Source organism: Variovorax sp. FW305-3-2-15-B-LB1 (assembly GCF_058787635.1).
Genome location: NZ_JBYSZY010000006.1, coordinates 55,024 through 111,707 on the forward strand (window position 1 = coordinate 55,024; position 56,684 = coordinate 111,707).

Annotated in this window: 49 protein-coding genes and 1 pseudogene (1 of these 50 running past the window's edge); 29 read left to right on the top strand and 21 right to left on the bottom strand. The window is 67.9% G+C overall.

Annotated features, from left to right (window positions below; translation table 11 throughout):
• Positions 1–107: 107 nt before the first annotated feature.
• Both AC3WQR_RS05685 and AC3WQR_RS05690 read left to right on the top strand, forming a co-directional pair.
• Complete coding sequence (locus tag AC3WQR_RS05685; RefSeq protein WP_492741381.1) at positions 108–1,445, top strand: sigma-70 family RNA polymerase sigma factor; 1,338 nt, start codon at positions 108–110, stop codon at positions 1,443–1,445.
• A 153-nt stretch (positions 1,446–1,598) separates the two neighbouring features.
• Positions 1,599–3,971 carry a TonB-dependent siderophore receptor gene (locus AC3WQR_RS05690; protein WP_492741382.1) on the top strand — a complete coding sequence of 791 codons (2,373 nt, stop codon included), beginning with the start codon at positions 1,599–1,601 and terminating at the stop codon, positions 3,969–3,971.
• 9 nt (positions 3,972–3,980) lie between these two features.
• Here AC3WQR_RS05690 and AC3WQR_RS05695 read toward each other — a convergent pair whose 3' ends face one another.
• The 10 genes from AC3WQR_RS05695 to AC3WQR_RS05740 all read right to left on the bottom strand — a co-directional run bounded on the left by AC3WQR_RS05695 (position 3,981) and on the right by AC3WQR_RS05740 (position 14,050).
• Positions 3,981–4,280, bottom strand: a complete 300-nt coding sequence (locus AC3WQR_RS05695; protein WP_070059654.1) for a putative quinol monooxygenase — start codon at positions 4,278–4,280, stop codon at positions 3,981–3,983.
• A gap of 118 nt (positions 4,281–4,398) precedes the next feature.
• A complete protein-coding gene (locus tag AC3WQR_RS05700) occupies positions 4,399–6,102 on the bottom strand; it encodes a tannase/feruloyl esterase family alpha/beta hydrolase (protein ID WP_492741383.1) in 1,704 nt (567 codons plus the stop codon).
• A gap of 38 nt (positions 6,103–6,140) precedes the next feature.
• Complete coding sequence (locus AC3WQR_RS05705) at positions 6,141–6,848, bottom strand: ABC transporter ATP-binding protein (RefSeq protein ID WP_095744599.1); 708 nt, start codon at positions 6,846–6,848, stop codon at positions 6,141–6,143.
• A complete protein-coding gene (locus tag AC3WQR_RS05710) occupies positions 6,841–7,605 on the bottom strand; it encodes an ABC transporter ATP-binding protein (protein WP_062470612.1) in 765 nt (254 codons plus the stop codon). Before AC3WQR_RS05710 ends, AC3WQR_RS05705 begins: the two co-directional genes overlap by 8 nt.
• Complete coding sequence (locus tag AC3WQR_RS05715; protein WP_307694245.1) at positions 7,602–8,588, bottom strand: branched-chain amino acid ABC transporter permease; 987 nt, start codon at positions 8,586–8,588, stop codon at positions 7,602–7,604. The genes AC3WQR_RS05710 and AC3WQR_RS05715 overlap by 4 nt, the downstream gene beginning before the upstream one ends.
• A gap of 1 nt (position 8,589) precedes the next feature.
• On the bottom strand, positions 8,590–9,462 hold the full coding sequence (locus tag AC3WQR_RS05720) for a branched-chain amino acid ABC transporter permease (RefSeq protein ID WP_056582994.1): 873 nt from the start codon (positions 9,460–9,462) through the stop codon (positions 8,590–8,592).
• A 334-nt stretch (positions 9,463–9,796) separates the two neighbouring features.
• Positions 9,797–10,981, bottom strand: coding sequence for an ABC transporter substrate-binding protein (locus tag AC3WQR_RS05725; protein WP_070059658.1), 1,185 nt, complete (start codon positions 10,979–10,981; stop codon positions 9,797–9,799).
• A gap of 155 nt (positions 10,982–11,136) precedes the next feature.
• Complete coding sequence (locus tag AC3WQR_RS05730; protein ID WP_062470620.1) at positions 11,137–12,126, bottom strand: PDR/VanB family oxidoreductase; 990 nt, start codon at positions 12,124–12,126, stop codon at positions 11,137–11,139.
• A gap of 41 nt (positions 12,127–12,167) precedes the next feature.
• Positions 12,168–12,941 carry a GntR family transcriptional regulator gene (locus tag AC3WQR_RS05735; RefSeq protein WP_062470623.1) on the bottom strand — a complete coding sequence of 258 codons (774 nt, stop codon included), beginning with the start codon at positions 12,939–12,941 and terminating at the stop codon, positions 12,168–12,170.
• Entirely contained in the window at positions 12,941–14,050 is a 1,110-nt protein-coding gene (locus AC3WQR_RS05740; protein WP_492738224.1) for an aromatic ring-hydroxylating dioxygenase subunit alpha, read from the bottom strand. The genes AC3WQR_RS05735 and AC3WQR_RS05740 overlap by 1 nt, the downstream gene beginning before the upstream one ends.
• Positions 14,051–14,195: 145 nt before the next feature.
• On the opposite strand from AC3WQR_RS05740, the gene AC3WQR_RS05745 reads away from it, so the two are divergent.
• The 4 genes from AC3WQR_RS05745 to AC3WQR_RS05760 all read left to right on the top strand — a co-directional run bounded on the left by AC3WQR_RS05745 (position 14,196) and on the right by AC3WQR_RS05760 (position 19,720).
• A complete protein-coding gene (locus tag AC3WQR_RS05745) occupies positions 14,196–15,317 on the top strand; it encodes a 5-methyltetrahydropteroyltriglutamate--homocysteine S-methyltransferase (RefSeq protein ID WP_062470629.1) in 1,122 nt (373 codons plus the stop codon).
• Positions 15,318–15,344: 27 nt separating this feature from the next.
• Entirely contained in the window at positions 15,345–16,013 is a 669-nt protein-coding gene (locus AC3WQR_RS05750) for a glutathione S-transferase family protein (protein ID WP_492741384.1), read from the top strand.
• Positions 16,014–16,038: 25 nt separating this feature from the next.
• Positions 16,039–17,418: a phospholipase D-like domain-containing protein gene (locus tag AC3WQR_RS05755; protein WP_095744593.1), complete on the top strand. Its 1,380-nt coding sequence runs from the start codon at positions 16,039–16,041 to the stop codon at positions 17,416–17,418.
• Positions 17,419–17,956: 538 nt separating this feature from the next.
• Complete coding sequence (locus tag AC3WQR_RS05760) at positions 17,957–19,720, top strand: Ig-like domain-containing protein (RefSeq protein ID WP_492741385.1); 1,764 nt, start codon at positions 17,957–17,959, stop codon at positions 19,718–19,720.
• Between the two features lie 10 nt (positions 19,721–19,730).
• Here AC3WQR_RS05760 and AC3WQR_RS05765 read toward each other — a convergent pair whose 3' ends face one another.
• Entirely contained in the window at positions 19,731–20,789 is a 1,059-nt protein-coding gene (locus AC3WQR_RS05765) for an ROK family protein (protein WP_492741386.1), read from the bottom strand.
• Positions 20,790–20,899: 110 nt separating this feature from the next.
• On the opposite strand from AC3WQR_RS05765, the gene AC3WQR_RS05770 reads away from it, so the two are divergent.
• Entirely contained in the window at positions 20,900–22,441 is a 1,542-nt protein-coding gene (locus AC3WQR_RS05770) for a glycine betaine ABC transporter substrate-binding protein (RefSeq protein WP_492741387.1), read from the top strand.
• 319 nt (positions 22,442–22,760) lie between these two features.
• Here AC3WQR_RS05770 and AC3WQR_RS05775 read toward each other — a convergent pair whose 3' ends face one another.
• The 8 genes from AC3WQR_RS05775 to AC3WQR_RS05810 form a co-directional block, all read right to left on the bottom strand.
• On the bottom strand, positions 22,761–24,197 hold the full coding sequence (locus tag AC3WQR_RS05775) for an aldehyde dehydrogenase family protein (protein WP_307694252.1): 1,437 nt from the start codon (positions 24,195–24,197) through the stop codon (positions 22,761–22,763).
• A gap of 53 nt (positions 24,198–24,250) precedes the next feature.
• Positions 24,251–25,348: an SMP-30/gluconolactonase/LRE family protein gene (locus AC3WQR_RS05780; protein WP_492741388.1), complete on the bottom strand. Its 1,098-nt coding sequence runs from the start codon at positions 25,346–25,348 to the stop codon at positions 24,251–24,253.
• A 49-nt stretch (positions 25,349–25,397) separates the two neighbouring features.
• Positions 25,398–26,759 (bottom strand): glucarate dehydratase, encoded by a 1,362-nt coding sequence (gene gudD, locus AC3WQR_RS05785; protein ID WP_492741389.1) that lies wholly within the window; start codon positions 26,757–26,759, stop codon positions 25,398–25,400.
• 16 nt (positions 26,760–26,775) lie between these two features.
• Positions 26,776–27,765: a Bug family tripartite tricarboxylate transporter substrate binding protein gene (locus AC3WQR_RS05790; RefSeq protein WP_492741390.1), complete on the bottom strand. Its 990-nt coding sequence runs from the start codon at positions 27,763–27,765 to the stop codon at positions 26,776–26,778.
• A gap of 14 nt (positions 27,766–27,779) precedes the next feature.
• Complete coding sequence (locus AC3WQR_RS05795) at positions 27,780–28,238, bottom strand: nuclear transport factor 2 family protein (protein WP_492741391.1); 459 nt, start codon at positions 28,236–28,238, stop codon at positions 27,780–27,782.
• A gap of 52 nt (positions 28,239–28,290) precedes the next feature.
• Positions 28,291–29,202: a 5-dehydro-4-deoxyglucarate dehydratase gene (gene kdgD / locus AC3WQR_RS05800; RefSeq protein WP_062470656.1), complete on the bottom strand. Its 912-nt coding sequence runs from the start codon at positions 29,200–29,202 to the stop codon at positions 28,291–28,293.
• A 60-nt stretch (positions 29,203–29,262) separates the two neighbouring features.
• The gene (locus AC3WQR_RS05805) at positions 29,263–30,252 is read right to left on the bottom strand and encodes a Bug family tripartite tricarboxylate transporter substrate binding protein (protein ID WP_095950647.1); all 990 of its coding nucleotides are present in this window, start codon (positions 30,250–30,252) and stop codon (positions 29,263–29,265) included.
• Between the two features lie 123 nt (positions 30,253–30,375).
• Positions 30,376–31,236 carry a FadR/GntR family transcriptional regulator gene (locus AC3WQR_RS05810; RefSeq protein WP_159277601.1) on the bottom strand — a complete coding sequence of 287 codons (861 nt, stop codon included), beginning with the start codon at positions 31,234–31,236 and terminating at the stop codon, positions 30,376–30,378.
• 109 nt (positions 31,237–31,345) lie between these two features.
• Here AC3WQR_RS05810 and AC3WQR_RS05815 point away from each other — a divergent pair, with 109 nt between their 5' ends.
• The 18 genes and pseudogenes from AC3WQR_RS05815 (at position 31,346) to AC3WQR_RS05900 (ending at position 52,274) form a co-directional block, all read left to right on the top strand.
• Positions 31,346–32,170 (top strand): NAD-dependent epimerase/dehydratase family protein, encoded by an 825-nt coding sequence (locus tag AC3WQR_RS05815; RefSeq protein WP_492741393.1) that lies wholly within the window; start codon positions 31,346–31,348, stop codon positions 32,168–32,170.
• 14 nt (positions 32,171–32,184) lie between these two features.
• Complete coding sequence (locus AC3WQR_RS05820; protein ID WP_492741394.1) at positions 32,185–33,075, top strand: SMP-30/gluconolactonase/LRE family protein; 891 nt, start codon at positions 32,185–32,187, stop codon at positions 33,073–33,075.
• Between the two features lie 45 nt (positions 33,076–33,120).
• On the top strand, positions 33,121–34,098 hold the full coding sequence (locus tag AC3WQR_RS05825) for a TRAP transporter substrate-binding protein (RefSeq protein ID WP_070059672.1): 978 nt from the start codon (positions 33,121–33,123) through the stop codon (positions 34,096–34,098).
• 96 nt (positions 34,099–34,194) lie between these two features.
• Positions 34,195–34,683 (top strand): TRAP transporter small permease, encoded by a 489-nt coding sequence (locus tag AC3WQR_RS05830; protein ID WP_062470671.1) that lies wholly within the window; start codon positions 34,195–34,197, stop codon positions 34,681–34,683.
• A gap of 8 nt (positions 34,684–34,691) precedes the next feature.
• Positions 34,692–35,987, top strand: coding sequence for a TRAP transporter large permease (locus tag AC3WQR_RS05835; RefSeq protein WP_492741396.1), 1,296 nt, complete (start codon positions 34,692–34,694; stop codon positions 35,985–35,987).
• A gap of 22 nt (positions 35,988–36,009) precedes the next feature.
• Positions 36,010–37,581 (top strand): galactarate dehydratase, encoded by a 1,572-nt coding sequence (gene garD / locus AC3WQR_RS05840; protein WP_492741397.1) that lies wholly within the window; start codon positions 36,010–36,012, stop codon positions 37,579–37,581.
• A 26-nt stretch (positions 37,582–37,607) separates the two neighbouring features.
• Positions 37,608–38,369 (top strand): SDR family NAD(P)-dependent oxidoreductase, encoded by a 762-nt coding sequence (locus AC3WQR_RS05845; protein WP_492741398.1) that lies wholly within the window; start codon positions 37,608–37,610, stop codon positions 38,367–38,369.
• 49 nt (positions 38,370–38,418) lie between these two features.
• Positions 38,419–39,399 carry a tripartite tricarboxylate transporter substrate binding protein gene (locus AC3WQR_RS05850; RefSeq protein ID WP_070059676.1) on the top strand — a complete coding sequence of 327 codons (981 nt, stop codon included), beginning with the start codon at positions 38,419–38,421 and terminating at the stop codon, positions 39,397–39,399.
• Positions 39,400–39,425: 26 nt separating this feature from the next.
• Positions 39,426–40,418, top strand: coding sequence for a Bug family tripartite tricarboxylate transporter substrate binding protein (locus AC3WQR_RS05855; protein WP_492741399.1), 993 nt, complete (start codon positions 39,426–39,428; stop codon positions 40,416–40,418).
• 338 nt (positions 40,419–40,756) lie between these two features.
• Positions 40,757–41,602, top strand: a complete 846-nt coding sequence (gene asd / locus AC3WQR_RS05860; protein ID WP_492695115.1) for an archaetidylserine decarboxylase — start codon at positions 40,757–40,759, stop codon at positions 41,600–41,602.
• A gap of 189 nt (positions 41,603–41,791) precedes the next feature.
• Positions 41,792–42,094 (top strand): annotated as a pseudogene (locus tag AC3WQR_RS05865) (winged helix-turn-helix transcriptional regulator); the annotation flags it as partial.
• Between the two features lie 213 nt (positions 42,095–42,307).
• Complete coding sequence (locus AC3WQR_RS05870; protein WP_159277610.1) at positions 42,308–42,658, top strand: FKBP-type peptidyl-prolyl cis-trans isomerase; 351 nt, start codon at positions 42,308–42,310, stop codon at positions 42,656–42,658.
• A 224-nt stretch (positions 42,659–42,882) separates the two neighbouring features.
• Positions 42,883–43,455, top strand: a complete 573-nt coding sequence (gene grpE, locus AC3WQR_RS05875) for a nucleotide exchange factor GrpE (protein ID WP_082817966.1) — start codon at positions 42,883–42,885, stop codon at positions 43,453–43,455.
• Between the two features lie 114 nt (positions 43,456–43,569).
• A complete protein-coding gene (gene dnaK / locus AC3WQR_RS05880) occupies positions 43,570–45,510 on the top strand; it encodes a molecular chaperone DnaK (RefSeq protein WP_492741401.1) in 1,941 nt (646 codons plus the stop codon).
• 100 nt (positions 45,511–45,610) lie between these two features.
• On the top strand, positions 45,611–46,750 hold the full coding sequence (gene dnaJ, locus AC3WQR_RS05885) for a molecular chaperone DnaJ (RefSeq protein ID WP_095744576.1): 1,140 nt from the start codon (positions 45,611–45,613) through the stop codon (positions 46,748–46,750).
• A gap of 656 nt (positions 46,751–47,406) precedes the next feature.
• Positions 47,407–49,329, top strand: coding sequence for a PrkA family serine protein kinase (locus AC3WQR_RS05890; RefSeq protein ID WP_062470701.1), 1,923 nt, complete (start codon positions 47,407–47,409; stop codon positions 49,327–49,329).
• Between the two features lie 81 nt (positions 49,330–49,410).
• On the top strand, positions 49,411–50,703 hold the full coding sequence (locus AC3WQR_RS05895; RefSeq protein WP_492741402.1) for a YeaH/YhbH family protein: 1,293 nt from the start codon (positions 49,411–49,413) through the stop codon (positions 50,701–50,703).
• Entirely contained in the window at positions 50,700–52,274 is a 1,575-nt protein-coding gene (locus AC3WQR_RS05900) for a SpoVR family protein (protein ID WP_223301264.1), read from the top strand. Before AC3WQR_RS05895 ends, AC3WQR_RS05900 begins: the two co-directional genes overlap by 4 nt.
• Before the next feature lie 167 nt (positions 52,275–52,441).
• Here the strand turns inward: AC3WQR_RS05900 and aroQ are convergent, their stop codons facing one another.
• Positions 52,442–52,882, bottom strand: a complete 441-nt coding sequence (gene aroQ / locus AC3WQR_RS05905; RefSeq protein WP_062470706.1) for a type II 3-dehydroquinate dehydratase — start codon at positions 52,880–52,882, stop codon at positions 52,442–52,444.
• Between the two features lie 47 nt (positions 52,883–52,929).
• Positions 52,930–53,925, bottom strand: a complete 996-nt coding sequence (locus tag AC3WQR_RS05910) for a LysR family transcriptional regulator (RefSeq protein ID WP_492741404.1) — start codon at positions 53,923–53,925, stop codon at positions 52,930–52,932.
• 171 nt (positions 53,926–54,096) lie between these two features.
• On the opposite strand from AC3WQR_RS05910, the gene AC3WQR_RS05915 reads away from it, so the two are divergent.
• The 4 genes in view from AC3WQR_RS05915 to AC3WQR_RS05930 are tightly spaced (at most 52 nt apart) and all read left to right on the top strand, a layout consistent with a single transcriptional unit that may run on beyond the window.
• Entirely contained in the window at positions 54,097–54,780 is a 684-nt protein-coding gene (locus tag AC3WQR_RS05915) for a Rieske 2Fe-2S domain-containing protein (protein ID WP_492741405.1), read from the top strand.
• Between the two features lie 19 nt (positions 54,781–54,799).
• The gene (locus AC3WQR_RS05920; RefSeq protein ID WP_492741406.1) at positions 54,800–55,645 is read left to right on the top strand and encodes an aromatic ring-hydroxylating dioxygenase subunit alpha; all 846 of its coding nucleotides are present in this window, start codon (positions 54,800–54,802) and stop codon (positions 55,643–55,645) included.
• Positions 55,642–56,292 (top strand): glutathione S-transferase family protein, encoded by a 651-nt coding sequence (locus AC3WQR_RS05925; RefSeq protein WP_492741407.1) that lies wholly within the window; start codon positions 55,642–55,644, stop codon positions 56,290–56,292. Before AC3WQR_RS05920 ends, AC3WQR_RS05925 begins: the two co-directional genes overlap by 4 nt.
• A 52-nt stretch (positions 56,293–56,344) precedes the next feature.
• Positions 56,345–56,684: the beginning of an S-(hydroxymethyl)glutathione dehydrogenase/class III alcohol dehydrogenase gene (locus AC3WQR_RS05930; protein WP_070059685.1), read on the top strand. 767 nt of this gene lie beyond the right edge of the window; the window shows 340 of its 1,107 coding nt (coding positions 1–340); its start codon is at positions 56,345–56,347; its stop codon lies off the right edge, out of view.

Here is a 56,684-nt window from a genome sequence, read left to right on the forward strand (position 1 = left end):
GGTGGCCCCGTTCGCCACAGAACGGGGCCGATTCGGGTATGCCGCCATCAAATGAGAACTATTCTCGACAATAATTCTCCTGCGATTCGCGCGCCACACCCCAGCCCATGTCCGCCCAACTCTCCTCCAGCCCGCTGCTGAAAGCCTTCCAGGACAGCTACCAGGAACTGGTGCGCTTCATCGCGCGCCGCACCGGCAGCCCGCACGAGGCGCGGGAGCTGGCGCATGACACGTGGGTCCGGCTGGCCGAACGTGCGCAAGCGCGGGACGACACCCCCGCCGACCCCGCCCCGCCCGAGGCCGCCGTGCGCGCCTACGTCTACACCGTGGCCGAGAACCTCGCCATCGACCACCTGCGCCGCCGCCAGCGCAGCGCGGAGCGCTTCAGCCCCGCCCCCGTCGACCTCGACACCGGGCTGACGACGGGACACGACCACCACAGCACACGGGACGTGGCCGATGGCGTCGCCCACCGGCAGGCACTCGACGCGGTGGATGCCGCGTTGCGGGCCCTGCCGCCGCGCAGCCGCGACATCTTCCTGGCCGACCGGCTCGACGGCGCCTGCCATGCCGAACTGGCGCGCCGCCACGGCGTGTCGATCAAGACCGTGGAGCGCGAGGTGATGCGGGCGCTCGACAGCGTCGAGGCCGCGCTGCACCGCTGGCGCGGCGACGTGGCGCCGGCGCGCACCGGGCGGCGCCGCGCGCTGTCGGCCCTGCTCGGCGTGGGCGGCCTCAGCGTCGGCAGCGCCGCGCTCTGGCAGGCCTGGCGCCAGTGGATGCCCGGCTACAGCGCCACCCTGGCGACCGCCATCGGACGCATCCAGGCGCAGGCGCTGCCCGACGGCAGCCGTCTCACGCTCGACGCCGCGAGCCGCGCCGAGGTCCAGTACTTCGCCACGCGCCGCACCGTGCGGCTGCTGGCCGGCAGCGCCTTCTTCGACGTGGCGCGCGACGAGGCGCGCCCCTTCATCGTCAGCGCCCTGGGCCACGAGATCACGGTGCTAGGCACGCGCTTCGAGGTTGCGCTGCAGGACGGCGGCGTGCGCGTCGCGGTGGAATCGGGCCAGGTGCGGGTGCGCAGCGCGAGCGGCGACGCGCGCGTGCTCGGCGCGGGCGACCGCGCCTTCATCGACACGGCGCTGCAGCTGTCTGCGGCCCAACCGGCCGCGAACGCCGTGAACAGCGCCGTGGCCCCGTGGCGCGACGGCTGGCTCGACTTTCATCACCAGCCGCTCGGCGAGGTGGTGGAGCGCCTGGCGCGCTACAGCCCGCGCCCCCTGCGCGTGGCGCCCGAGGCCGCGCAACTCCCGGTGTTCGGGCGCGTGCGCATCGCCGAGGCGGGCACCTGGCTGCGCCTGCTGCCCAACAGCCTGCCGGTGCGGGTGCGCGAAGACGACGGGGCGGAACGCGCCCTGGTCATCGAACGCCGCCCGATCTCCTGACGCCGGCATCCGCCTGCTGGCCTTGCCTTGTCTTTCTTGCAATCTGCATGAGGGATTGCGCTCGCTCGGTCGTATCAGTCCATGGAGCCCGGAACAACCGCCCTGCGGACGTTCCGGAATTTTCATGACCCCGACCTGAACCGAGAGAACCGCATGCCCTCCCGCCACCTTCTTCTCCCCGCCGGCCGGCGCCACCTGATCGCGGCGGCCGTGCTGTGCCTGGTCACGCAGGCCAGCCAGACCGCCTGGGCCCAAAACACGACACCGCCCGCCGCCGGCGCAGCCATCGCCTTCTCGATCCCCGCCCAGCCGCTGGACCAGGCGCTGAACCAGCTTGCGCGCCAGGCCGGCGTGCAGCTGCTGGCGGCGCCGGGTCTGCTGCAGGGATTGCAGGGCCGCCCGGTCCAGGCCAGCCTCAGCGTGCAGGCCGCCGCCGCGCAACTGCTCCAGGGCAGCGGGCTGGCCGGCCGCGTAGCGGGCAGCACGCTGGTCATCGAGAAAGCGCCAAGCGCCGCAGGCGCCACCCTGCCGGCCGTGACCGTGAGCGCCACCGCCGAACTCGAAACCAGCCTGGGCCCGGTGCCGGGCTATGTCGCCCGGCGCAGCCAGAGCGCCACCAAGACCGACACGCCGATCCTCGAAGTGCCGCAGTCGATCTCCGTCATCGGCCGCGAAGAACTCGAGGCGCGCGGCGTGCAGACCGTGATGGAAGCCGTGCGCTACGCCCCCGGCGTGGTTGCCGGCAATTGGGGCTACGACGCACGCGGCATCGACTGGCTGCTGCTGCGCGGTTTCGACGCCACCGCGGGCAACGCCATGTACCGCGACGGCCTGCTGTTGCCCGCCTACTCGCTGACCGAGCCCTACGGCGTCGAGCGCGTCGAGGTGCTGCGCGGCCCGTCGTCGGTGATGTTCGGGCTGGGCGATGCAGGCGGCATCGTCAACCGCGTCAGCAAGATGCCGAGCAGCACGCCCACGCGCGAGATCGAAGTGCAGTACGGCAGCTTCCAGCGCAAGCAGCTGGCCCTCGACCTGGGCGGCGCCCTGAGCGACACGCTGAGCTACCGCCTCGTGGGCGTCGAGCTGGACAGCAACAGCCAGCAGCGCTATCCCAACGGCGCCCCCGCCGAAGTGAAGCGCAGCTACCTCGCGCCTTCGCTGCGCTGGCAGCCGTCGGCCGCCACCTCGTTCACCCTGCTCGGCGAATTCCTGAAGAGCGATGCCAGCGACGACACCTTCAACGTGACCGACGCGAAGGGACGCGACACCGGGCTCATCCAGGGCGAACCGAACTACAGCCGGATCAAGCAGCAGCAATCGTCGCTCGGCTACCTGTTCGAACACCACATCAACGACGACTGGACGGTGCGCCAGAACACGCGCTACTTCAGCTTCGACACCGACAAGCACCACGTGGTCGTCAACCTCGCGCCCGACGGCTACACGCTGCGGCGCACCGCGCGTTTCGCCCCCGAGTGGGTCAACCAATGGACCGCCGACACGCAGCTGCAGGGCCGCGTGCGCACCGGCGACGTCGAGCACACGCTGCTGTTCGGTGTCGACTGGTCGCGCGTCCGGTACACGGCCAAGCAGTTCTCCGGGCCGGCGCCGAGCCTGGACCTGCGCTTTCCCGTCAACGGCCTGCCGGTGGCGGAACCGTTCCGGCCCGACAGCAACTTCACGCAGACCACCGAGCAGCTCGGCGTGTACGCACAGGACCAGATCAAGTTCGGCCCCCACTGGCTGCTCACGCTCGGTGGACGGCAGGACCACGTCAAGTCCGCCACCTACGATCGGCTGAAGGGCGAGCGCACGACTCAGACCGACGACAAGTTCAGCGGCCGTGCGGCCCTGAGCTACCTCGTCGGCAACGGCTGGGCACCGTACCTCAGCTACGCCGAATCCTTCATGCCGACCAGCGGCGTCGACCTGAACAGCACGCCGTTCCGACCGAGCCGTGGCAAGCAGGTGGAGGCCGGCGTCAAGTTCCAGCCCGAGGGCACGCGCGCGCTGTTCACCGCGGCCGTGTTCGACCTGCGCAAATCCAACGTGGTGACCTACGACCAGAACACCTTCGAGGCGCGCCAGATCGGCCGCATCCGCTCGCGCGGGCTCGAACTCGAGGCCAAGGCCGAGCTGGCACGCGACCTGAACCTCACGGCCTCCTACACCTGGCTCGACACCAAGGTGCGCGAGAGCGCCAACGAAACCGAGCGCGGCAAGACACCGATCCAGGTGCCCCGCAACACGGCCTCGCTCTGGCTCGACTACACGATGGGCAACGGCTTCGGCTTCGGCGGCGGCGTGCGCTACATCGGCAAGCGCTGGAACGACGTGGGCAACACCTCGTCCGAAGGCGGCGTCGCGCTGCTCGACGCCACGGTGCACTACAAGCGCGGGCCCTGGCGCTTCGCCTTGAGCACCACGAACCTGGCCAACCGCCAGTACGCTGCATCGCGCGCGTACAGCAAGTACTACCCCGGCAGCGACCGCTCGGTGGTCGCGAGCGCGAAGTACCAGTTCTGAGGCCGGCGCCTAGGCGACCTTCTCCAGGAACACCAGCCGGATCGGCGCGTCCAGCAGCGCGTCGAACCGCTTTTCGAAGGCCTGGAAATACGGCGTGGCGAAATGCGCGTCCAGCGCGGCCTGGTCCTGGAACGACTCGCGCATGTAGAAACTGCCGGGCTCGTCGCGCAGTTCGAACAAGGTGTAGTCGAGGCAGCCGGGCTCCTGCCGCGTGGGCGCCACCAGCGCGCTCAGGGCGTCGCGCAGCGCCTCGCGCTGGCCGGTCTTGGCCTTCAGGACGGCGATGCTGATGAGGGGCGTGGTGCTCATGGGTCGTTGTGAAGTTCGGATGCCTGCAGTCTGCGGCGACACCCGCACATGAAAAAGCCCCCTCGCCCCGAAACTCCTTCAATCGCACCTTGAAGATCGCGACCGCTTCAAGCGAGCGCTACCGGCTGCACTGGAAGCTCGCCGCCTGCGACGCATCGCCATTCACGTAGCGCGGCCACAGCGGCCACTCGCACAGCGGACGCGCACGCGTGGTCTTGAACGGCGGCTGCACGTCCTGTTCAAGCAATTGCAGCCCGGTCGGCGCACGTCCACGCTCGACCCAGTCGGCCAGCGCGCCGAGCATGTCGACGTTGGCCGGTGCGCCGCTGCCCACATGGTCGACACCGGGCGCGGTGTACAGGCGCATGAAACGGTCCACGTTCTCGCGGCCCATGCGCGCCACCACCGACTCGTAGTAGCGGATGCCCGCGAACGGGCTCTGCGCGTAGTCGGCCATGTGCTCCAGCACCAGCAGCTTGCCGCCGCGCGCATGGAAGGCGCCGAGGTCGGGGTTGGTCGAGTCCATCAGCTGCGACACGGTGGCGATGCGGGCCGCGAAGTCTTCGGCGCGGTAGTTGCGCACGTCGAGCGACGGATTGCGCGCGTAGAAATACTGCAGCGCCCCGCTGCCGTAGAACCAAGCGATGCCGTTGCTCGGCTGCGGCGGCACGGTCGGCGCGGCGGTGCCGGTCCACCAGGCGTTCCAGCCGCCCATCGACGCAAAGGCCGGCGTGCCCTCACCGCCGATGCCCCAGCCCGGGTACTCGGTGACGCCATGCGCCAGCGGCACGGGCGAGCGCCACGGCGAGCGCAGCGTGCGCACCGCCTGCACCTGCGCGTCGTTGAGGCAGTTGTCGCCGCTCGTGCCCGCTGCGCAGCGCAGGGTGGCGGGGTCGAAGCGCTGCAGGCAGGCCACCGGGTTCGACACGATGCGGTCGGCCACGCCATCCGTCGCATCGCACGACGCGAGCACCGCGTTGTGCACCAGCTGCACCTGCGCGGGCCGCAGCCAGCCTTCGCCGAAGGTGGCGATTCCGTTGCGCGTGCCCGCATGCTGCAGCCCGGTCCAGTTGATCACCGGCACGCGGCTGAAGATGCCGTCGAAGTCCTGCGGATAGCGCTGCGCCATCGTGAGCGCCTCGCGCCCGCCTTCGGAGCTGCCCATGAAGTAGAGCTTCTGCGGTGCGTGGCCGTAGGCGCGCTGCGTCAGCGCCACCGCCACGTCGCGCACCTTCTTGTACGAGGCATGCGCGAAGTTCACGAGCGCCTCGTCGTTGAGCGCAAAGGCCTGCGGCGGCTGGCCCTGCACGTTCTGGTGACCGGAGTCGGTGCCGTAGGTCACGTAGCCCTGCGCGAGCGGCGTGGGCTGGTCGAAGCGGCCCGCCGGCACCAACGAAAGGCCGGTGATCAGCACGCCGTTGAAACCTCCGCCGCCGTACTGCACGCTGCGCCCGTTCCATGCGAGCGGCAGGTTGACCTGGAACAGGATCGGCGGCGCGCTCGCATCGACCGGTGCGATGCGCCCGAGCACCTTGCAGTACGCGGGCATTGCCGGCGTGATGCGCGAGGCGGGGCTGGGGCCGCGCTCGGCCACGGCCAGTGCCGACGCCGGCACGAGCGCTGCCGAATCGATCGTCGCCGCGCCGCTGGGCAGGCCGATGGCGGCGGCCGCCACCGGCGCGGTGAGCGCCGCGCAAGCCTGGGCCGGATCGGCGCCGAGGCCGAGGCGCGTGAGGCCGGTCGGGGCCGTGCCGCATGCGGCGAGCAACGCGGCGGTCGCCAGCACGGCGCCCCCGCTGAACACTGTGTGGGGGATCGCCATCTGTCTGTCTCCTGGTTGTTTTTTGTGATCGGCCGCCGCTACCGCGCCACGCCCAGCAAACGATCGAGCACCTCCGGCTGCGCGCGCAGCGCCGCCGCCGTGTCGGCATGCACGATGGTCCCGTGGTCGAGCACCACGGCCTGGTCAGAAATCGCGAGGATCGCCTGCGGGTGCTGCTCCACGATGATCGCTGCCAGCCCCTCGTCACGCGTGATGCGGCGGATGGCGCGCAGCAGCTCCTCCACGATGATCGGCGCCAGGCCTTCGAGCGGCTCGTCGAGCAGCAGCAGCTTCGGGTTGAGCACCAGCGCGCGGCCCACGGCCAGCATCTGCTGCTCGCCGCCCGAGAGCTGCGTGCCCAGGTTGGTCTTGCGCTCGGCCAGGCGCGGGAACATCTCGTACACGCGCTGCGGGTTCCACTGGCCGGGGCGCTCCACAGCGGTGAGGTTCTCGTGCACGGTGAGCGACTTGAAGATGTTGCGCTCCTGCGGCACCCAGCCGATGCCGGCCGCCGCGCGCTGGTGCGGCTGCAGCTTGTGCAGCGCCGCCTGCCCGCCGAGCGCGATGGTGCCGCCGTGCTGGCGCGTGGCGCCGGCCAGCGTGTTGATGAGCGTGGTCTTGCCCGTGCCGTTGCGGCCCAGCAGCGCGAGCGTCTGGCCCTCGCCGAGGGTGAAGGCCACGTCGTGCAGCACCACGGCCTCGCCGTAGCCGGCGCTCAGGTTCTCGATGCGCAGCAGTTCAGACATGGGCATGTTCTCCGTGGCCCAGGTAGACCTCTTTCACTTTCGGATCGTTGGCGATCGTCTCGGGGTCGCCCTCGGTCAGCAGCGCGCCGTTGACCAGCACGGTCATGCGGTCGGCGAAGCTGAACACCAGGTCCATGTCGTGCTCGATGAGCAGCACCGACACGTCGGCCGGCAGCGCGGCCACCGTCTGCAGCAACTCTTCGCGCTCACCGGCGGGCACGCCCGCCACGGGCTCGTCGAGCAGCAGCACGCGCGGTTCGCAGGCCAGCGCGATCGCGATCTCCAGCAGGCGGCGCTTGCCGTAGGCCATGAATTTGGTCTGCTGCTGGGCGACGTCGGCGAGGTGGAACTGCTCCAGCAGTTGCCCGGCCCGCTCGGCGATGCGCTTGTCCGCACCCAGCGGGCGCCACCATTGCGCGCCGATGCCCTTGTGCTGCGACACCACGAGCGCCAGCGTTTCCAGCGGCGTCATCGAGTCGAAGAGCTGGTTGATCTGGAAGGTGCGCACCAGCCCGCGCGCCACGCGCTTGTGCGGCGCGAGCGTGGTGATGTCTTCGCCGAGCAGCGAGATGCGGCCTTCGGTGGGCGTGAGCACGCCGGTCAGCAGGTTGATCAGCGTGGTCTTGCCGGCGCCGTTCGGGCCGATGAGCGCATGGCGGGCGCCGCGCTTGAGTTCCATCGTGACGTTGTTCGTGGCCGTGATGCCGCCGAAGCGCATCACGAGGCCCTGCGTCGAGAGCACGGTGTCGGTGGTCATGCCGCACCGCCCTTCTTCTTTGCAGCGCTGAACCAGGTCCACGGCTTGAGCAGGCGGTCGCGACCCACGAGCACCAGCAGCACGAGGATGAGGCCGATCCAGAACATCCAGTACTGCGGCGTCACCGACGACAGCCAGGTCTGCAGCAGCTTGAAGACGATGGCACCCGCCACGCCGCCGTACAGCCAGCCCACGCCGCCGATGACCAGCATCAGCAGCACGTCGGCCGAGCGGTCGAAGGCCAGCACGTCGAGCGAGGCGAAGCCGGTGGTCTGCGCCAGCAGCGCGCCCGCGGCGCCCGCGATGCCGGCGGCCACGGTGTAGACCACGGCGAGCCGCGACACCACGGGAATGCCGATGGCCATGGCGCGCAGCCGGTTGTCGCGGATGGCCTTGAGCGTGGCGCCGAAGGGCGAATGCACGATGCGGCGCATCACGAGGAACAGCACGAGCATCACGGCCAGCGAGTACCAGGCGGCCGTGCGGCCATACAGGTCGAATTCGAAGAGGCCGAGCACCGGCCCCATCACCACGCCCTGCAGGCCGTCGGCGCCGCCGGTGAGCCAGTCGAGCTTGTTGGCCAGTTCGAGCAGCAGCAGCGCGGTGCCCAGCGTGACCATGAGCCGCGTGAGGTCGCTGCCGCGCAGGATGGTCACGCTGGCCACGAGGCCCAGCACGGCCGACAGCACGGTGGCGAACACGAGGCCGACGGTCGGGTCGGGCATGACGAGCTTGGCGAACAGCGCGGCGGCGTATGCGCCGAAGCCGAAGAAGGCCGCGTGCCCGAGCGACACGATGCCGGTGTAGCCGAGGATGAGGTCGAGCGACATCGCGAACAGCGCGACGATGGCGATCTCGTTGACCAGCAGCGAGTGCGAGGGCATGGCCAGCGGCAGCGCGAAGGCCACGGCCCAGACCACGAACTCCCAGGGGCGCCAGCGCGCGGTGCGCAGCAGGGCCGATTCATAGGCAGGCGCGCTCATCTCAGCGGCCTCCCTTGCGCGTGAACAGGCCCTGGGGCCGCCACATGAGGATCAGGATCATGAGCAGGTAGACGGTGAACGCGCCCATCTTCGGAATGAAGTACTTGCCGGCCACGTCGGCAATGCCGAGCAGCAGCGCGGCGGCGAGCGGCCCGGTGATCGACGAGGTGCCGCCGACCGAGACGACGATGAGGAAATAGATCATGTACTTGAGCGGGAAGGTCGGATCGAGCCCGAGGATTTCCGCGCCCAGCGCGCCGCCCAGCCCGGCCAGGCCCGAGCCCACGGCGAAGGTCAGCAGGAACACGATGTTGACGTTGATGCCCAGCCCGGCCGCCACGCGCGGGTCGTCGACGGCGGCGCGCAGGCGGCTGCCGAAGCGCGTCTTCGAGAGGATGAGCTGCAGCACCACGGTGAGCACGGCGCACACGGCGATGATGAAGATGCGGTAGTGCCCCATGCCCAGCAGGAACGCGCCGTCGCCGAACTCGCTGCGCCCGCGCAGCCACTCGGGCAGCTGCAGGTTCTGCTGCGACGAGCCGACGAAGTAGTCGACGGCCGCGACGGCCATGAACGCCAGCCCGATGGAGAACAGCACCTGGTCCAGGTGCGGCTTGCCGTACATCGGCCGGTAGAGCGTGCGCTCCAGCAGCGCGCCGGCCAGCGCGACGACGATGAACGCGAGCGGCAGGCAGGCCAGGAACGGCACGCCGAACTTCTGCATCGCGAACACGGTGAGGTAGCCGCCCGCCATGGCGAAGGCGCCGTGCGCGAGGTTGATGAAGTTCATCAGCCCGAGCGTCACGGCCAGCCCCACGGCGAGGACGAAGAGCAGCATGCCGTAGGCGATGCCGTCGAAAAGAATGGTCAGCATGTTTTCAGGTACGTGCGTTCGGGATGCGTTCGTTCAGGGTGATGCTGTTCATGGTGTGTGCGCAGGCCACCGGATACTTCCCTCCGCGAATGTCCCCCGGGCTTCGCCCTCCTCCTTGATTTCGCTGCGGGAAGCACCCAGTGCCCTGCGCACGGGACGCGGCGGTGGTGTGCGGCGGATCAACAACCGCTCTGAACACGCTCACGTCGACGGGGTGCCTTGCGCAGCGAAATCAAGGAGGAGCCCGAAGGGCGGGGGACATTCGCGGAGCAAGGCACCCCGTCGGCGGGAGCGTCGCCCTGAACGGCAGCGCTCCCACGCGACGAAGCAAAATTTACTTGGCCTTGCCCGGGTCCTTCACGCCCTTCAGCACGTCGAACTCGATGTTGTAGAGCTGCCCGTCCTTCTTTTCAACCTTGCGCAGGTACACGTCCTGCACGATGTCGCGCGTCTGCGCGTCGATCAGCACCTGGCCGCGCGGGCTCTCGAAGACCTGGCCCTTCATGGCCGCCAGCAGTGCTTCGCCGCCGCCCTGGCCCTTGGTGGTCTTGAGGGCTTCGTAGATCACGCGCATGCCGTCATAGCCGCCCACGGCCATGAAGTTGGGGCGCATCTTGGGGTTGGCTTTCTGGAAGGCCTCGACGAACTTCTTGTTCAGCGCCGAGGGGTGGGCAGCCGAGTAGTGGTGCGAGGTGACCACGCCCAGCGCGCCGTCGCCCATGTCGTTCAGTTGATCGTCATCCGTCACGTCGCCGGTGGCGATCATCTTGATGCCGGCCTTGTCCATGCCGCGCTCCAGGAACTGCTTCATCACCGCCGCGCCCGCGCCCGAGGGCACGAAGACGAACAGCGCGTCGGGCTTGGCGTCGCGCACCTTCTGCAGGAACGGCGCGAAGTCGGGGTTGCGCAGCGGCACGCGCAGCTTCTCGAGCACCTTGCCGCCGTTGAGCTGGAAGCGGTCGCTGAAGAACTTCTCGGCGTCGTTGCCGGGGCCGTAGTCGGTGACCAGCGTGACCACCGACTTCACGCCGTTCTTGGGCGCCCAGTCGCCCATCACCACCGACACCTGCGGCAGCGTGAAGCTGCTGCGCACGATGTAGGGCGAGGCCTCGGTGATGCTCGAGGTGGCGGCGGCCATCACGACCTGCGGCGTCTTCGACTGCGTGGCCAGCGGCGCGGCGGCCAGCGCGGCCGGGGTGATGCCGAAGCCGGCGATCACGTTGACCTTGTCGTTGACGATGAGCTCCTGCGCCAGGCGCTTGGTCACGTCGGGCAGGCCGGTGTCGTCCTTCACGATCAGCTCGACCTTCTTGCCGGCCACGGTGTCGCCGTTCTGTGCCATGTACAGGCGCGCGGCAGCCTCGATCTGGCGGCCGGTGGAGGCCGACTGCCCCGTCATCGGCAGGATCAGGCCGATCTTGAACTTGTTGTCCTGGGCGCTGGCCACAGGCAGCGACAGCGCGGTGGCGAGCGCAATCGCCGAAAGGCCGGCGGTCTGGATGAGATGGCGTCTTTGCATGGAATTTTTCCTTTGAGGGACGGAACGCGAAACCGGGCGTATTTTGAACAATTCGCAACAATTGGCGGAGCAGGCAACCACCTACCCACCCGCCGCACGGGTCATTGTTGCGCGATCAGTCGAATGGTTGCGCGATGATCGCGCAACCGATGTTTTCAACGGTCCGGGCGGTACGCGGAATCGAGCGTGAGCGTACCCACCGCGCGTGACACGCAGGCGCAGATGCGCGTGGTCGCCTGCTTCTCGTGCGGGCTCAGGAACACGTCGCGATGATCGACCTCGCCGTCCACGGCCAGCACGTCCATCGCGCACAGGCCGCACTCGCCGCGCTTGCAGTCCGACAGGGTCTGCACGCCGGCCGCATCGAGCGCGTCGAGCAGGGTGCAGTCGGCCGGCACGGTGATCGACAGGTCGTGGCGCGGAATGCGCACGGTGAAGGCCTGCGTGGCGAGGCGCCCGCTGCTGCCGAAGGTTTCGAAGCGCAGGTCGGCGAGCGGCCGGCCCGCCGCGGCCCAGGCGCGCTTGACGGCTTCGAGCATCGGCACCGGGCCGCAGGTGTAGAGCTGGCCGCCGGGCGGCAGCGCGGCGATGGCGGCGTCGAAGTCGATGGGCGCAGCGCCTTCGTGCGCCTGCACGCCGGCTTCGCCCAGCGCGTCGCGCAGGGTGTCGAGGTAGCCGAACTCGCCTGCGTGGCGCGCGCCGTACAGCATGGCCACCGGCACGCCGCGACGTCGGGCCAGCGCGCCCAGGCGCTGCGCCATCAGCACCAGCGGCGTGATGCCGATGCCGCCGGCCACCAGCAGGTAGCCGGGCGCCGCGAGGTCGAGCGGAAAGTGGTTCTGCGGCGCACTCACCTGCAGCCGGTCGCCCTCGGCCAGGCGCCACATCGCGCGCGAGCCGCCACGGCCGTCGTCCAGCCGCTTGACGGCGATGCGCCAGCAACTGCCGTCGCCCTCGCCCACCAGCGAGTACGAGCGCGTCTGCACGCGGCCCTGCTCGGTCATCACCTGCACCTGCAGGTGGGCGCCGGGCTCATGCGCGGCAACGAAGTCGGTGTCGGGTCGTAGCGTGAACTCGCGCACGGTGGGCGTGACGTCGCGCAGCGCCACCACCTGCGCCTGCATCCATTGAAGATCGCTTTTCATCGGGGGAACACCAGCAGGGGAAGAAAAAAGAAAGTCGTCGATCAGCCGCGACGGCGGATCAGTTGCACGCCCGGCAGCGGACGCTGTTCGGCGCTCGGCGTGCCGTGCAGCGCCTCGCGCAGGTTGCGCCGCGCAATGCGGCTGTGCTCGCGCATCAGCGCCTCGGCGCGCGAGCCCTCGCCGGACTCGATGGCGTCGAGCACCTGCAGGTGCTGGTCCTGCGCAATCACGAGCATGTCGCGCGCGGCCGGCGAATTGGCCTGCACGATGACGAAGCCCGAGGGCGAGGCGAACGGCAGGTTGACCACGCGTTCGAGCTGCTGCGCGATGACGGGGCTGCCCGCCATCTCGCACAGCAGCGCATGGAATTTCTCGTTGTGCGTCACGTAGCGCGAGAAGGCCGCGTCGTCGAGCGCAGGCTCGCGCAGCAGCTCGTCGATGCGGGTCAGGCAGGCGCGCGCCTCGCGCAGCACCACGGGCGCCGCGCCGCGCTCGGCCGCCAGCCGAGCCACCAGCCCTTCGAGCGTGCCGCGCAGCTCGATGGCGTCGGCCACGTCGCGTTCGGAAAAGGTGCGCACCGCATAGCCGCCGTTGGGCAGGGCTTCGAGCAGGCCTTCCTGTTCGAGACGCATGAGCGCACTGCGCACCGGCGTGCGCGACACGCCGAGCTGCTCGGAGATGGCGACCTCGGCAATGCGCGCGCCGCCGGGCAGCTCGCCCGCGAGGATCATTTCGCGCAGCCGCAGCTGCGCCTTCACGGCCTGCGAGCTGCCGCTGTCGCCGGGCTCGGCGGGGGAGACGGTGGCGACCTTCATCACGCGGCCTGGCTCTCTGGGACGGGACGGATCGGGATCGCGGCGCGCGCGGGCCGCTCCTTCTCGATCATGCGGTCGATGAGGCGGCGCGCCCACATCGAGCCGGCGTCGATGTTGAGGTTGTAGAACTGGTGGTCGGGGTGCTCGTCGATGGCTTTCTGCTGCGCCTCGAGCACGATCTCGTCCTCGCGGAAGATGCCCGAGACGCCCTCGCGCAGCTCGTGCGTGAGGCGCTGCTCGCCCAGGCAGTAGTTGCGCGCGAAGGCCCAGAAGTACAGGCAGGTCTTGTCGGTCTCGGGCGTGATGGTGTTGAGCACGTAGCCGTTGACGCCCTTGCTGCGGTCGCCGGCGTTGTCGTTCGACGGCACCGCGCCGCTGCCCGCCTCGGCCACGCCGACGTCGATGTTCACGGTGCACGGCCCCTCGAAACGGATGATCTGCCAGCGGTCGACCTTGCCCGTGTAGCCGCGCGCATGGCGGATCTGGTTGCCCCAGAACGGCGGCGCGTCGATGTTCTCCATCCAGCGCGTGACGGTGGCCGAGCGGTCGCCGTGCGTGGCCACGAAGGGCGCCTCGGCCACCTCGCGGTTGCCGATCGACGAGCCGTGCACGAAGGTCTCGTGCGTGAGGTCCATGAGGTTGTCGACCACGAGGCGGTAGTCGCAGTTGACGCGGATCATCTTGCCGTCGCCGGCCCAGGCCGGGTCGTCGTTCCAGTGCATGTCGGGCACCAGCGCCGGGTCGGCCTTGGCCGGGTCGCCGGGCCAGATCCACACGAAGCGGTGCTTCTCGACCACCGGAAAGCTGCGCACACAGGCCGAAGGGTTGAGCGTTTCCTGGCTCGGCATGTGGGTGCAGCGGCCCTGGCTGTTGTAGACCAGGCCGTGGTAGCCGCAGACCAGCTCGTCGCCCTCGAGGCGGCCCAGCGACAGCGGCATCAGCCGGTGCCAGCAGGCGTCTTCGAGCGCGGCCACCTGGCCGTCGGTGCGGCGAAACAGCACCACTTTCTGGTTGCAGATGGTGCGTGGCAGCAGCGCGTGACGCACTTCGACGTCGTAGGCGGCGGCATACCAGGCGTTGAGCGGAAAGGCGGTCGTGGGCGTCTTCATGAATACGCAATGTATACAGAACAGCGAGAAATTCCAGAGTTTCACCCCTTAATCGAGGGTAAACACTGACATCTACGTATACAAACAGGCTTTTCACGAAGGCGCTAGGATTCCGCTCGTTCACAGTCACGACGGAGTTCATTCCATGTCCCAGCATGCCGCCCTGCCCGCCCGCTACGACCACGTGGGCAGCTTCCTGCGCCCGCAGTACCTGCTCGAAGCCCGCGAGCAGAAAGCCAAGGGCCAGATCACGCCCGAGCAACTGCGCGAGGTCGAAGACAAGGCCATCACCGAGATCGTCCGCTTCCAGGAAGACATCGGCCTCAAGAGCATCACCGACGGCGAGTTCCGCCGCACCTACTTCCACATCGACTTCCTCGACCAGCTCGGCGGCGTGAAGACCGACATCCCGGTCACCATCCGCCGCCCCGACGGCACCGAGGAACTGGCGCCGCCCGCGATGCGCGTGATCGACAAGGTGCGCCACGTGAAGGACATCCAGCTCGCCGACTTCCAGTACCTCAAGAGCCAGGTCTCGGCCGGCCGCACGCCGAAGGTGACGATCCCCTCGCCGACGATGCTGCACTTCCGCGGCGGGCGCGCGGGCATCAGCAAGGACGCGTACCCCGAGCTCGACCCGGTGTTCTACGACGACGTGGCCAAGGCCTATGGCGACGAGCTGCGCTCACTGGCCGCGGCCGGCTGCACCTACGTGCAGATGGACGACACCAACCTCGCCTACCTGTGCGACGAGCACATGCGCGAAGCCGCCCGCAAGCGCGGCGACGACCCGAACGAACTGCCGCACCGCTACGCCGCCTTCATCAACAAGGTGGTGGCGCAGAAGCCGCCGGGCATGCTGCTGGCCATGCACCTGTGCCGCGGCAACTTCAAGAGCACGCACGCCGCCGCCGGCAACTACGAGCCCGTGGCCGAGGCGCTGCTCAAAGAGATGGACCTCGACGCCTACTTCATGGAATACGACGACGCCCGCTCGGGCGACTTCAAGCCGCTGCGCTACCTGCCCAAGGGCAAGACGGTGGTGCTCGGCCTCGTGACCACGAAGTTCGGCGAGATGGAAGACAAGGACGAGCTCAAGCGCCGCATCGAGGACGCCAGCAAGTACGCCTCGCTCGACCAGCTCGCGCTGTCGCCGCAGTGCGGCTTCTCCAGCACGGTGCACGGCAACAACATCGCCGTCGAAGCGCAGCGCAACAAGCTGCGGCTCGTGGTCGAGACCGCGCAGGAAGTCTGGGGCTCGACCTGACGCGCGGTTTCTGTTGAAGTCGGGGGCATGACGACGACGCAGATTTACTCTGGCCCCCTCAGCATGTTCGGCGCGAAGGTGCAGATCGCCGCGTACGAAAAAGGCATCACTTTCGAACTCACCATGGTGCCGTTCACCACCGACGACGCCTACGAGCCCAAGCACCCCGAGGTGCTGCGCGTGAACCCGGTGAAGCAGCAGGTGCCGGTGCTGGTCGACGACGAGGTGGCGCTGTTCGACTCGACGCAGATCTTCGAGTACCTCGAAGACCGCTACCCGCAGCCCGCGCTGTGGCCCGAAGGCATTGCCGACCGGGCCCGCGCGCGGCAGCTGGAACAGAAGTCGGACGAGGTGTTTTTTCCGAACGTCATCAAGCTCTTCGGCTTGCAGGACGCCATGCAAAGCGCCCCGGCGGTCGCAGCCTGCGCCGCCTGTGCGCGCTTCTACGAAGAGATGGAAGGCCTGCTCGCCACGCGCGAATACCTGGCCGGTCCCTACTCCTTCGCCGACATCGCCTTCTACATGGCGCATGTGTTCGCCGACCGCAAGGGCGCCGGCATGACCGGGGCCACGCCGCGCCTCGTGGCCTGGCGCGAGCGCGTGGGCGCGCGGCCCGCGGCGCGCGCGGTGGTCGATCCGATGATGCGGTTCCTGGCTTCGCAAGGGCGCGGCGTGCCGGCCTTCCTGCAGCGCTGAGCGGGCACCGAGGCATCACCCGCCCATGCCGGACACCCTCTTCGACTGGCTGCCCTCCCCTTCGCAGCATTTTCTTGTCGTCACTTTCGCGTTGCTGGTCTATGTGCTGACCACGCGCACGCGCCGCGAGCAGCGTGCCCCCACCACCGCCATCGCGTGGGTCATGGGGCTGGTGCTCATGCCCTACGTGATCCTGCCGATGTACCTGCTGTTCGGCCAGCGCAAGCTGCGCCCGGCCGGTGCGCCCCGGCCGCCGCGTTCGCTGCCGCCGGGCCACTGGGCGGCCGACCTGATCGAGAGCTTCGGCCTGGCGCCGCCCGGGCGCTGCGCGATCCGCATGCACGCCGACGGCGAGGCCGCGCGCGAGGCGCTGTTCGAGGTGATCGACGGCGCGCGCCAGCGCCTGGACGTGTGCACCTTCATCATCGGCGACGACGCGCTCGGCCACGCCGTGCTGGCGCGGCTCGCGCAGCGCGCGCGCGAAGGCGTCAAGGTGCGCGTGCTGCTCGACGGCTTCGGCGCGCTCTCGCTGCCGCGCCATCACTTCGACCGGCTGCGCGCGGCCGGCGGCGAGGTGGCGGTGTTCCGCCCCTTCTTCAGCCTGCGCCGCATCGGGCCGCGCAACCTGCGCAACCACCGCAAGCTCACCATCGCCGACGACCGCTGGCTGTGGTCGGGCGGGCGCAACCTCGCGGGCGAGTACTTCTCCGGCAACGACAAGCACCCCGAAGCCTGGCACGACCTCTCTTTCGACCTGCAGGGCAGCGTGGCCGCCGCCGCGGCGCGCCAGTTCGATCACGACTGGAGCTCGGTGCGCGGGCGCAAGGCACGCGCCATCACCGCCGCCGACGTGCCCGCGGGCCCCGGCTGCGCGATGGCCCAGTTCCTGCCGAGTGGCCCCGACCAGACCGAGGACACGGCGCATGCGCTGCTCATCGACGCCTGCTTTCGCGCCGAGCACCGCATCCTCGCGATCACGCCCTACTTCGTGCCGGGCGACGGCCTGCGCGACGCGCTGCGCCTCGCCGCGCGGCGCGGCGTGCAGGTGACCATCGCGATGCCCGCGCAGTCGAACCACCGGCTGGCCGACTTCGTGCGCGCACGCGCCATGCGTGACCTCGCACGCGCGGGCGTGAGCTTTCGCATGCTGCCCTTCATGGCCCACGCCAAGGCCGTGGTGGTCGACGACGAACTGGCGATGTGCGGCTCGATCAACCTCGACCTGCGCAGCCTGCTGCTGAACCACGAGGCGGCGGTGGTGTTCTACGGCCACGACGACATCGAATGGCTGGCCGAATGGATCGAGACCACCGCCTCGGCCGGCGAGCCCTACCGCGCGCGGCGTCCGGGGCTGCTGCGCGACGTGGCCGAGGGGCTGCTGCTGACCGTCGCCTTCCAGCTGTAGGCGGGCGGTGCATCGCCCGAGATGCACGAATGCAACACAATTGCAACCAATTGAACATTCGCACTAGAATCGCCACCGGTTCCGGTGGATGACCGTTCTTCCGGAGCCCCCTGCATTGCGGGGCAGCCCGCTCCGGCCCGGCCTCATGGGGCCCACCGAAGCGCCATTCGTACCGCCGTTGTCGTGAGAAAGTGCCCAAATAACAGGCACCACTACAGCGAGGCAAGTTCCCTTCCTACGAGCCCAGAAATTAAGATAAAGGTTCACTGATTGTTGCCACATCGTGGGGAGGAATGAGCGGTCCGCCCGCCCTCTGCACTGAATGAGCAACCAGTAGTCCCCCGCACTTCAGAAGCATCGGCGCCCGTCAGGGCGTATCGCCTTCGGCGACCTCGATGCGATGCAGGAGCGTGACCGGCAAAGGCGGTCGCGGCGGGGTTTGAGCGCTGGGCGCCGGGCGACACCTTCGCGCGGCCCCAAGCGATCCCCTTTGTTGTCGATCACTGCCGGATTCCCCTGAGCACGGGGAGAAAAATCGATGCCTTTCATTGATTCGCTGCTGGCGCTCGCGCGCCGGCTGGGCGCAGCCTTGCCTGTCGTTTTGGCCGTGCTGCTGCCGTTGTCCGCCGCTCCCGCCTGGGCGGCCATGAACGAAGTCGGCCGCGCCACGCCGAGCGTGCACCGCCTGCGCTTCTTCATCGACCCGCAACTGGCGGCCGACATCGGCGCGCCCGAGGCCGGCCGCCGGCTCGCGCAGTACGTGGCCGACCTCAACACCGTGTTCCAGCGCGAGACCGTGCGCAGCTTCACCTTCGACCCCGCGAAAGACCTGCAGATCGTCGCGCCCGGTGCAGCGCCGCCCTGCGGCTTCAACGGCGTGGCCGGCGGCGAGATCGTGCTGTGCGTCGGCCCCTCGAAGCGCGGCTACAGCCACGGCGGCCTGACCACCAGCACCACCTTCCCGCCCACCGGCGTGACCTGGAACCTGAACTGGACCGCCATCCACGACCCGCTGCGCCTGTCGCGCGCCATCACCTCCGCCGCGCCCGAATCCACCGAGAAGGACTACCTCGGGCGCCAGCTCAAGACCCTGCTGCACGAACTGGAGCACGTGTTCGGCGCCGGCTCGGGCGAGTACTACAACGCCATCGCCGTCGCCGACACCACCGAGACCGCGCCCGCCAGCGACCTGGCCCTCGTGAAGCACACCGACCGCTACTGGTGGACGCGCCAGCACTGGCGCCTCGATCCGCTGCTGGGCACCGTGTTCGAGCAGCGCTACGACCCGGCCACCAACCGCGTCGCCACGCTCGGCCTGATCCGTTTCACCGAAGGCACCAAGGCGCAGATCAACACCGACTGGCGCGACTGGCCCAAGCTCGGCAGCTCGAAGTTCATGGCCGCGACCACCGCCACGCAGGTGCGCGTGACCGAGCGCGAGAGCGGCGCCGCGCTGGCCGGCGCGCCCGTCTCGGTGTGGCGCGACCCGGGCGCCGGCAAGCCGCTGGAGCCCATCGCGCAGGGCACGACCAACGCCGAAGGCCGCTTCGTGTTCGACTGGCGTTGCGGCTTCAGCTGCTTCGCCGTCGGCAAGACCACGTTGCTCGTGAAGGCCCAGGCCCCGGGCCGCGCACCGGGCGCCACCTGGTTCACCATCTTCGACGCCTTCGAGCAGAAGGCCGTGCAGGGGCAGGCGGCCTTCTCCATCGACCTGCCGCTGGGCGTGCCCGACAGCCAGAAGCCGGCCGTGTCCCTGGCCGCGCCGGCGATGGCGACCGTGGGGCAGCCCGTGGCGCTGGCGCCCGTGGCGGTCGACAACGTCGGCGTCTTCGGCGTGAAGGTGATCGGCACCGACAGCCTGCCGATCTGCACCTTCACCGCCCCGCCCTACACCTGCCACTGGACGCCGACCGCGCCGGGCGTGCAGATCGTCCGCGTGATCGCCATCGACGCCGCGGGCAATGCCGAGGTCGCGTCGGCGCAGGTGATCGTGCGTGCGCCCGCCGACACCACCGCGCCGACCGTGACGCTGAACGTGCCGCCCATGGCGGCCTCGGCCGCCGGCCTGCCGGTGCGGCTGTCGGCCAGCGCGACCGACGATGTCGGCGTGGCCGAGCTGGCCTTCATCGTCGACGGCAAGACCGTCTGCGCGCTGCGCGCCGCGCCCTACGCCTGCAGCTGGACACCCGCGCGCGCGGGCCTGGCGAATATCGAGCTGCGCGCCACCGATGCGGCGGGCAACGTCGCCACCACCTCGGCCACCGCGCGCGTCGGCGCGGAACTGCGGCCCGAAGACCTGTAAGAGATCGCGTTCAACGCCGGTTCGTGAAGCTGGCGTTGCCCAGCCCGGTGCCGATGGTCAGCACGCCCCAGTGGCGCACGTCGCGCATGAAGGGCAGCTCGCTCAGGCCCTGCACCACCGCGTCGTTGTGCATGAGCACCAGCGTCGCGCCCGAGCCGATGATCGGCAGCCGCCGCCACAGCGCGGCCGGCAGGTGGAAGGCCCGGCTCTCCCAGTCGCCCGGCAGGTTCTGCGCGCCGCGCGCAATCGAGCCGTCGGCGCGGATCAGCCCCGGGCAGCCGATGCCGATGAAAGGCGCGAGCCGGATCTTGCGGCGCTCGGCGTAGACGACCATGTCCTCGAGCATGTCGGCGATGCGCTCGACCATGTGGCTGCGGTTCGGGCCGTCGTCGGCGTGGCGCCACTTTTCTCGCTTGACCACCTTGGCGCGCGAGAAGTCGGACGCCTTGCGGTGGCGCGTCTTCACGATGCCGCAGCGCACGTTGGTGCCGCCGATGTCCACCGCCAGGATGGCGTCGTGCCCCTTCAGCAGCGGCGGCGGCGTCAGGTGCGCCCAGCCGATCAGCCCGCCGTCGTCCACGTTGTGCGACAGCCGGCCCAGCTGCACGTGCACGCCCAGGTCTTCGAGCATCGCGCCCGCCTCCAGGATCGCGCGCTCGCCCACGTCGCTCTCGGGAAAGCCGCCGCCGACCACGATGCGCTGCACCTTGCGCCACGAGGGCTGGCGCATGAAGCGCTGGACCACGAAGGCCAGCTCTTGCGCAAACTCCTCGATGGCGCCGTGCATCACGTCGCCGGCGGCCGTGGCTGTTTTCTCCTGCAACGCGCGGTCGAGCTGCTTCTTGCTCAGGTCGCGCGAATGGGCCGCGCCCAGCGGGTCGCGTCCGGTCTTGCGGCGCCGTTTGCGCCAGCGCTCGAGCAGTTCGCGAAACGCCGTCTGGCTGGCCTGGTCGCCGACGAAGCCGTCCTTGTCGCGCAGCTGCAGGCTGTAGCCGTCCACGCGCAGGCCGGGCAGCTCGCGCAGGCCGTGGATGTCGGGACCGGGGGGCGCGTGCCTGGTTTTTTTCATGACGGTCACTATGGGCCGCCGCGTGGCCCGGGCGCATCGGCTTCGCGCACCACGGCGTGTAGGAGACGGACGGGTACGGCTGGCGCGGCGATGCCGATACACTGATCCGGATGCACCTGCCTCGCAGCTTCTGGCACCCCGCCCTGTGGCTTTTCGCGATGCTCTGGCTGGCCGCCGCCGCACCCCGCGCGCAGGCCGCCGACGAGACGCTCCGCGTCGGCTCCAAGCGCTTCACCGAGTCGTACATCCTGGCCGAGGTGCTGGCGCAGACCGCCGCGCCGCACACCGCCTCGCCGCCCGTCGTGCGTCAGGGGCTGGGCAACACGGCCATCGTGTACGAGGCGCTGCGCTCGGGCGCCATCGACCTGTACGCCGAATACACCGGCACCATCGCACTCGAGATCCTCAAGGGCTCGCCCGCCGACACGCGCGAGGCGATGAATGTGGCGCTCGCACCGCTCGGGCTGGGCGTGGCGATTCCGCTGGGCTTCAACGACGGCTACGCGCTGGCCGTGCGCGCCGCCGATGCCGACAAGCTCGGGCTGCGCACGCTGAGCGACCTGGCCAAACACCCCGAACTGCGCATCGGGCTGTCGAACGAATTCATCGGCCGCGCCGACGGCTGGAAGGGCCTGGCTGCGCGCTACGGCTTCACGCAGACGCCGACCGGGCTCGACCACGGCCTGGCCTACGAGGCGATGACGGCCAAACAGATCGACGCCATCGACATCTACACCACCGACGCCAAGATCGACCACCTCGGCCTGCGCGTGCTCGTGGACGACAAGCAGTACTTTCCGCGCTACGACGCGGTGGTGCTCTATAAGCTCGACCTGCCCGCGCGGCTGCCGAAGGCCTGGGCCGCGTTGCAGGCGCTGGAAGGCAAGATCGACGAGCACGCCATGATCGCGATGAACGCACGCGCCGAACTGCAAGGCGTGCGCTTCGACACCATCGCGCGCGACTTCCTGGCCGGCGCCACCAAGGACGGCAAGACGCCGCCGAGCGCCGCACGCGGCTTCACGGCCAAGCTCTTCGGTCCCGACCTCTGGCCGCTCGCGCGCCAGCACCTGCTGCTGGTGGCGGTGTCGGTCGGCGTGGCCATCCTCATCGGCGTGCCGCTCGCGATCCTCGTGTTTCCGCACCTGCGGCTGCGCGCCGTGGTGCTGGGCTTTGCGAGCGTGATGCAGACCGTGCCCTCGCTGGCGCTGCTCGCGGTGCTGATCTCTTTGCTTGGCGCCATCGGCGCCCTGCCCGCGCTCATCGCGCTCACGCTGTATTCGCTGCTGCCGATCATGCGCAACACCGTGACCGGTCTGGCCGAAGTGCCGAATGGACTTCGGCTGGCCGGCACCGCGCTGGGCATGACGCCGCCGCAGAGCCTTCAGTTGGTGCTGCTGCCTCTCGCGCTGCCCACGTTGTTGGCGGGCGTTCGCACCGCGACAGCCATTGCCATCGGCACGGCCACCATCGCGGCTTTCATCGGCGCGGGCGGCTTCGGTGAGCGCATCGTGACAGGACTCGCGCTCAACGATCGCGAGCTGTTGATGGCGGGAGCGCTGCCGGCTGCGGCCATGGCGCTGATCAGCGAAGGCATCTTCGAGCTGATCGAGTTCCTGATGCGTCGCAGCCGCAGGGCGCCATTGGCCTGAGCTGTTCAGGGCTACGCTCCCGCCGACGCGGTACCTTGCTCCGCGAATGTCCCCCGGGCTTCGCCCTCCTCCTTGATTTCGCTGCGCAAGGCACCGCATCGACGTGAGCGTGTTCAGTGCGGTCGTTGATGGGCTGCGCACCACCGCCGCTTCCCGTGCGCAGGACACTGGGTGCTTCCCGCAGCGAAATCAAGGAGGAGGCCGCAGGCCGGGGGACATTCGCGGAGGGAAGTACCCGGTGGCCTGCGCACGCGCCCCGAACCAAGCGGACATAAAAAAGCCCCCAAACAGGGGGCTTTCAACGAGACAAGAAGAAGCGTCAGGCCAACGTGTAAGCCGTCTTCACCGTCGTGAAGAACTCCTGCGCATACTTGCCCTGCTCCCGCGGCCCATAGCTCGATCCTTTGCGACCACCGAAGGGCACGTGATAGTCCACCCCCGCCGTCGGCAGGTTCACCATCACCATCCCTGCCTGGCTGTGGCGCTTGAAGTGCGTCGCGTACTTCAGCGAGGTCGTCGCAATGCCGGCCGACAAACCGAACTCGGTGTCGTTGGCCGTCGCCAGCGCCTCTTCGTAGTTCTTCACGCGGATCACGCTCGCCACCGGCCCGAACACCTCCTCGCGGTTGATGCGCATGTTCGCGGCGGACTCGCTGAACAGTGCGGGCGACATGTAGTAGCCATCGGTCTCCAGCTTCAGCAGCTCACCGCCGGCCGCCAACGTGGCGCCCTCGCCCTTGCCGATGGCGACGTATTCCATGTCCTGGTCGAGCTGCGACTTCGACGACACCGGCCCCACGTCCGTGCCCTGCGCCAGCGCATCGCCGACCTTGATCTTCGCCATGCGCGCCTTCATCGCCTCGATGAACTTCGGGTAGATGCCCTCGGTCACGATCAGGCGGCTCGACGCCGTGCAGCGCTGGCCGGTCGAGTAGAACGCGCTCTGCACGCTGAGCTCCACGGCCTGCGCGAGGTCGGCGTCGTCGAGCACCACCTGCGGGTTCTTGCCACCCATCTCGAGCTGCACCTTCTTGTGGTTGGTGACGCACTGGACCGCGATGTTGCGGCCCACGCCCACCGAGCCCGTGAAGCTGATCGCATGGATGCCGGGGTGGTTCACCAGCGCATCGCCGATCACGCTGCCGCGCCCCATCACGAGGTTGAACACGCCGGCCGGAATGCCCGAGCGGCTGATGATCTCGGCCAGCGCCCACGCGCAGCCCGGCACGAGGTCGGCGGGCTTGAGCACCACGCAGTTGCCGAAGGCCAGCGCAGGCGCGATCTTCCAGGCGGGAATGGCGATGGGGAAGTTCCACGGCGTGATGAGCCCGACCACGCCCACCGGCTCGCGCGTGATCTCCACGCCGATGTTCGGGCGCACCGAAGGCAGCACCTCGCCCGACAGGCGCAGGCACTCGCCCGCGAAGAACTTGAAGATCTGCCCCGCGCGCGTGGCCTCGCCGATGCCTTCGGCCTTGGTCTTGCCTTCTTCGCGTGCGAGCAGCGTGCCGAGCTCTTCCTTGCGCGCGAGGATCTCGGTGCCGATCTTGTCGAGCGCGTCGGAGCGCGCCTGGATGCTGCCCGTCGCCCAGGCGGGGAAGGCGGCGGTGGCTGCTGCCACGGCGGCATCGACCTGGCCCTTGTCGCCCTGCGTGTACTGGCCCAGCACGTCGGCCAGGTTGCTGGGGTTGATGTTGGGGCTGTAGCTTTGGCCAGCCAGCCATTCGCCATTGATGAGGTTGTTGAATTCAGTCATCGTCGATGTCCTTGTGTGCGTGTTGCGGTGAGGAGGTTGGAAAAGTCCCAAGGCTAGGTGGCGCCTTCGGACTCCACGTAGAGGGCGTACAGCGAATGGCTGGCCGCCATGTAGAGGCGGTTGTTCTTGGGGCCGCCGAACGTCAGGTTGGCACAACGTTCGGGCAGGCGGATGAAACCGATGGGCTTGCCTTGCGCATTGAAGATCTTGACGCCATCGAGGTCTTCGGATTTCGCCTGCGGCTGATAGACCTTCATGCCGTTGCCAGCATCGACGGGTTCGGGAGCGACGGCGCCGTTCCAGCCCCAGCCCATCCAGAGATTGCCGTCGCGGTCGACGCGAAAGCCATCGAGCGCCGCGGCGCCCGTGCCGTCGATGAGCTTCAGCTTGTTCGACACGCTGCCATCGGCCGCCACGTCGTAGCTCCAGAGGCTGCGGTTGGGCGTGCCCTTCCACTCGACAACGTAGAGCTTTTTCTCGTCCGGCGAGAAGGCCAGGCCATTCGGGTTCACGAGGTCGGTGATCACCGCCGAGAGCTGGCCGTCGGGCGTGAGGCGGTACACGTTGGTCGTCGCCTGCTCGGGCGCGGCCTTCTCGCCTTCCCACGTGCCCGAGATGCCGAAGAGCGGATCGGTGAACCACACGGTGTCGTCCGATTTCACGACCACGTCGTTCGGCGAGTTCAGGCGCTTGCCCTGGTAGCGGTCGGCCAGCACGGTCACGCGCCCGTCGGATTCGGTGCGCACCACGCGCCGCGTCACCGAGTGCTCGCAGCTGATGAGGCGGCCCTGCCGGTCGCGCGTGTTGCCGTTGCAGTAGCCGGCGTTCGCCTTGTGGACCTTGAACTCGCCGGTCTTTTCCTCGTAGCGCATCAGACGGTTGTTCGGAATGTCGCTGCACACGAGGTAGCCCTCGCGCGGCAGGTACACCGGGCCCTCGGCCCAGCGCATGCCCGTGCCGACCTGCTCGAGCGTGCTGCTGTAGATGCGGTACTTCGCAAAGCTGGGGTCGAGGATCAGCACCGACGGGTCGGGATAGCGCTGCTGCGGCTTGTAGGGAAACGACTGGGCGCCCGCGGCGGCGGCCACGGCGCCGAGTGCCGAGCCGGCAGCCGCTTGCAGCAGGCGACGGCGATCCATGTGCTTGTTCATTCAGTCTCCTTGGATGTTTCAGCCGTCAGCGCACGAAGGCACCGGGCGCTCAGCGGACCATGCAGGGGCGCTTGTTGTCGAAGGTCCAGTTCGGAATGAGGAACTGCATCGCCTGCGCATCGTTGCGCGCGCCCAGGCCATGCTTCAGGTACAGCTGGTGCGCCTTCTCGACCTCGGCCATGTCGAGCTCGATGCCCAGGCCGCCGCGCGTGGGCACCTGCACGAGGCCGCCCTCGATCTGCAGCGGCGCCTTCGTGAGGCGCTGGCCGTCCTGCCAGATCCAGTGCGTGTCGATGGCCGTGACCTTGCCGGGTGCGGCCGCAGCCACGTGCGTGAACATCGCGAGCGACACGTCGAAGTGGTTGTTCGAATGCGAGCCCCAGGTCAGGCCCCAGGCCTGGCACAGCTGCGCCACGCGCACCGAGCCCTGCATCGTCCAGAAGTGCGGGTCGGCCAGCGGAATGTCGACCGACTGCAGCGAGAGGCTGTGCACCATCTCGCGCCAGTCGGTGGCGACCATGTTGGTGGCGGTGGGCAGGCCGGTGGCGCGGCGGAACTCGGCCATCACCTCGCGGCCCGAGAACACGCCCTCGGCGCCGCACGGGTCTTCGGCATAGGCCATCACGCCGTGCAGGTCGCGGCACAGGCGGATGGCGTCGGCCAGCAGCCAGCCGCCGTTGGGGTCGAGCGTGACGCGCGCCTGCGGAAAGCGTTCGTGCAGCGCGCGGATCGCCTCGACCTCTTCCTCGCCGCGCAGCACGCCGCCCTTGAGCTTGAAGTCGGTGAAACCGTAGCGCGCATGCGTGGCCTCGGCCAGGCGCACGATGGCCTCAGGCGTCATCGCTTCTTCATGGCGCAGGCGGAACCAGTCGTTGTCGGCGTTCGGGTCGGTCTCGTATGCGAGATCGGTCTTCGTGCGGTCGCCGACGTAGAAGAGGTAGCCGAGCATCTGCACCGCATCGCGCTGCTGGCCTTCGCCGAGCAGCGCGGCCACGGGCACGCCCAGGTGCTGGCCCAGGAGGTCGAGCAGCGCGGCTTCGGCGGCGGTCACGGCGTGGATGGTCACGCGCAGGTCGAAGGTCTGCAGGCCGCGCCCGCCACTGTCGCGCGCGGCAAACGCGCTGCGCATGCGGTTGAGCACGGCGTTGTGGTTGCCGATGGGCTGGCCCACGATGAGGTCGCGTGCGTCTTCGAGCGTCTGGCGGATCTTCTCGCCGCCCGGCACTTCGCCCACGCCGGTGTGGCCGGCGCTGTCGGTGAGGATCAGCAGGTTGCGCGTGAAGAACGGGCCGTGCGCGCCGCTGAGGTTCATCAGCATGCTGTCGTGGCCCGCGACGGGCACGACGCGCATGGCGGTGACGACGGGCGCGCCCGACACGACGGGGGAGGCAGCGGATTCAGGAGAGGTCATCTTCGGGCTCGGTGGCTCAGTCTGCGGTGATGTGGCGGGTGTCGATCAATGTCTTCCATCGCGCCCACTCGCGCAACTGGAAGGCGGTGAAGTCCTCGGGCGTGCTGGCGACGATTTCCAGGCCCTGGTCGAGCATGCGTTTCTTGGTCTCGGGGTCCTGCATGGCGGCGATGACCGCCTCGCTCAGCTTCTTCTTCGTGGCAGCGGGCAGGCCCTTGGGCGCAGCCATGCCCTGCCACGAGTAGACCTCCGCGCCCTTCACGCCGGCCTCGGCGAGCGTGGGCACGTCGGGCAGCACGGGCGAGCGCTTGTCGCCGGTGACGGCCAGCGCGCGCAGCTTGCCGGCGCGGATGTGCGGCAGCACGGCGTTCACGTTCTGGAACGAGAAGTCGACCTGGTTGCCCAGCAGGTCGTTCACGGCCGGCGCGCCGCCCTTGTAGGGCACGTGCACGCCTTCGGTCTTCGATTGCTGCCAGAAGAGTTCGGCCGACAGGTGGTCGGACGAGCCGTTGCCCGAGCTCGCGAACGAGACCTTGCCGGGCGTCTTGCGCAACAGCGCGAGCACGTCGGCCACGCTGCGCTCGGGCCGCGCGACATTCGCCACGAGCACGTTGGGCGCCTGCACGGGCACGCTGATGTAGTCGAAGTCCTTGGTGGCGTCGTAGGGCACGCTCTTCTGCAGGTGCGGTGTGACGACGAAGGCGCCGAGCGACGACACCAGCAGCGTGTAGCCGTCGGGCAGTGCGCGCCGCACGAAGCCGGTGCCGATGGTGCCGGTGGCGCCGGGCCGGTTGTCGACCACGAAGCTGCCGCCCAGCTTGGCCTGCAGCTGCTGCGCCAGCGCGCGCGCCACCATGTCGGTGGAGCCGCCGGCCGGGAACGGCACGATGATCGTCACGGGCTTCTGCTGCGGCCATGCATCGGCCTGCGCCGAGGCGTGCAGCGGCGACAGCAGCGCGGTGGCGGCGAGCGCGAAGCCCGTCGCCAGGAATTGCATTCTCTTCATGCGCGGTGGTCCGATCAGGAAGAAAGGCGAACGGCCTGGCGCGCGAGCAGCTTCCACTCGCCGCCCTGCTTCTGCCAGACGCCAAGGATCTTCAGCGCAACCTTGCCGGGCTTGCCCGAGTCGTTGGTGTCGGCCGTGAGCGTGTGGCGCACGATGGTGGTGTTTCCGTCGACGACCTTGATGGTCTGGTCGGTGATGGCGATGGTCACGAAGTCGGACTTGCCGTCGAGCAGGTCGCTGATGAAGCTGGCCTGCGTGTCGACCTTGCCGCCCGAATGGCCGTAGCTCAGGTCGTCGGCCACCAGTGCGCGCAGCGCGGCGGGCGTCGGGTCGACCATGGCGACGCGCAGCCGCTCGGCGGCCGCCGCAACTGCGGGTTCGGCCGCTGCGCCGCTGCTGCTGCCACCGCTGGCGGCACAACCCGCGAACACGGCGGTCGCTGCGGCGGCGAGCAGGAATTTTCTGATGAGCATGTCGTTGTCTCCTGTTTGTTTTGTGGTGCGGTCGACTGCGATCAGTGCCGGCTTACTGCGGGCCGAGCGTGTCGATGAGCGCCTTCAGTGCGTCCATCTCGTCGGGCTTCAGGTCGGTCAGCGGCGCGCGCACGGGGCCGGCGTCGTGGCCGACAAGCTTGGCGCCCGCCTTCACGATGCTCACGGCGTAGCCGGGCACGCGGTTGCGCAGTTCCAGGTAGGGCATGAAGAAGTTCTTCAGCAGGCGGTGCTGCGTGGCCATGTCGTCGTTGGCGACCGCGTGATAGAAGTCCATCGCCGTCTTCGGGATGAAGTTGAAGACCGCCGACGAGTACACGGGCGTGCCCATGGCCTTGTAGGCCGCGGCATACACCTCGGCCGTGGGCAGGCCGCCCAGGTAGGCGAAGCGGTCGCCCATCTTCTGGAAGATCGCGACCATGGCTTCGATGTCGCCCACGCCGTCCTTGAAGCCCACGAGGTTCGGGTTGCGCTCGGCCAGGCGGGCCAGCGTGTCGGGCTTGAGGCGGCTGCTGGCGCGGTTGTAGACGATCACGCCGAACTTCACGCTCTTGCACACGGCCTCGACGTGCGCGGCCAGGCCTTCCTGGCCGGCTTCGGTGAGGTAGTGCGGCAGCAGCAGGATGCCGTGCGCGCCGGCCTTCTCTGCCGCTTGCGCGCATTGGATGGCGAAGCGCGTTGGGCCGCCGGCGCCGGCAATGATCGGCACCACGCCGCGGCAGGTGTCGACCGCGGTCTGGATGATGCCGGGGTACTCGTCACCCGTCAGCGAGAAGAACTCGCCCGTGCCGCCCGCGGCGAACAGCGCGCTCGCGCCGTAGGGCGCCAGCCATTCGAGGCGCTCGATGTAGCCCTTCTTGTTGAAGTCGCCGTTGCTGTCGAAGTCGGTCAGCGGGAACGAGAGCAGGCCGGAGCCCATGATGGTCTTGAGTTCTTGCGGGTTCATCGGAAGTCGTCCAGTGAAAAAGAGAAATGAGGAAAAGAGAAAAGCAGAAGAAGGGGCCGCTCAGTCGAGCTTGAGATTGGCCTGCTGGATGACCTGCGCCCAGCGCGCGCGCTCCTTGGCGAAGAACTGGTCCTGCTCGGGCGCGGTCATGGTCACGACCTCGGCGCCCTGCCCCGCAAGCCGCGCCCGGATGTCGGGCGTGCGGATGATGCGGACCAGTTCCTTGTTGAGCCGGGCGATCACCGCGTCAGGGGTGCCGCGCGCCGCGACCACGCCCTGCCATGTGCCCGACTCGTAGCCGGGAACGCCCTGCTCCGCGATGGTCGGCACGCTGCCGATCAGCGGCATGCGCGTCGACTTCGACACCGCGATGAGCTTGAGCTTGCCGCTCTGTACATGCGGGTACGTGGCCAACATGCCGTTCATGAGCACCTGCGTCTGGCCCGCGACGGTGTCGAGCACGGCCTGCACGCCGCCCTTGTAGGGCACGTACTCCCACTTGGCGCCGCTCTTGCGCTGCAACTCGACGCCGGCCAGGTGCGCGGTGCTGCCGCTGGCGGTGACGGCGAAGTTGAGGTCGCTCTTCTTCGACAGCTCGACCAGCTCCTTCAGCGTGCTGGCCTGCACCGACGGGTGCACCACCAGCAGGTGCGGCGAGTAGGCCAGCATGGCCACGCTGCGCAGGTCCTTCGACGGGTCGAACGGCAGCTTGGGGTACAGCGACGGGCTGATGGCCAGCGCGCCGAGGTCGCACAGCATGAGCGTGTGGCCGTCGGCCGGCGCCTTGGCCAGCATGTCGGCGCCGAGGTTGCCGTTGGCGCCCGCGCGGTTCTCGATGACCACGGGCTGGCCCAGCGCCTCGGACAGCGGCTGGCCGATGGCGCGCGCAATGATGTCCGACGAGCCGCCCGGCGGGTACGGCACGATGAGACGGATGGGCTTGGAAGGCCAGGTGCCGCCCGCCCCTTGCGCAAACGCGTGCAAGGGCAGGCTGGCGGCCAGTGTGGTGGCGAGGGCGGCGCCGAGCGCGCCGCGTCGGTTGACGGTCATGGGGGCTGTCTCCTGAAGTTCGATGCAGGCATGCGGGGCCGCGATGGCGCCGCATGTTATCAGTCATCGTACAACTAGAAAATCAGCTTGTCCAGACTTGAGCCCCGAAAACCCGGGGAGAACTCAGCGCGAAGGGGTGTTGTCGGACGAGGCGCCGCCGTTTCCGGCCGCCTCCGCCCTGGCTTTCTGTTGTTGCGCGGCTTCCTGCGCCATGCGCAGCCGCTCGCGGCTGTTGGTCAGGTGGATGCGCATCGCGGCGCGTGCCGACTCGGGGTCGCGGCGCGCGATGGCCGCGTAGATTTCCTCGTGCTCGCGGTTCACGCGGCTCAGGTAGCTGCCGTCCTGCACGCGGATCGCGCTGATGCGCGTGCGCGGGATGATCGTCGTGCCCAGGTGCCGCATGATGTCGGCAAAGTAGGGGTTGCCGGTCGACTGCGCGATCTCCAGGTGGAAGGCGAAGTCGGGTCCCACGGTGTCACCGCCCACCTTGACGTTCTGCTCGAACGCGTCGAGCGCCTGGCGCATCGCCACCAGTTGCTCGTCGGTGCGCCGGCTCGCGGCCAGCCCGGCGGATTCGGTCTCCAGGCTGATGCGCAGCTCGAGCACGGCGAGCACGTCGACCGAGGTCGCGATCTCGCCGGGATCGAGGCGGAACACCCCGCCCATGCCGCCCGGACGCGGCTGCAGCACGAAGGTGCCCACGCCGTGCAGCGTCTCGACCAGCCCGCCCGCCTGCAGCTTGGACAGCGCCTCGCGCACCACGGTACGGCTCACGCCGTAGGCCTGCATGATGGCCGACTCGGTCGGCAGCTTGTCGCCGGGGCGCAGCGACTGGCTGCGGATCTTCTCGCCCAGGTCTTCCACCAGCCCGTTCGCCAGGCCGCGCGCGCGCTGGCGCGGCCGCCCCACGAAAGCGGCGTTGCCCGCCGGGTTGTCAGCGGTCGTTGTCTGAACTTCGGGATTACCCGCAGTCGTTGAGGCCATGACGACGATCATAATCCCCTCACAGTTGTACGACAACAGATAACTTATCACCTAAAAACGGTGACGACGTTGTCCACCTCCTCCGCTTCCCCTCACACATCCCGAAGACATGTCGACGCCTGAAGCCCCCTCCCCCCAGCTCGGCCGCCTGCTGCTGACCGGCGCCGCCGGCGGCCTGGGCCGCGTGCTGCGCGAACGGCTCGCGCCTTTTGCGAACGTGATCCGCCTTTCCGACATCGCCGACATCGCGCCGGCCACGGGCGCGCATGAAGAAGTCGTGCCCTGCGACCTGTCCGACAAGGCCGCGGTCGACGCGCTGGTGGCCGGCTGCGACGCCATCGCCCATTTCGGCGGCGTGTCGGTGGAGCGCCCGTTCGAAGAAGTGCTCGAAGCCAACATCAAGGGCGTGTTCAACCTGTACGAAGCCGCGCGCCGCCACGGCGTGAAGCGCGTGGTGTTCGCCAGCTCGAACCACGTGATCGGCTTCTACAAACAAGACGAACACATCGACGCACACGCCGCGCGCCGACCCGACGGCTACTACGGCCTGTCGAAGTCTTTCGGCGAAGACATGGCGCAGTTCTATTTCGACCGCTGGGGCATCGAGACGGTGAGCATCCGCATCGGCTCGTCGTTCCCCGAGCCGCTCAACCGCCGCATGATGAGTACGTGGCTCAGCTACCGCGACCTCACGACGCTGATCCAGAAGTCGCTCTTCACGCCCAACGTGAAGCACACGGTGGTCTACGGCATGTCGGCCAACCGCGACCTGTGGTGGGACAACGCCGCCGCCACGCACCTGGGCTTCGTGCCACAAGACAGCTCCGAGGTGTTCCGCGACAAGGTCGAAGCGCAGCCACCGGTGGCGCCCACCGACCCGAACGCCATCTACCAGGGCGGCGCCTTCACCGCACAAGGCCCGTTCGGCGACTGAACGGGCCGCACCGCATGCAAGCCGAACTCGTTCTCGACGCGCGCAACGGCACGGGCGAAAGCCCGGTGTGGCTGGCCGCGCAGCAGGCGCTGTACTGGGTCGACATTCCCGCGCGCACGCTCAACCGCTGGCACGCCGCCGAAGGCCATGCGCAGTGGCACGCCGACGAAATGATCGCCTGCATCGCACCGCGCGCCGACCGGCCCGGCGAATGGATCGCCGGCATGGAAAGCGGCCTGTTCGCACTGCGCGAGCGCACCGACGGCACGCTCGCGGCCACGCCGCTCGCCCCGGTGGCGCACGCCGCGCCGGGCATGCGTTTCAACGACGGTCGCTGCGACCGGCAGGGCCGCTTCTGGGCCGGCACGATGCTGCTGGACATGGCCGCGGGCGCGCGCGTCGGCCGCCTGTACCGCCACGGCCCCGGCGACGACGGCGCGGCCTTGCAACTGGACGACCTGATCGTTCCCAACGGCCTGGCCTTCAGTCCCGACGGCCGCACGATGTACCTGTCGGACTCGCACCCGAGCGTGCAGGCCGTCTGGGCCTTCGACTACGACACCGACACCGGCACGCCGAGCAACCGCCGTCTCTTCGTCGACATGAATCCCCTGCCCGGCCGACCCGACGGCGCGGCCATGGACGTCGACGGCTGCTACTGGATCTGCGGCAACGACGCCGGCCTGGTGCACCGCTTCACGCCCGACGGCCGGCTCGACCGTTCGCTCGCCGTGCCGGTGAAGAAGCCCGCCATGTGCGCCTTCGGCGGCCCGGGCCTCGACACGCTGTTCGTCACCTCGATCCGCCCCGGCGGCATCGACCTGTCGGACCAGCCGCTGGCCGGCGGCGTGTTCGCGCTGCGCCCCGGCGTGGCGGGCGTGCCCGAGCCGGCCTTCGGCGGCTGACCCTTTTCTTTTTTATTGACGACAACCACCAAGAGGACGAGACAAATGAAGCTCTACAAGACACTCATCGCACTTGCTGCCGGCGCGGCGGCCGCGTTGACCACGCTGGCTGCCGGCGCCACCGAGTTCCGCTCGGCCGACATCCACCCCGACGACTACCCCACCGTGACCGCCGTGAAGTTCATGAGCGAACGGCTCAAGGCGCTGTCCGGGGGCAAGCACAGCATCAAGGTCTTCAACAACAGCGCGCTCGGCAACGAGAAGGACACGATCGAGCAGACCAAGATCGGCGCGCTGCAGATGGTGCGCGTGAACATCGCGCCCATGAACAACATCTGCCCCGAGACGCAGGTGCCGACCATGCCCTTCCTGTTCCGTTCGGTGGAGCACCTGCACAAGGTGCTCGACGGCCCGGTCGGCGAAGAGATTTTGAAGTCGTGCGAGAAGCAGGGCTTCGTGGGCCTGGCCTACTACGACAGCGGCGCGCGCTCGATGTTCACGGCCAAGAAGCCGGTGCGCAACTTCGCCGACATGAAGGGCCTGAAGGTGCGCGTGCAGCAGTCCGACCTGTGGGTGTCGATGCTCGAGGCCATGGGCGCCAACGCCACGCCGATGCCCATGGGCGAGGTCTACACGGGCCTGAAGACCGGCCTCATCGACGCCGCCGAAAACAACTACCCCACCTACGAAAGCGCGCGCGCCTTCGAGGTCGCCAAGTACTACAGCAAGACCGAGCACTCGATGGCGCCCGAGATGCTGCTGTTCTCCAAGCGCGCGTGGGACAAGCTCTCCGCCGAAGAGCAGGGCTGGCTGCGCCAGGCCGCCAAGGAATCGGTGCCCTACATGCGCAAGCAGTGGCAGGAGCGTGAAGTGAAGTCGCTGGCCACGGTGAAGGCCGGCGGCGCCGAGATCATCGACGTCGACAAGGCCCCGTTCCAGGCCGCGATGAAGCCGGTGTACGACAAGTTCATCACGGACGCGAAGCTCAAGGACCTGGTCAAGCGCGTCCAGGACACGAAGTAAACAGGGCTCGCCCCCAGGCTTCGCGCACTTCGTGACCCTGCACCCCTGCCGGGGGCCACGAAGAGGCGGAGCCTCTCCATTTTTCGCGCTGGAAATATGTACACCAAACTTTGCCGCACGCTCGCCCGTGCCTGCATGTGGTTGGGCATCCTCGGTCTCGTCGCGGTGATCTGCGCCGTGAGCTGGCAGGTGTTCGGCCGCTACGTGCTCAACAACACTCCCACCTGGGCCGAGAGCCTCGCGCTGCTGCTGGTGCTCTACGTGACCATGCTGGGCGTGGCTGTGGGCGTGCGCGACGCGGGCCACATCGGGCTCGAATCGTTCCTCGTGCTCGCACCCGACTGGCTGCGCCTGAAGATGGAATACCTCATCCACGCGCTGATCCTGCTGTTCGGCCTGGCCATGGCCTGGAACTGCGCCTCGCTCGCCGAATCGGTGTGGGACTACCGCCTGCCCACGCTGTGGATTTCCGAAGGCTGGAAGTACGTGCCCGCCGCCGTGTCGGGCGTCCTCATCGTGATGTTCTCGATCGAACACATCATCGCGCTCGCCCAAGGCCGCGAAGTCGAACCCGCCTGGGGCTGAACCTCATCATGACGACCCCTCTTCTCATTCTCTGCCTCTCGTTCACGCTGTTCCTGCTGCTCGGCGTGCCGGTGGCGTTCTCGATCGGCCTCTCGGCCCTGGCCACGCTGCTGTACGAAGGCCTGCCGCTCGCGGTGGGCTTCCAGCAGATGACCTCGGGCATGGGCATCTTCTCGTTCCTGGCCATTCCCTTCTTCATCTTCGCCGGCGAGCTGATGCTCTACGGCGGCATCGCGGACCGCATCGTCAACTTTGCGCGCAACCTCGTGGGCCACGTGCGCGGCGGCCTCGGCATGTCGAACGTGGTGGCCTGCACCCTGTTCGGCGGCGTCTCGGGCTCGCCCGTGGCGGACGTCTCGGCCATGGGCGCCGTGATGATCCCGATGATGAAGAAGGAGGGCTACCACGCCGACTACGCGGTCAACGTGACGACCCACGCGGCCTTGGTCGGCGCGCTGATGCCCACCAGCCACAACCTCATCATCTATTCGCTCGCAGCGGGCGGCAAGGTGTCGATCGCGGCGCTGATCCTGGCGGCACTGCTGCCGGCCGCCGTGCTCACGCTGAGCAACCTCGCGGCCGCCTACCTCGTGGCCGTGAAGCGCGGCTACCCGGCCGGCAGCTTCCCGGGCTGGGCCATCGTGGCGCGCTCGTTCGCGGCGGCGCTGCCGGGCCTGTTCATCGTGGTGCTGATCCTCGGCGGCATCCTGTCGGGCATCTTCACGGCGACCGAGTCGGCGGCGGTGGCGGTGCTCTATGCGCTGGCGCTCACGATCTTCGTGTACCGCACGCTGAAGTGGGAGCACTTCATCAAGGCCGCCTCGAAGGCCGTGCGCACCACGGGCGTGATCCTGCTGCTGATCGGCATCTCGAGCACCTTCGGCTACCTCATCAGCCTGTACGGCGTGGCCGAGCTCACGGGCCAGATGCTGTCGCAGGTGACGACGACGCCGTGGATGATCTTCCTGCTCATCAACATCATCCTGTTCGTGCTGGGCACCTTCCTGGACATGGCCGCGACCATCCTGCTGTGCACACCGATCTTCCTGCCCATTGCACAGCAGTACGGCATGACCTCGGTGCAGTTCGGCGTGGTGATGCTCATCAACTGCGCGCTCGGCCTGAACACGCCGCCGGTGGGCACCACGCAGTTCGTCGGCTGTGCCATCGGCGGGGTGTCGGTGGGCACGGTGATGCGCACGATCTGGCCCTTCTATGGCGCATTGATCTTTGCGCTCGGGGTCGTTACCTTTGTTCCCGCGTTTTCCACCTGGCTGCCCGGCCTGTTCATGGTCGTGAAGTAAAGACAGAAGAAAGGGCCTCCCGATGGCCGATGCGAACACCCGACCGCCGCTGTACATCCGCATCCACGCGGCCGACAACGTCGCCATCGTCGCGAACGACGGCGGCCTGAAGGCCGGCACGGCCTTCGACGACGGCCTGGTGCTGGTCGACACCGTGCCCCAGGGCCACAAGGTGGCGCTCGTCGACCTGGCCGAAGGCGACGCCATCCGCCGCTACAACGTGGTGATCGGCTACGCGCTCAAGGCGCTGCCGCGCGGCAGCTGGGTGCACGAGCGCGTGATGCGCATGCCGGTCGCGCCCGAGCTCGACGGCCTGCCCATCGCCACAGTCAAGCCCCCTGCCCTGCCGCCGCTCGAGGGCTACACCTTCGAGGGCTACCGCAACGCCGACGGCTCGGTGGGCACGCGCAACATCCTCGCGATCACGCAGACCGTGCAGTGCGTGGCGGGCGTGACCGAGTTCGCCGTGCAGCGCATCAAGGCCGAGCTGCTGCCGAAGTACCCGCATGTGGACGACGTGGTGGCGCTCGAACACAGCTACGGCTGCGGCGTGGCCATCGACGCGCCCGACGCCATCGTGCCGATCCGCACCCTGCGCAACATCAGCCTCAACCCCAACTTCGGCGGCGAGGTGATGGTCGTGAGCCTGGGCTGCGAGAAGCTGCAGCCCGAGCGACTGCTGCCGCCCGGCACCATCCCCATCGCCGACCAGCGCGGCGCGCCCGCCGACGACCTCGACGTGGTCTGCCTGCAGGACGACGCGCACGTCGGCTTCATGTCGATGATCGATTCGGTGATGCGCCAGGCCGACGCGCACCTCGCGCGGCTGAACCAGCGCCGGCGCGAGACCGTGCCCGCGAGCGAACTCGTCGTGGGCGTGCAGTGCGGCGGCAGCGACGCCTTCTCGGGCGTCACCGCCAACCCGGCCGTGGGCTTTTGCACCGACCTGCTGGTGCGCGCGGGCGCCACCGTGATGTTCTCGGAAGTCACCGAGGTGCGCGACGGCATCGACCAGCTCACCTCGCGCGCGGCCACGCCCGAAGTGGCCGACGCCATGATCCGCGAGATGGCCTGGTACGACGCCTACCTCGACAAGGGCCGCGTCGACCGCAGCGCCAACACCACGCCGGGCAACAAGAAAGGCGGGCTGTCGAACATCGTCGAGAAGGCGATGGGCTCGATCGTCAAGTCGGGCTCGGCGCCGATCACCGGCGTGCTCGCGCCCGGCGAAAAGCTGGCGCACAAGGGCCTCATCTACGCCGCCACGCCGGCCAGCGACTTCATCTGCGGCACGCTGCAGCTGGCGGCCGGCATGAACCTGCATGTGTTCACCACCGGCCGCGGCACGCCCTACGGCCTGGCCGAGGTGCCGGTGATCAAGGTCGCCACGCGCAGCGACCTCGCGCGCCGCTGGCACGACCTGATGGACGTGAACGCGGGCCGCATCGCCGACGGCGAGGCCAGCATCGAGGACATCGGCTGGGAGATGTTCCGCCTGATGCTCGAGGTGGCCAGCGGCCGCAAGAAGACCTGGGCCGAGCACTGGAAGCTGCACAACGCGCTGGTGCTGTTCAACCCGGCACCGGTCACCTGATCGACTCACCCTCACGGAGCACAGCCATGGAAGACCTCAAGGACAAGACCGCCCTCGTCACCGGCGCCAGCACGGGCATCGGCGCCGCGGTGGCCATCGCGTTCGCCGCGCGCGGCATGCGCGTGGCCGTGCACTACAACAGCTCGGCCGAGGCGGCGACCCGCGTGGTCGACACCATCCGCGCCGCCGGCGGCACGGCCTTTGCGCTGCAGGCCGACGTGCGCGACACGGCTGCGATCCGCGCCTGCGTGCAGGAAACCACGGCGCAGTTCGGCCGCATCGACGTGCTCGTGAACAACGCCGGCAGCCTGGTCAAGCGCATGCCCATCGCCGAGTTCGACGATGCGCTGTTCGACGAGGTCATGCACATCAACGCGCGCTCGGTGCTGGCCTTCTGCCGCGAGACGGTGCCGCAGATGCGCAAGCAAGGCAGCGGCGCCATCATCAACGTGACCTCGGTGGCCGCGCGCACCGGCGGTGGCCCCGGCGCCTACCTGTACGCGGGCGCCAAGGGCTTCGTGAGCACGGCGACACACGGCCTGGCCCGGGAACTGGTGGGCGACCGCATCCGCGTGAACGCGGTGGCACCGGGCGTGATCCAGACGCCGTTCCAGGACCGCTTCTCGACGCCCGCGATGCTCGAGACCTTCAAGACCGGCATCCCGATGGGGCGCCTGGGCACGGCCGACGAATGCGTGGGCGCCTTCCTGTACCTCGCGTCCGAACAGCTCTCGGCCTACGTGACGGGACAGGTGCTCGAGGTGAACGGCGGGCAGTACATGCCGTGAAGCCCCCGCCTTCTCAGCACAACAGATCAACAACGGAGACAGAGACATCATGCAAAGAAGCCAGTTCGTCCGCGGCATTGCCGCCCTTTCGGCCACCGCCGCGCTTTCGCTCGGCCTGGCCGCGCCCGCCGCGGCGCAAGCCAACGACTTCCCGAACCGCACCATCGAGTTGCTCGTGCCCTACCAGCCCGGCGGCGGCACCGATGGGCTGGCGCGCGCGTTCTCCGAGGCGAGCCGCAAGCACATCTCGCAGAGCATCGTGATCGTCAACCGCCCCGGCGCGGGCGGCGCCATCGGCTGGACCGAGGTGATCAACGCCAAGCCCGACGGCTACAAGCTCGCGGTGCTCACCGTGGAGCTGCTCACGCTGCCGCACCTGGGCCTGGCCAAGTTCAACTACGACGACTTCCAGCCCATTGCGCAGCTCAACGCCGACCCGGCCGCGATCACCGTGAAGGCCGATGCGCCGTGGAACACGATCGAAGAGTTCCTGGCTGCCGCGAAGAAGTCGCCCGAGGGCATCCGCGTGGGCAACTCGGGCAACGGCTCGATCTGGCACCTGGCCGCCGCCGCGCTCGAAGACAAGACCGGCACCAAGTTCGGCCACATCCCGTTCCAGGGCGCCGCGCCCGCCGTGCTGGCGCTGCTGGGCGGCCACATCGAGGCCGTGGCCGTGAGCCCCGCCGAAGTCACGACGCACGTGCAGGGCGGCAAGCTCAAGGTGCTGATGGTGATGGCCGACAAGCGCGTGAAAGGCTTCGAGAAGATCCCGACCGCGAAGGAGCGCGGCATCGACCTGTCGATCGGCACCTGGCGCGGCCTGGGCGCGCCGAAGAACACGCCGCCCGAAGTGATGGCCAAGCTGCGCGAGATCACCGCCAAGACCGCCGCCGAGCCGCTGATGCACGAGGTGATGGACAAGCAGAACCTGGGCTACGTCTACACCGACGGCGCGGTGTTCAAGGAAACGCTGGCCAAGGACAACGCCTACTTCAAGGCGCTGATCACCAAGCTCAACATCAAGCCGTGAACGCGGCACAGCAAGGACACACGGCCATGCAACGTCGCACACTCATCCAGTCCGCCCTCGCCGCCTCGCTGGCGGCAGCCCTGCCCGCCTTCGCGCAGGGCGGCAACACCTGGCCCACGGGCAAGGCCATCACCTACCTCGTGCCCTTCCCCGCGGGCGGCACCACCGACGTGCTGGGCCGCCTCATCGGGCAGAAGCTCGGCACCGTGCTGGGCACGAGCGTGATCATCGACAACAAGGGCGGCGCCGGCGGCAGCGTGGGCTCCGAGATCGGTGCACGCGCCGCGCCCGACGGCTTCACGCTGGTGGGCGGCACGATCAGCTCGCACGCGATCAACGTGAGCCTGTACCCCAAGCTGGGCTACGACCCGCAGAAGTCGTTCGCGCCCGTGACGCTCATCGGCACCAACCCGGTCGTGCTGGTGGTGAACCAGGCCAGCCCCTACAAGACGCTGAAGGACGTGATCGCCGCGAGCAAGGCCAAGGCCGGCGGCCTCTCGTCGGCCTCGGCGGGCACGGGCACCTCGCAGCACCTGGCGCTGGAGCTGCTCGGCTTCAAGTCGGGCGTGAAGTTCACGCACATCCCCTACAAGGGCAGCGGCCCGGCGATCCAGGACGTGATCGGCGGGCAGGTCGACATGATGTTCGACACCACCGTGGTCGCGGGCCCGCACATCCAGAGCGGCAAGCTGCGCGCCATTGCCGTCACCTCGGCCAAGCGCCTGGCCTCGATGCCCGACGTGCCCACGGTGGCCGAGTCGGGCGTGCCCGGCCTGCAGGACTTCGAGGTGGTGTCGTGGCAGGCGATCTTCGTGCCCGCGGGCACACCGGCCCCTGTCGTCGACCGCCTGCACACCGAGATCCGCAAGATCCTCGCGACGCCCGAGATGCAGGACAAGCTCAAGGGCTTCGGGATGGAGCCCGCCGATATGACAACCGCGCAGATCGCCGCCTTCCAGAAAACGGAAGTGGAGAAGTGGGCGCAGGTGATCAAGGCAGCGGGCATCAAGGCCGACTGACCTGCCCCCGCATCCGACAGCATCCACACCCCGACAAGCGCCCGGTGGGCGGTGTGGTGCGGTCGGCCCCTCTGTGCCGCCGAGGCGCGCAGCGTTTCGCGGATCAGGGCTCGCAGCTGTTTGAGCGAAGCGAGTTCTGCGAGACCCCGCGAAACGCGAGCACCGCAGGGCAGCCGCGAAGCGGCCGGCACAGTGGGGCCGACCGCACCGCACCGCCCGCCGGGCGCGCACCCGCAAAGAGCGCCCACCCTCGCGAACCAAGGGAAGCTTCCTACGCTCCCCCGGAGAAGCACTTTATAGAATGCCCGTCCGATTCCGCATTCCAGGCCTTCCACAACGTGTCCGATCGCTCCGCAGTTCTGCCCCAATACCTGTTCCCCAAGCAGGCCCTGACCAATTTCGCCGGCTGGGTCGCAGGCAAGGAACGAGGCGCGGTCACCACCTGGATCATTCGCCGCTTCGTTGCCAAGTACAACGTCGACATGGGCGAGGCGCTCGAGTCCGACATCCATCACTACAAGAGCTTCAACCAGTTCTTCACGCGCGCCCTCAAGCCCGGCATGCGCCCGCTCGCGCAGGCCGACCTCGTGTGCCCCGTGGACGGCGCCATCAGCCAGTTCGGCGCCATCCAGGGCGACCAGATCTTCCAGGCCAAGGGCCACAACTACACGACCACCGCGCTGGTCGGCGGCGATGCCGCGCTGGCCGCCAAGTTCGCGCACGGCAGCTTTGCCACGCTGTACCTGAGCCCCAAGGACTACCACCGCATCCACATGCCCTGCGACGGGCGGCTGGTGCGCATGATCCACGTGCCCGGCGACCTGTTCTCGGTCAACCCGACCACCGCGCGCGGCGTGCCCGGCCTGTTCGCGCGCAACGAGCGCGTGGTGTGCGTCTTCGAATCGGCCAACGGCCCCTTCGTGCTCGTGCTCGTGGGCGCCACCATCGTGGGCAGCATGGCCACCGTGTGGCACGGCGTGGTCAACCCGCCGCGCGTGGGCGAGCTGCGCGAGTGGCACTACAACGACCAGCAGATCGACATCAAGAAGGGCGACGAGATGGGCCGGTTCTTGCTGGGCTCGACCGTCGTCATGCTGTTTCCGGCGCCCGCGCTGGCCTTCAACCCGGACTGGTCGCCCACCCGCGCGATCCGCCTGGGCGAAGCCATGGCCAACTACGCCTGATTTGTGAAGCTTTGTCTCGAAACCCGCATGCTGCATGCCTGTACAGCTATAAAACCAGTAGCATCCTGATCCTTCGCGCTATAGTCGTCGGCCAGCCAGACGGTCCATGACGACCAATCACAAACAAGAGTGCGCCGCCCCGGCCCGCCCCCGGCCGACGGTCCGCCCAGCTTCGAGGAGATGATGTCGATGAGTACCAAGGAAAACGCAGCCATCAGCCAGTTGCTCGCCCTGCTCGAAGCCCGCTATGCGCTGCGTGTGCTGTGGGCCCTGCGCGACGGCCACGCCCAGACCTTCCGGCTGCTGCAGGACAGCGTCGGCGGCATCACTCCCAACACCCTCAACACCCGCATCAAGGAATTGCGCGAAGCCGGCGTCGTGAGCCACGGCAGCGACGGCTATTGCCTCACGCTGAGCGGACAAGACCTGCTCAAGCGCCTGTCCGACCTGCAGGCCTTCGCCGCCAAATGGCAGCTGGGGCAGAGCAAGAAGGCCGCGGGGCCCGCCGCCGCGCAGCCCGCATCGGCCGAGGCATCCTCGCCCGTGGCGCCTGCGGCACCGGCGCCTTCCGCCCCCGACGCAGCACCTCCCGCAGCCACGCCGCCCGGCTCCGACGGCCAGGGCTGAAGCGGGGGCCCGCCGGGCCTCGGTAAACTCCGCGCCTCCGATTCCTCTCCCATTTCATCGACGCAAGGAGCGTTTCCCATGCCCACCACCCCCTCCGGCCTGCAATACGAAGACACCGAAGTCGGCACCGGCGCTGAAGCCAAGGCCGGCCATCACGTGCACGTGCACTACACCGGCTGGCTCTTCAACGACGGCGTGCAAGGCGCCAAGTTCGACTCCAGCCGCGACCGCAACGACCCCTTCGCGTTCTCGCTGGGCGCCGGCCAGGTCATCAAGGGCTGGGACGAAGGCGTCGCCGGCATGAAGATCGGCGGCAAGCGCACGCTGATCATCCCCGCCTCGCTGGGCTACGGTGCCCGCGGCGCCGGCGGCGTGATCCCCCCGAACGCCACCCTGAAGTTCGACGTCGAACTCCTCGACGCACACTGAGGCTCGCCCCCAGGCTGCGCGGCACTTCGTGTCCGCTTCGCCAACCCCCTACCGGGGGCGACACCTGAGGCCCGGCGAAGCCGGTTCCTCGGTGTCCCACGTGAAATTCAGTTCGCGCCCCCTGTTGCGGCCCTTTTGGCCGCATTTTTACGCTTGAAAAGCCCTAGGCCAGCCCCAAGTGGCTGGCTGTGTTTGTTTTCCGGCGCACGCCGGTTCTTTGAAAAATGTCTGACCCGCAACAATCCGCACAGAATTCTCAAATGCTGCAAGGCGAGCCCAGTCCCGAAGAACTGGAGGCCGCGCAAGCCGCCAACGAAGCCGAGGCGCTCGACGCTCTGGCCGTGGCGCAAGGCGAACTGGCTGCCCTTCAGACCAAGAATGCCGAGCTGGCCGACCAGTACCTGCGCGCCCAGGCCGACGTGCAGAACGCCCGCCGCCGCGCCGACGACGAGATCACCAAGGCCCGCAAGTTCGCGGTCGAAGCCTTTGCCGAGAGCCTGCTGCCGGTGACCGACAGCCTCGAAGCCGGCCTGGCCGTCAAGGACGCCACGCCCGAGCAGATCCGCGAAGGCGCCGAAGCCACGCTGCGCCAACTCAAGAGCGCACTCGAACGCAACAAGGTGATCGAAGTGGCCCCCGCTGCCGGCGACAAGTTCGACCCGCACCTGCACCAGGCCATCTCGATGGTGCCCGCCGACCAGGACGCCAACACCGTGGTGGGCCTGCTGCAAAAGGGCTACACGATCAACGAGCGCGTGCTGCGCCCGGCGCTGGTCACCGTGGCCGCCCCGAAGTAAATCGGCACTGCCCCACAAGATTCCCACAGGAAATCCCCGCGTCGTCCCTTGAATCACGCCGGGTTATCCACAAGTTCATAACAACATATTTTTCCGAATTTCAGGAGTAAGAACATGGCAAAGATCATCGGCATCGACCTCGGCACCACCAACTCGTGCGTGTCGATCATGGAAGGCAACACCACGCGTGTGATCGAGAACTCGGAAGGTGCGCGCACCACGCCGTCGATCGTCGCGTACCAGGAAGACGGTGAAGTCTTGGTCGGTGCCTCGGCCAAGCGCCAGGCCGTCACCAACCCCAAGAACACGCTGTACGCGATCAAGCGCCTGATCGGCCGCAAGTTCGAGGAAAAGGAAGTCCAGAAGGACATCGACCTGATGCCCTACACCATCGCCAAGGCCGACAACGGTGACGCATGGGTGGAAGTGCGCGGCAAGAAGATGGCCCCGCAACAGGTCAGCGCCGACATCCTGCGCAAGATGAAGAAGACCGCCGAAGACTACCTCGGCGAAACCATCACCGAAGCCGTGATCACGGTGCCGGCGTACTTCAACGACGCACAGCGCCAGGCCACCAAGGACGCCGGCCGCATCGCGGGCCTGGACGTCAAGCGCATCATCAACGAGCCCACCGCTGCAGCCCTGGCCTTCGGCCTGGACAAGCAGGACAAGGCCGACCGCAAGATCGCCGTGTATGACCTGGGCGGCGGCACCTTCGACGTGTCGATCATCGAGATCGCCGACGTCGACGGCGAGAAGCAGTTCGAAGTGCTGTCGACCAACGGCGACACCTTCCTGGGCGGCGAAGACTTCGACCAGCGCATCATCGACTACATCATCGGCGAGTTCAAAAAGGAACAAGGCGTCGACCTGAGCAAGGACGTGCTGGCCCTGCAGCGCCTGAAGGAAGCCGCTGAAAAGGCCAAGATCGAGCTGTCGAACAGCGCGCAGACCGACATCAACCTGCCGTACATCACGGCCGATGCCACCGGTCCGAAGCACCTGAACATCAAGCTCACCCGCGCCAAGCTGGAAAGCCTGGTCGACGAGCTGGTCGAGCGCACCATCGCGCCCTGCCGCCTGGCCATCAAGGATGCCGGCATCAGCGTGAACGACATCAACGACGTGATCCTGGTCGGCGGCATGACCCGCATGCCCAAGGTGCAGGAAAAGGTGAAGGCCTTCTTCGGCAAGGAACCGCGCAAGGACGTGAACCCCGACGAAGCCGTGGCTGTCGGCGCCGCCATCCAGGGCCAGGTGCTCTCGGGTGACCGCAAGGACGTGCTGCTGCTCGACGTGACCCCGCTGTCGCTGGGCATCGAGACCATGGGTGGCGTGATGACCAAGATGATCACGAAGAACACCACGATCCCGACGAAGTTCGCACAGACCTTCTCGACCGCCGAAGACAACCAGCCGGCCGTGACGATCAAGGTGTTCCAGGGCGAGCGTGAAATCGCTTCGGGCAACAAGGCCCTGGGCGAGTTCAACCTCGAGGGCATTCCGCCGGCATCGCGCGGCACGCCGCAGATCGAGGTGAGCTTCGACATCGACGCCAACGGCATCCTGCACGTCGGCGCCAAGGACAAGGGCACCGGCAAGGAAAACAAGATCACCATCAAGGCGAACTCGGGCTTGAGCGAAGACGAGATCCAGAAGATGGTGAAGGACGCCGAGCTCAACGCCGAAGACGACAAGAAGAAGCTCGAACTCGTGCAGGCGCGCAACCAGGGCGAAGCCATGGTGCACAGCGTGAAGAAGTCGCTCGGCGAGCACGGGGCCAGCCTCGAAGCCGCCGAGAAGGACGCGATCGAAGCCGCGATCAAGGACGTCGAGGAAGCCCTCAAGGGTGAAGACAAGACCGCGATCGAGGAAAAGACCAACACGCTGATGACCGCGAGCCAGAAGCTCGGCGAGAAGATGTATGCCGAATCGCAGGCCGCCGCGGCCAGCGCCTCGGCAGCCACCGGCCCGGCAGGCGCGGAAGCTGCGGCCCATGCCCAGGCTGACGACAACGTGGTCGACGCCGAAGTCAAGGAAGTGAAGAAGGGCTGATCCCCTGCCCTTCATGCAAGGCTGGAACACCTGAACAGGTGCTCCAGCCTTTCTCGCTTCCAGTTCCCCGAGTTCCCGCCGCCCGACCGAATCTGCTGCCATGGCCACCAAACGCGACTACTACGAAACCCTCGGCGTTCCCAAGAACGCGAACGAGGACGAAATCAAGAAGGCTTATCGCAAGCTTGCGATGAAGCATCACCCCGACCGCAACCACGGCGACACCAGCAAGGACGCCGAGGCCAAGTTCAAGGAGGTGAAGGAAGCCTACGAGATGCTGTCGGACGGCCAGAAGCGCGCCGCCTACGACCAGTACGGCCATGCGGGCGTCGACCCCAACATGCGCGGCGGCCCCGGCGCGGAAGGCTTCGGCGGTTTCGCGGAAGCCTTCGGCGACATCTTCGGCGACGTGTTCGGCGGTGGCGGCCGTGGCCGCACCAGCAGCGGACGCCAGGTGTTCCGCGGCAGCGACCTGAGCTACGCGATGGAAGTCACGCTCGAGGAAGCGGCTGAAGGCAAGGACGCCCAGATCCGCATCCCGAGCTGGGACGACTGCGGCACCTGCCACGGCTCCGGCGCCAAGCCCGGCACCAAGCCCATCACCTGCACCACCTGCCACGGTGCGGGCGCCGTGCAGATGCGCCAGGGCTTCTTCAGCGTGCAGCAGACCTGCCCGACCTGCCACGGCAGCGGCAAGATCGTTCCCGACCCCTGCACCGTGTGCCACGGCCAGGGCAAGATCAAGAACAACAAGACGCTCGAAGTGAAGATTCCGGCCGGCATCGACGACGGCATGCGCATCCGCAGCACCGGCAACGGCGAGCCCGGCACCAACGGCGGGCCGCCCGGCGACCTGTACATCGAGATCCGCCTGAAGAAGCACGACCTGTTCGAGCGCGACGGCGACGACCTGCACTGCGTGGTGCCGGTGAGCGTCACCACCGCGGCGCTCGGCGGCGAGATCAACGTGCCGACGCTCAAGGGCGCGGCCGCCATCGACATTCCCGACGGCACCCAGAGCGGCAAGCAGTTCCGCCTGCGCGGCAAGGGCATCAAGGGCGTGCGTTCGAGCTACCCGGGCGACCTGTACTGCCACGTGCGCGTGGAAACGCCGGTGAAGCTCACCGAGCACCAGCGCAAGCTGCTCAAGGAACTCGACGAATCGCTCAAGAAGGGTGGCGAGAAGCACAGCCCGACCGACAAGGGCTGGTTCGACAAGGCCAAGGAATTCTTCAGCTGATGATGATGCTGACGCGCTGACGGCCTTCGTCAGCGCCGGGCCAGCGCCCTGTCGGCCCGAAGCGTGCCCTCTTTCGGCCGCTGCCGCCCTGTGGCGGCGCGCCAGGCACGCGAACGGTGCTCCCCGCACCGTTGCGGAACGCCGCCGACCGGCGCCCGCGTTGTCTTCCCACGTTGCCATGCGCCAGCCACTCGCCACAGGAGTGGCGCGGGGATTGCTTTAATGTTTTTTTGGATATGCAATAAACCAAACGACAGGTCGCGCGTTATTGCTGAAAGGCATCGGCTTTATTGAACCCGGGTTCAATTAGGAAAGGTGTTCGCCACAGAATTTCAATGAGGACGATAGCCATTCGGCATAGTCATTTCATCCGGGGACAATTACGCAAGCGCGAGCTTTTCAATTTAACAGAAACACGAATAGAAGTTCCTTGTTTTCCGAGGAACTTTACTCGGCAGAGGGGTTCAGAATAAATAAAACATTTGCCTGGTTCTTTCTTTGCTTTATGCTGATTGAACCGATTGTGTAGATAGTGTGTAAGGGAGTTTTCCACGGCATACGGCCATGGGCGGGGCCCCTCTTCCAAGAGGAGCGACGCAGTCTCTGGCTGTAGGCATCGGGGTCAAAAGCCCCGCCGACCTGAAGGAGGCGCGACCATGGACGTGATCAGCAACTTTGCAGCCCGCTACGAACGCACCCGCGAGGAAGTTCTCTCGCTGCAGGAATATCTGGATATCTGCAAACGCGATCCGACGGCATATGCAACGGCCTCCGAACGAATGCTCCAGGCCATTGGCGAGCCGGAACTGGTAGATACCCGCAATGACCCCCGTCTTTCGCGGATCTTCGCGAACAAGGTCATCAAGATCTATCCGGCGTTCAAGGAGTTCTATGGCATGGAAGATGCCATCGAGCAGGTGGTGTCCTATTTCCGCCACGCCGCGCAGGGACTCGAAGAAAAGAAGCAAATCCTTTACCTGCTGGGGCCCGTCGGCGGCGGCAAGAGCTCGATCGCGGAGCGCCTGAAGCAGCTCATGGAGCACGTGCCCTTCTATGCGATCCACGGCTCCCCGGTGAACGAATCGCCCCTCGGGCTGTTCGACACCCTCGAAGACGGCGAGATCCTCGAAAAAGAGTACGGCATCCCCGTGCGCTACCTGAACCGCATCCTGTCGCCCTGGGCCGTGAAGCGGCTCGAAGAGTACGGCGGCGACATCCGCCAGTTCAAGGTGGTCAAGCGCTACCCCTCGGTGCTGCGCCAGATCGCCGTCGCCAAGACCGAGCCCGGCGACGAGAACAACCAGGACATCTCTTCCCTGGTCGGCAAGGTCGACATCCGCAAGCTCGAGACCTACGCCCAGGACGACCCCGACGCGTACGCCTACTCCGGCGGCCTGTGCCTGGCCAACCAGGGCCTGCTCGAGTTCGTGGAAATGTTCAAGGCCCCCATCAAGGTGCTGCACCCGCTGCTCACGGCCACGCAGGAAAGCAACTTCAAGGGCACCGAAGGCTTCGGCGCCATTCCCTTCGACGGCATCGTGCTGGCCCACAGCAACGAGAGCGAGTGGAAGGCGTTCCGCAACAACAAGAACAACGAGGCGTTCCTCGACCGGATCTACATCGTCAAGGTGCCGTACTGCCTGCGCGCCTCCGAAGAGATCAAGATCTACGAGAAGCTGGTGCGCAACTCCTCGCTGGCCAAGGCGCCGTGCGCGCCCGGCACCTTGCGCATGATGGCGCAGCTGTCGGTGCTCACGCGCCTGAAGGAGCCCGAGAACTCCAGCACCTTCAGCAAGATGCAGGTGTACGACGGCGAGAACCTGAAGGACACCGACCCCAAGGCCAAGTCGATCCAGGAGTACCGCGACTACGCGGGCGTCGACGAGGGCATGAGCGGCGTCTCCACGCGCTTCGCCTTCAAGATCATCTCCAAGGTGTTCAACTTCGACAGCACCGAGGTGGCCGCCAACCCGGTGCACCTGATGTATGTGCTCGAACAGCAGATCGAGCGCGAGCAGTTTCCGCCGGAAACCGAGCAGAAGTACATCAGCTACATCAAGGAGCTGCTGGCGCCGCGCTACGCCGAGTTCATCGGCAAGGAAATTCAGACCGCCTACCTGGAAAGCTACAGCGAGTACGGCCAGAACATCTTCGACCGCTACGTGACCTACGCCGACTACTGGATCCAGGACCAGGAGTTCCGCGACGTGGACACCGGCGAAGTGTTCGACCGCGCCTCGCTCAACGGCGAGCTCGAGAAGATCGAGCGCCCCGCCGGCATCGGCAACCCGAAGGACTTCCGCAACGAGATCGTCAACTTCGTGCTGCGTGCGCGGGCCGGCAACGCGGGGCGCAACCCGGCGTGGACCAGCTACGAGAAGCTGCGCGCGGTCATCGAGAAGAAGATGTTCTCCAACACCGAAGAGCTGCTGCCGGTGATCAGTTTCAACACCAAGAGCAGCGCCGACGAGCAGAAGAAGCACGAGGACTTCGTGACCCGCATGGTCGAGAAGGGCTACACCGCCAAGCAGGTCCGGCTTCTGTGCGAGTGGTACCTGCGGGTGCGCAAGAGTTCATAGCGGACAGCGGGAACAACGGACGCGTGCGAAGGACCTAACCAGCGCACCGTCCACCGTTTTGCAAGGAGCTTTGAAAACATCGTGGCCATCCTGCAGCAGATCATCGATCGTCGGCTCTCGGGCAAGAACAAGTCCATCGGCAACCGCGAGCGCTTCCTTCGGCGCTACAAGGGCCAGATCCAGGAGGCGGTGCGGCGCGCGGTCAGCGGGCGCAACATCCGCGAGCTGGAGCAAGGCGAAGACGTGACCCTGCCGCGCCACGATGTCTCCGAGCCGGTGTTCGGCCATGCGCGCGGCGGCGACCGCGAGTACGTGCACCCCGGCAACCAGGAATACCTCAAGGGCGACCGCATTGCGCGCCCCGAGGGCCAGGGCGGCGGTGGCTCGGGCAGCGGCGAGGCCAGCGACAGCGGCGAAGGCGAGGACGACTTCGTCTTCCGCCTCACGCGCGAGGAGTTCATGCGCGTCTTCTTCGACGACCTTGCGCTGCCCCACCTCGTGCGCACCCAGATCGCCGAGGTGCCCGAATGGAAGAGCCACCGCGCCGGCTTCACCAGCGACGGCTCGCCGAACAACCTGCACGTGGTGCGCTCCATGCGCGGCGCGCTGGCGCGGCGCATTGCGCTGGGCGGCGAACCGCGCAAGGAACTCAAGCGCCTGGAAGCGCACCTCCTGGTCCTGAAAGTGCATCCGCAGGTCGAGACCGCGCTGATCCAGAAGGAAATCCGCGAAACCGAGGATCTCATCGCCGAGCTGCGCCGCACCATGCGGCACGTGCCCTACATCGACCCGATCGACCTGCGCTACCGCAACCGCGTGAAAACGCCTGTGCCCAGCGCCAAGGCCGTGATGTTCTGCCTCATGGACGTGTCGGGCTCGATGGACGAGGCGCGCAAGGACATGGCCAAGCGCTTCTTCATGCTGCTGTACCTGTTTCTCACGCGGCACTACGAGCGCATCGACCTCGTGTTCCTGCGCCACCACACGCAAGCGCAGGAAGTGACCGAAGAAGAGTTCTTCCACGCCACAGAAACCGGCGGCACCGTGGTGTCGAGCGCGCTGGTGCTCATGGACGAGATCATCAAGGCCCGCTACGCCAGCGGCGAATGGAACGTGTACGGCGCCCAGGCCAGCGACGGCGACAACTGGCACCAGGACAGCGGCCGCTGCCGCGAACTGCTGGTCGACAACATCCTGCCCGTGGTGCGCTACTACGCCTACGTGCAGGTGGCCGAGACCGAGCAGAACCTGTGGCAGGAGTACCAGCAGCTCGAAGGCGTAGCGCCCAACTTCGCCATGCGCAAGGTATCGGACGCGCAGGACATCTACCCGGTGTTCCGCGACCTGTTCAAGAAGGAAGGGGTGCCCACATGATCACCACCGAACGCCCTCCCGGGGCCCCTGTCCTGCCGCGCAGCACCGACCTGCCCACCTCCCGCCTCGAGCGTCTGCCCAGCCCGTCCGACTGGACCTTCGAGCTCATCGAGACGTACCACACCGAAATCGCGAAGACCGCGAGGAGCTTCGGCCTGGACACCTACCCGAACCAGCTCGAGGTGATCACGGCCGAGCAGATGATGGACGCCTACGCCAGCGTGGGCATGCCCATGATCTACAGGCACTGGTCGTACGGCAAGCAGTTCATCTCCACCGAGAAGAACTACAAGCGCGGCCACATGGGGCTGGCCTACGAGATCGTCATCAACTCCGATCCGTGCATTGCCTACCTCATGGAAGAAAACACCATGGCCATGCAGGCCCTGGTGATCGCGCACGCGGCCTACGGTCACAACAGCTTCTTCAAGGGCAACTACCTGTTCCGCATGTGGACCGACGCGTCGTCGATCATCGACTACCTCGTCTATGCGCGGCACTACATCGCCGAGTGCGAGGAACGCCACGGCCTCGACGCGGTGGAAGACCTGCTCGACTCCTGCCACGCGCTCATGAACTACGGCGTCGACCGCTACCGCCGTCCGCAGAAGCGTTCGCTGGCACAAGAGAGCGCGCAGCGCACCGACCGCGAGCGCCACATGCAGCAGCAGGTGAACGACCTGTGGCGCACGCTGCCGCGCAAGAGCGAACAAGCGGCCGAGTCGGAGGCCGCGCGCCGCTTTCCGCCCGAGCCGCAGGAGAACCTGCTCTATTTCATCGAGAAGAACGCCGCCCTGCTCGAGCCGTGGCAGCGCGAGGTGGTGCGCATCGTGCGCAAGATCGCGCAGTACTTCTACCCGCAGCGCCAGACCCAGGTCATGAACGAAGGCTGGGCCACCTTCTGGCACTACACGCTGCTCAACACCATGTACGACCGCGGCCAGCTGGACGACGGCTTCATGATGGAATGGCTCAGCTCGCACACCAGCGTGGTGTTCCAGCCGCCCGTGGGCCACCGCGCCTACAGCGGCATCAACCCCTATGCGCTGGGCTTCAAGATGTTCACCGACCTGCGCCGCGTCTGCGAAAAGCCGACCGACGAAGACCGCCGCTGGTTCCCCGACTTCGCGGGCACCGACTGGGTCAAGACGCTCGACTACGCGATGCGCAACTTCAAGGACGAGAGCTTCGTCGGCCAGTTCCTCAGCCCCAAGACGATGCGCGATTTCCGCCTGTTCTCGATCCGCGACTACCAGAGCGAATCGGAGCTCGAGGTGTCGGCCATCCACGACGACAGCGGCTACCAGGCGCTGCGCGAATCGCTGTCACGCCAGTACGACATCGGCAACCGCGAGCCCGACATCCAGGTCTGGAGCGTGGCCACGCGCGGCGACCGCTCGCTCACGCTGCGCCACACGCAGCGCAACAACCTGCCGCTGAACGACAACGCCGAAGAAGTGCTGAAGCACGTCGCAAGGCTCTGGGGCTTCGACGTGCACCTGGAAAGCGTCGACAGCGCAGGCCGGGTCAGCCGCAGTTGGAAGGCTGCCGCGCCCAAGCAGACCTACTGAGACGCTGCGATACAGAGCGGCTCTTGATCAGCCGTTCGCCCGAAGCGTGCCCCCGTGCGCAGGGCACTGGGTGCTTCCCGCAGCGAAATCAAGGAGGAGGCCGCAGGCCGGGGGACATTCGCGGAGGGAAGTACCCGGTGTCCTGCGCACGCCCCCCGAAGACAGCCTCAGGGAACCAGCGCAGCAATCGCCAGCGTGTAGCCTTTCACCCCCAGCCCCACGATGATCCCGCGCGCCGCAGGCGAGATGTACGAGTGGTGGCGAAACTCTTCCCGTGCATGCACGTTCGAGATGTGCAGCTCGATCAGTGGCACGCTCGCCCCCTTGATGGCGTCGTGCAGCGCGATCGACGTGTGGGTGTAGGCGCCCGGGTTCATCACTACGCCCAGCATGTTGCCGGCGGCCACTTCGCGGCCCGCCTCCTGGACCCAGTCGATCAGCACGCCTTCGTGGTTCGACTGGCGGCACTCGATCTCCACACCGAGTTTCGCGCCCGTCTCCTTGCACAGGCGTTCGACGTCGGCGAGCGTGTCGCGGCCGTACTGTTCGGGCTCGCGCGTGCCGAGCAGGTTGAGGTTGGGGCCGTTGAGGACGAGGATTTTCTTCATGATGGATCGGTGAAGGAAGCTGGCGGATGCAGGAAGAAGAAAGCCGATTATGGTCGCGCCGCCGACCGCGCCCGCCGTGCAGGTGACACCGCCGCGGTCGACCCCACGTAGTGGTTGTACGAGCCGATGTCCGCCACGCAGCGCGCCATCAGGTCGACGAAGGCCCGCAGCTTCTGCCCCATGTAGCGCTGCCGCTGGTAGGCGCAGTACAGCCGCCGCGCCTCCGGCGGCCACTGCGGCAGCACCGGCACCAGCACGCCCTGCGCCACCTCGGGCCCGGCGAAGAACACCGGCAGCGGTGCAATGCCCAGGCCGTCGATGCAGAAAGTCTTCATCACCCAGTGGTCGTTGGTCTCGAAGGCCGGCTCCGTGCGCACCACATGGCGCCCCGAGGCCTGCTGCGACACCAGCCGCAGCGGCGACGGCGGCCCCGACGGCTCACGCATCGCGATCATCCGGTGCTGCGCCAGCGCCTCGGGCGTCTGCGGCGTGCCGTGCCGCGCCAGGTACTGCGGGCTCGCATACAGGCCGTAGGCCAGCCGGCCCAGCAGCTTGGCGACCAGGTCCGGCAGGTCGGGCGGCGCCGAGCCCACATAGCAATCGACCTCGCCGATCTGCGGGGCCTGGGTGCCGTTCGCCACGTCGAGCTGGCAGCGCACGTTCGGGTGCGATTCGAGAAAGATCCGCACCACATGGCAGACGAAGGAGGTGCTGAACTGCGTGTCCGACAGCAGCGTGAGCCGCCCCGACACCCCGCCCGTGAGCTCCTGCACCTCGGTGCGCGCCGTTTCCAGCCGGCCGCTCACCTCGCCGAGCAGCCCCTCGCAGCGTGCGAAGAACGCACGCCCGGCCTCCGTGGGCGCGATGCGGCGCGAGCTGCGCAGCAACAGCTGGGCGCCCAGCAGTTCCTCCAGCCGCGTGAGCTGCCGGCTCAGCGTGGCCTTCGACACGCCCGACAGGCTCTCGGCCTTGGTGAGGCTGCCGCTCTTCATCACGAGCACGAAGGCCTCGACCAGTGCGAGATCGATGCGCCCGGCCGTCATGGGCACCACCGCCGCGCGGGCCGTCGTTGCAGGAATGAAAAGGAGCGTCTTGGCATGGGGCTTTCATCGGTGCGGCGGACACGCTACGGTAGGCGGCACCGCCGACAAGGGCATGGTCGATGCTATGCCGATTCGCGGCGCCCTTCCCCGCCGCCCCCACGATCAAGACCCATGAACCCTTCCGCCGCATCACAGGCTTGGCACCCCGTCGCCCCCTCCGCCGAGGTGCGCGCCGGCGCCAACATCGTCGCCGGCTTCGCGCAAGGCCAGGAGCTCGCGCTGTGGCGCGCGGCCGATGGCTCCCCGCAAGCCTGGGAGAACCGCTGCCCGCACCGCAGCGTGCGCTTCACACTCGGCCAGGTGACCAGCGGCGACCGCCTGGCCTGCGCGTACCACGGCTGGCAGTACGAGGCCGGCAGCGGCGCGTGCGTGCGCATCCCGGCGCACCCGGCCATGCAAGCGCCGCGCAATGTCTGCGCCAAGGTGTTCGCCACGGCAGATGCCGCGGGCATGCTGTGGGTGCGCCTGGCGGCGGACGGCCCGGCCGCGCCACCTGAACTGGCCGCCACCGTACCCACCGGCTGGCACCTCGCCCGCACGCTGACCCTGCGCGTGGCCGCGTCCGAGGTGCGCGCTGCGCTGGCGCCGCAAGGCTTCGCATCGACGGGAACGCCCGATGCATGGCAAGGCACGCTGGGCGAATCGCCCGTCGCCGCGCTGCTGCTCGACGCCCAGCCGCAGCTGAGCTTCCTGCACCTGTGGACCGACGCGGCCCCCGGCTCCGACGCGATGGCCCGGGTGCACCGCGCGGCGCGCCAGCTGCGCAGCGACATCGAAGCCGCTGCATCGCCCTGAACAGGAAGAAAGAAGCAACATGCCCTTCGTCACCGACGATCCCAACATGCTCGACGACTGGCTCGTCGTCGGCCCCGCCAGCGGCTTGCCGCGCACAGCGCGGCTGCTCGGCGACACCCTGCACCTGCACACCGATGCCGACGGCACACCGCACGCCCTCCTCGGCAACGACGCACTCACCGTGCAATCGCGCTACGGCTTCCTCTGGGTCTGCCCGAGTGGCCGCCCGGCGCGCCCGCTGTTCGCCTTCCCCGAATACGACGAACCCGGCCGCCGCATCGTCGATTGCGGCGGGCTCGGCGTGGCCGTGTCGGGCCTGCGCGTGATCGAGAACTTCCTGGACATGGCGCACTTTCCCTTCGTGCACCCCGACTACCTCGGCAAGGTGCCGCACACCGAAGTCGCCAAGTACAACGTCGAGGTCGACGGCGACACCGACGAGATCTGGGCCACCGACTGCCGCTTCTGGCAACCCCGCGCCTCGGCCGCCCACGACACGGGCAGCGAGGTGTTCTACAAGTACCGCGTGATGCAGCCCTTCTCGGCCATGCTCTACAAGTCGAGCCACCGGCCCGACAAGCTCGACGCCATCGGCCTGTTCCTGCAACCCGTGGACGACGAGCACGTCATCGCTCACACGCTGCTGGCCTACTTCGACGACGTGTCGACCGACGCCGAGCTCATCGCCTTCCAGCACACCATCTTCGGGCAGGACAAGCCGATCCTGGAGAACCACGCCTTCAAGCGCATGCCGCTCGAAGGCCGCGCCGAAACGCCCACGCGCGGCGACACCACCTCCGTCACCTACCGCCGCTGGCTGCGCGAGCGCGGCATGCGCTTCGGCACCGCGAGGGCCGCCGCATGACCGTCAGGCTCTACGACTACCCGCTCTCGGGCAACTGCTTCAAGGTGCGGCAGATGCTGCTGTGGCTCGGCGTGGACCATGCGAGCGTGCCGGTCGACTTCCATCCGGGTCGCGAACACAAGTCCGCCAGATTCCTCGAGCAGGTCAACCCGCTCGGCCAGCTCCCGGTGATCGACGACGGGGGCTTCGTGCTGCGCGACGCGCAGGCCATCCTGGTCTACCTCGCGAGCCGCTACGACGATGCGCAGTGCCGCTGGTACCCCGCCGACCCCAAGCTGCGCGGCCAGGTCGCGATGTGGCTCGCCATGGCCGACGAGATCACGCGCACCGCCTCGGCCGCCCGGCTGCACGACGCACTGGGCTACACGCACCTGGACATCGAGGCCTGCCGGCGCGGTGCGCGCGCGGCCTTCCGCGTGCTCGACGACCACCTGGCCGAGCAGCACGCCGCCACCGGCCTGCGCTGGCTCGTGGCCGCGCCCGAGCCGACCATTGCCGACCTCGCCTGCTTTCCGTACGTGGCGCTGGCGGGCGAAGGCGGCATCTCGCTCGACGAGTTTCCCGCGCTGCGCCGCTGGGTCTGGGACTTTCGTCACCTGCCGGGCTTTGTGGGCATGTCGGGTATCTTCCCGGCTGGCCCCGCCTGAAGGCTCGCCTGAGTATCCTTGTCCCCCTCCGCTCTCTGAAGAACCGAATCCCATGAAAACCAAAGCCGCCGTCGCCTGGCAAGCAGGCCAACCCCTGACCATCGAAACCGTGGACCTCCAGGGCCCCAAGTTCGGTGAAGTGCTGGTCGAGATCAAGGCCACCGGCATCTGCCACACCGACTACTACACGCTCTCGGGCGCCGACCCCGAAGGCATCTTCCCCGCCATCCTGGGCCATGAAGGCGCGGGCATCGTGGTCGACGTCGGCCCCGGCGTCACCACGCTGAAAAAGGGCGACCACGTCATTCCGCTGTACACGCCCGAATGCCGCCAGTGCAAGTTCTGCCTGAGCCGCAAGACCAACCTGTGCCAGCTGATCCGCGGCACGCAGG

Excerpts from the sequence above, each read along its gene's own strand:
- AC3WQR_RS05685 (WP_492741381.1), top strand. The coding sequence starts at position 108 with ATGTCCGCCCAACTCTCCTCCAGCCCGCTGCTGAAAGCCTTCCAGGAC.
- AC3WQR_RS05690 (WP_492741382.1), top strand. The coding sequence starts at position 1,599 with ATGCCCTCCCGCCACCTTCTTCTCCCCGCCGGCCGGCGCCACCTGATC.
- AC3WQR_RS05695 (WP_070059654.1), bottom strand. The coding sequence starts at position 4,280 with ATGAGCACCACGCCCCTCATCAGCATCGCCGTCCTGAAGGCCAAGACC.
- AC3WQR_RS05700 (WP_492741383.1), bottom strand. The coding sequence starts at position 6,102 with ATGGCGATCCCCCACACAGTGTTCAGCGGGGGCGCCGTGCTGGCGACC.
- AC3WQR_RS05705 (WP_095744599.1), bottom strand. The coding sequence starts at position 6,848 with ATGTCTGAACTGCTGCGCATCGAGAACCTGAGCGCCGGCTACGGCGAG.
- AC3WQR_RS05710 (WP_062470612.1), bottom strand. The coding sequence starts at position 7,605 with ATGACCACCGACACCGTGCTCTCGACGCAGGGCCTCGTGATGCGCTTC.
- AC3WQR_RS05715 (WP_307694245.1), bottom strand. The coding sequence starts at position 8,588 with ATGAGCGCGCCTGCCTATGAATCGGCCCTGCTGCGCACCGCGCGCTGG.
- AC3WQR_RS05720 (WP_056582994.1), bottom strand. The coding sequence starts at position 9,462 with ATGCTGACCATTCTTTTCGACGGCATCGCCTACGGCATGCTGCTCTTC.
- AC3WQR_RS05725 (WP_070059658.1), bottom strand. The coding sequence starts at position 10,981 with ATGCAAAGACGCCATCTCATCCAGACCGCCGGCCTTTCGGCGATTGCG.
- AC3WQR_RS05730 (WP_062470620.1), bottom strand. The coding sequence starts at position 12,126 with ATGAAAAGCGATCTTCAATGGATGCAGGCGCAGGTGGTGGCGCTGCGC.
- AC3WQR_RS05735 (WP_062470623.1), bottom strand. The coding sequence starts at position 12,941 with ATGAAGGTCGCCACCGTCTCCCCCGCCGAGCCCGGCGACAGCGGCAGC.
- AC3WQR_RS05740 (WP_492738224.1), bottom strand. The coding sequence starts at position 14,050 with ATGAAGACGCCCACGACCGCCTTTCCGCTCAACGCCTGGTATGCCGCC.
- AC3WQR_RS05745 (WP_062470629.1), top strand. The coding sequence starts at position 14,196 with ATGTCCCAGCATGCCGCCCTGCCCGCCCGCTACGACCACGTGGGCAGC.
- AC3WQR_RS05750 (WP_492741384.1), top strand. The coding sequence starts at position 15,345 with ATGACGACGACGCAGATTTACTCTGGCCCCCTCAGCATGTTCGGCGCG.
- AC3WQR_RS05755 (WP_095744593.1), top strand. The coding sequence starts at position 16,039 with ATGCCGGACACCCTCTTCGACTGGCTGCCCTCCCCTTCGCAGCATTTT.
- AC3WQR_RS05760 (WP_492741385.1), top strand. The coding sequence starts at position 17,957 with ATGCCTTTCATTGATTCGCTGCTGGCGCTCGCGCGCCGGCTGGGCGCA.
- AC3WQR_RS05765 (WP_492741386.1), bottom strand. The coding sequence starts at position 20,789 with ATGAAAAAAACCAGGCACGCGCCCCCCGGTCCCGACATCCACGGCCTG.
- AC3WQR_RS05770 (WP_492741387.1), top strand. The coding sequence starts at position 20,900 with ATGCACCTGCCTCGCAGCTTCTGGCACCCCGCCCTGTGGCTTTTCGCG.
- AC3WQR_RS05775 (WP_307694252.1), bottom strand. The coding sequence starts at position 24,197 with ATGACTGAATTCAACAACCTCATCAATGGCGAATGGCTGGCTGGCCAA.
- AC3WQR_RS05780 (WP_492741388.1), bottom strand. The coding sequence starts at position 25,348 with ATGAACAAGCACATGGATCGCCGTCGCCTGCTGCAAGCGGCTGCCGGC.
- gudD (WP_492741389.1), bottom strand. The coding sequence starts at position 26,759 with ATGACCTCTCCTGAATCCGCTGCCTCCCCCGTCGTGTCGGGCGCGCCC.
- AC3WQR_RS05790 (WP_492741390.1), bottom strand. The coding sequence starts at position 27,765 with ATGAAGAGAATGCAATTCCTGGCGACGGGCTTCGCGCTCGCCGCCACC.
- AC3WQR_RS05795 (WP_492741391.1), bottom strand. The coding sequence starts at position 28,238 with ATGCTCATCAGAAAATTCCTGCTCGCCGCCGCAGCGACCGCCGTGTTC.
- kdgD (WP_062470656.1), bottom strand. The coding sequence starts at position 29,202 with ATGAACCCGCAAGAACTCAAGACCATCATGGGCTCCGGCCTGCTCTCG.
- AC3WQR_RS05805 (WP_095950647.1), bottom strand. The coding sequence starts at position 30,252 with ATGACCGTCAACCGACGCGGCGCGCTCGGCGCCGCCCTCGCCACCACA.
- AC3WQR_RS05810 (WP_159277601.1), bottom strand. The coding sequence starts at position 31,236 with ATGGCCTCAACGACTGCGGGTAATCCCGAAGTTCAGACAACGACCGCT.
- AC3WQR_RS05815 (WP_492741393.1), top strand. The coding sequence starts at position 31,346 with ATGTCGACGCCTGAAGCCCCCTCCCCCCAGCTCGGCCGCCTGCTGCTG.
- AC3WQR_RS05820 (WP_492741394.1), top strand. The coding sequence starts at position 32,185 with ATGCAAGCCGAACTCGTTCTCGACGCGCGCAACGGCACGGGCGAAAGC.
- AC3WQR_RS05825 (WP_070059672.1), top strand. The coding sequence starts at position 33,121 with ATGAAGCTCTACAAGACACTCATCGCACTTGCTGCCGGCGCGGCGGCC.
- AC3WQR_RS05830 (WP_062470671.1), top strand. The coding sequence starts at position 34,195 with ATGTACACCAAACTTTGCCGCACGCTCGCCCGTGCCTGCATGTGGTTG.
- AC3WQR_RS05835 (WP_492741396.1), top strand. The coding sequence starts at position 34,692 with ATGACGACCCCTCTTCTCATTCTCTGCCTCTCGTTCACGCTGTTCCTG.
- garD (WP_492741397.1), top strand. The coding sequence starts at position 36,010 with ATGGCCGATGCGAACACCCGACCGCCGCTGTACATCCGCATCCACGCG.
- AC3WQR_RS05845 (WP_492741398.1), top strand. The coding sequence starts at position 37,608 with ATGGAAGACCTCAAGGACAAGACCGCCCTCGTCACCGGCGCCAGCACG.
- AC3WQR_RS05850 (WP_070059676.1), top strand. The coding sequence starts at position 38,419 with ATGCAAAGAAGCCAGTTCGTCCGCGGCATTGCCGCCCTTTCGGCCACC.
- AC3WQR_RS05855 (WP_492741399.1), top strand. The coding sequence starts at position 39,426 with ATGCAACGTCGCACACTCATCCAGTCCGCCCTCGCCGCCTCGCTGGCG.
- AC3WQR_RS05870 (WP_159277610.1), top strand. The coding sequence starts at position 42,308 with ATGCCCACCACCCCCTCCGGCCTGCAATACGAAGACACCGAAGTCGGC.
- grpE (WP_082817966.1), top strand. The coding sequence starts at position 42,883 with ATGTCTGACCCGCAACAATCCGCACAGAATTCTCAAATGCTGCAAGGC.
- dnaK (WP_492741401.1), top strand. The coding sequence starts at position 43,570 with ATGGCAAAGATCATCGGCATCGACCTCGGCACCACCAACTCGTGCGTG.
- dnaJ (WP_095744576.1), top strand. The coding sequence starts at position 45,611 with ATGGCCACCAAACGCGACTACTACGAAACCCTCGGCGTTCCCAAGAAC.
- AC3WQR_RS05890 (WP_062470701.1), top strand. The coding sequence starts at position 47,407 with ATGGACGTGATCAGCAACTTTGCAGCCCGCTACGAACGCACCCGCGAG.
- AC3WQR_RS05900 (WP_223301264.1), top strand. The coding sequence starts at position 50,700 with ATGATCACCACCGAACGCCCTCCCGGGGCCCCTGTCCTGCCGCGCAGC.
- aroQ (WP_062470706.1), bottom strand. The coding sequence starts at position 52,882 with ATGAAGAAAATCCTCGTCCTCAACGGCCCCAACCTCAACCTGCTCGGC.
- AC3WQR_RS05910 (WP_492741404.1), bottom strand. The coding sequence starts at position 53,925 with ATGACGGCCGGGCGCATCGATCTCGCACTGGTCGAGGCCTTCGTGCTC.
- AC3WQR_RS05915 (WP_492741405.1), top strand. The coding sequence starts at position 54,097 with ATGAACCCTTCCGCCGCATCACAGGCTTGGCACCCCGTCGCCCCCTCC.
- AC3WQR_RS05920 (WP_492741406.1), top strand. The coding sequence starts at position 54,800 with ATGCCCTTCGTCACCGACGATCCCAACATGCTCGACGACTGGCTCGTC.
- AC3WQR_RS05925 (WP_492741407.1), top strand. The coding sequence starts at position 55,642 with ATGACCGTCAGGCTCTACGACTACCCGCTCTCGGGCAACTGCTTCAAG.